The organism is Agrobacterium sp. RC10-4-1, assembly GCF_014138475.1.
Classification (GTDB): Bacteria; Pseudomonadota; Alphaproteobacteria; order Rhizobiales; family Rhizobiaceae; genus Agrobacterium; species Agrobacterium pusense.
Genome location: NZ_JACJIT010000001.1, coordinates 800,793 through 858,463, shown reverse-complemented (window position 1 = coordinate 858,463; position 57,671 = coordinate 800,793). Strand labels below are relative to the sequence as shown.

52 protein-coding genes (2 of these 52 cut by a window edge) are annotated in these 57,671 nt (G+C 60.1%); 10 read left to right on the top strand and 42 right to left on the bottom strand.

Annotated features, from left to right (window positions below):
* The 4 genes from FHW77_RS03875 to FHW77_RS03860 all read right to left on the bottom strand — a co-directional run.
* On the bottom strand, window positions 1-1,030 hold the 5' portion of the coding sequence (locus tag FHW77_RS03875; RefSeq protein WP_004444997.1) for an ABC transporter ATP-binding protein. Its footprint begins 56 nt before the window's first position; only the first 1,030 of its 1,086 coding nucleotides appear in the window; the start codon lies at window positions 1,028-1,030; the stop codon falls past the left edge of the window.
* An 11-nt stretch (window positions 1,031-1,041) separates the two neighbouring features.
* Entirely contained in the window at window positions 1,042-1,878 is an 837-nt protein-coding gene (locus tag FHW77_RS03870) for a carbohydrate ABC transporter permease (RefSeq protein ID WP_004444999.1), read from the bottom strand.
* Window positions 1,875-2,735, bottom strand: coding sequence for a carbohydrate ABC transporter permease (locus tag FHW77_RS03865; protein ID WP_004445001.1), 861 nt, complete (start codon window positions 2,733-2,735; stop codon window positions 1,875-1,877). Before FHW77_RS03865 ends, FHW77_RS03870 begins: the two co-directional genes overlap by 4 nt.
* A 253-nt stretch (window positions 2,736-2,988) precedes the next feature.
* On the bottom strand, window positions 2,989-4,260 hold the full coding sequence (locus tag FHW77_RS03860; protein ID WP_111813589.1) for an ABC transporter substrate-binding protein: 1,272 nt from the start codon (window positions 4,258-4,260) through the stop codon (window positions 2,989-2,991).
* 92 nt (window positions 4,261-4,352) lie between these two features.
* Between FHW77_RS03860 and FHW77_RS03855 the strand changes: the two genes are divergently transcribed.
* A complete protein-coding gene (locus FHW77_RS03855) occupies window positions 4,353-5,243 on the top strand; it encodes a helix-turn-helix domain-containing protein (protein WP_004445006.1) in 891 nt (296 codons plus the stop codon).
* Between the two features lie 59 nt (window positions 5,244-5,302).
* On the opposite strand, the gene FHW77_RS03850 is transcribed toward FHW77_RS03855, so the two are convergent.
* Window positions 5,303-6,157, bottom strand: coding sequence for an AraC family transcriptional regulator (locus tag FHW77_RS03850; RefSeq protein WP_004445008.1), 855 nt, complete (start codon window positions 6,155-6,157; stop codon window positions 5,303-5,305).
* Window positions 6,158-6,281: 124 nt separating this feature from the next.
* On the opposite strand from FHW77_RS03850, the gene FHW77_RS03845 reads away from it, so the two are divergent.
* Window positions 6,282-7,478 carry an MFS transporter gene (locus FHW77_RS03845; protein WP_004445010.1) on the top strand — a complete coding sequence of 399 codons (1,197 nt, stop codon included), beginning with the start codon at window positions 6,282-6,284 and terminating at the stop codon, window positions 7,476-7,478.
* 85 nt (window positions 7,479-7,563) lie between these two features.
* On the top strand, window positions 7,564-8,460 hold the full coding sequence (locus tag FHW77_RS03840; protein WP_004445013.1) for a LysR substrate-binding domain-containing protein: 897 nt from the start codon (window positions 7,564-7,566) through the stop codon (window positions 8,458-8,460).
* A gap of 24 nt (window positions 8,461-8,484) precedes the next feature.
* On the opposite strand, the gene FHW77_RS03835 is transcribed toward FHW77_RS03840, so the two are convergent.
* The 10 genes from FHW77_RS03835 to aztA all read right to left on the bottom strand — a co-directional run bounded on the left by FHW77_RS03835 (window position 8,485) and on the right by aztA (window position 18,415).
* Window positions 8,485-9,765 (bottom strand): TRAP transporter large permease, encoded by a 1,281-nt coding sequence (locus tag FHW77_RS03835; RefSeq protein ID WP_004445017.1) that lies wholly within the window; start codon window positions 9,763-9,765, stop codon window positions 8,485-8,487.
* Window positions 9,766-9,768: 3 nt separating this feature from the next.
* On the bottom strand, window positions 9,769-10,320 hold the full coding sequence (locus FHW77_RS03830; protein WP_004445019.1) for a TRAP transporter small permease: 552 nt from the start codon (window positions 10,318-10,320) through the stop codon (window positions 9,769-9,771).
* 129 nt (window positions 10,321-10,449) lie between these two features.
* Window positions 10,450-11,445 carry a DctP family TRAP transporter solute-binding subunit gene (locus FHW77_RS03825; protein ID WP_004445022.1) on the bottom strand — a complete coding sequence of 332 codons (996 nt, stop codon included), beginning with the start codon at window positions 11,443-11,445 and terminating at the stop codon, window positions 10,450-10,452.
* Window positions 11,446-11,467: 22 nt separating this feature from the next.
* Window positions 11,468-12,370 carry an NAD(P)-dependent oxidoreductase gene (locus FHW77_RS03820; RefSeq protein WP_004445026.1) on the bottom strand — a complete coding sequence of 301 codons (903 nt, stop codon included), beginning with the start codon at window positions 12,368-12,370 and terminating at the stop codon, window positions 11,468-11,470.
* 12 nt (window positions 12,371-12,382) lie between these two features.
* Window positions 12,383-12,685: a putative quinol monooxygenase gene (locus tag FHW77_RS03815; protein WP_034497555.1), complete on the bottom strand. Its 303-nt coding sequence runs from the start codon at window positions 12,683-12,685 to the stop codon at window positions 12,383-12,385.
* Window positions 12,686-12,702: 17 nt separating this feature from the next.
* Complete coding sequence (locus FHW77_RS03810; protein ID WP_004445030.1) at window positions 12,703-14,061, bottom strand: NAD(P)H-dependent oxidoreductase; 1,359 nt, start codon at window positions 14,059-14,061, stop codon at window positions 12,703-12,705.
* A gap of 258 nt (window positions 14,062-14,319) precedes the next feature.
* A complete protein-coding gene (locus tag FHW77_RS03805; protein ID WP_111813587.1) occupies window positions 14,320-15,333 on the bottom strand; it encodes a LacI family DNA-binding transcriptional regulator in 1,014 nt (337 codons plus the stop codon).
* Window positions 15,334-15,690: 357 nt separating this feature from the next.
* Complete coding sequence (gene aztC, locus FHW77_RS03800) at window positions 15,691-16,716, bottom strand: zinc ABC transporter substrate-binding protein AztC (protein WP_004445033.1); 1,026 nt, start codon at window positions 16,714-16,716, stop codon at window positions 15,691-15,693.
* 27 nt (window positions 16,717-16,743) lie between these two features.
* A complete protein-coding gene (gene aztB / locus FHW77_RS03795) occupies window positions 16,744-17,610 on the bottom strand; it encodes a zinc ABC transporter permease AztB (RefSeq protein WP_004445035.1) in 867 nt (288 codons plus the stop codon).
* Window positions 17,603-18,415, bottom strand: coding sequence for a zinc ABC transporter ATP-binding protein AztA (gene aztA, locus FHW77_RS03790; RefSeq protein ID WP_004445037.1), 813 nt, complete (start codon window positions 18,413-18,415; stop codon window positions 17,603-17,605). Before aztA ends, aztB begins: the two co-directional genes overlap by 8 nt.
* Before the next feature lie 338 nt (window positions 18,416-18,753).
* On the opposite strand from aztA, the gene zigA reads away from it, so the two are divergent.
* Window positions 18,754-19,959 (top strand): zinc metallochaperone GTPase ZigA, encoded by a 1,206-nt coding sequence (zigA, locus tag FHW77_RS03785; protein ID WP_004445039.1) that lies wholly within the window; start codon window positions 18,754-18,756, stop codon window positions 19,957-19,959.
* A 157-nt stretch (window positions 19,960-20,116) separates the two neighbouring features.
* Here zigA and FHW77_RS03780 read toward each other — a convergent pair whose 3' ends face one another.
* The 3 genes from FHW77_RS03780 to FHW77_RS03770 form a co-directional block, all read right to left on the bottom strand.
* Complete coding sequence (locus FHW77_RS03780) at window positions 20,117-20,554, bottom strand: YqaA family protein (RefSeq protein ID WP_004445041.1); 438 nt, start codon at window positions 20,552-20,554, stop codon at window positions 20,117-20,119.
* A 97-nt stretch (window positions 20,555-20,651) separates the two neighbouring features.
* Window positions 20,652-20,921 (bottom strand): hypothetical protein, encoded by a 270-nt coding sequence (locus FHW77_RS03775; protein WP_004445043.1) that lies wholly within the window; start codon window positions 20,919-20,921, stop codon window positions 20,652-20,654.
* Window positions 20,918-22,024 (bottom strand): CobW family GTP-binding protein, encoded by a 1,107-nt coding sequence (locus FHW77_RS03770; protein WP_044459385.1) that lies wholly within the window; start codon window positions 22,022-22,024, stop codon window positions 20,918-20,920. The genes FHW77_RS03775 and FHW77_RS03770 overlap by 4 nt, the downstream gene beginning before the upstream one ends.
* Window positions 22,025-22,361: 337 nt before the next feature.
* On the opposite strand from FHW77_RS03770, the gene ugpB reads away from it, so the two are divergent.
* The 4 genes from ugpB to FHW77_RS03750 all read left to right on the top strand — a co-directional run bounded on the left by ugpB (window position 22,362) and on the right by FHW77_RS03750 (window position 26,543).
* Window positions 22,362-23,672, top strand: a complete 1,311-nt coding sequence (gene ugpB / locus FHW77_RS03765; protein WP_169692189.1) for a sn-glycerol-3-phosphate ABC transporter substrate-binding protein UgpB — start codon at window positions 22,362-22,364, stop codon at window positions 23,670-23,672.
* A gap of 69 nt (window positions 23,673-23,741) precedes the next feature.
* Window positions 23,742-24,623: a sn-glycerol-3-phosphate ABC transporter permease UgpA gene (gene ugpA / locus FHW77_RS03760; protein WP_004445049.1), complete on the top strand. Its 882-nt coding sequence runs from the start codon at window positions 23,742-23,744 to the stop codon at window positions 24,621-24,623.
* Between the two features lie 10 nt (window positions 24,624-24,633).
* Window positions 24,634-25,482, top strand: coding sequence for a sn-glycerol-3-phosphate ABC transporter permease UgpE (gene ugpE / locus FHW77_RS03755; protein ID WP_004445050.1), 849 nt, complete (start codon window positions 24,634-24,636; stop codon window positions 25,480-25,482).
* Window positions 25,482-26,543: a sn-glycerol-3-phosphate import ATP-binding protein UgpC gene (locus FHW77_RS03750; RefSeq protein WP_004445053.1), complete on the top strand. Its 1,062-nt coding sequence runs from the start codon at window positions 25,482-25,484 to the stop codon at window positions 26,541-26,543. Before ugpE ends, FHW77_RS03750 begins: the two co-directional genes overlap by 1 nt.
* Window positions 26,544-26,602: 59 nt before the next feature.
* On the opposite strand, the gene FHW77_RS03745 is transcribed toward FHW77_RS03750, so the two are convergent.
* The 8 genes from FHW77_RS03745 to odc2 all read right to left on the bottom strand — a co-directional run bounded on the left by FHW77_RS03745 (window position 26,603) and on the right by odc2 (window position 34,501).
* Window positions 26,603-27,346, bottom strand: coding sequence for a class I SAM-dependent methyltransferase (locus FHW77_RS03745; protein WP_004445056.1), 744 nt, complete (start codon window positions 27,344-27,346; stop codon window positions 26,603-26,605).
* A 311-nt stretch (window positions 27,347-27,657) separates the two neighbouring features.
* On the bottom strand, window positions 27,658-28,101 hold the full coding sequence (locus FHW77_RS03740) for a glyoxalase superfamily protein (RefSeq protein ID WP_004445058.1): 444 nt from the start codon (window positions 28,099-28,101) through the stop codon (window positions 27,658-27,660).
* A gap of 207 nt (window positions 28,102-28,308) precedes the next feature.
* Window positions 28,309-29,007: an OmpW/AlkL family protein gene (locus FHW77_RS03735; RefSeq protein ID WP_004445064.1), complete on the bottom strand. Its 699-nt coding sequence runs from the start codon at window positions 29,005-29,007 to the stop codon at window positions 28,309-28,311.
* A 276-nt stretch (window positions 29,008-29,283) separates the two neighbouring features.
* Window positions 29,284-30,579, bottom strand: coding sequence for an MFS transporter (locus tag FHW77_RS03730; protein WP_004445067.1), 1,296 nt, complete (start codon window positions 30,577-30,579; stop codon window positions 29,284-29,286).
* 87 nt (window positions 30,580-30,666) lie between these two features.
* Window positions 30,667-31,068, bottom strand: coding sequence for a MarR family winged helix-turn-helix transcriptional regulator (locus FHW77_RS03725; RefSeq protein ID WP_004445069.1), 402 nt, complete (start codon window positions 31,066-31,068; stop codon window positions 30,667-30,669).
* 94 nt (window positions 31,069-31,162) lie between these two features.
* Window positions 31,163-32,404 carry an MFS transporter gene (locus FHW77_RS03720; RefSeq protein WP_004445070.1) on the bottom strand — a complete coding sequence of 414 codons (1,242 nt, stop codon included), beginning with the start codon at window positions 32,402-32,404 and terminating at the stop codon, window positions 31,163-31,165.
* Window positions 32,405-32,606: 202 nt separating this feature from the next.
* Window positions 32,607-33,176 carry a GNAT family N-acetyltransferase gene (locus tag FHW77_RS03715; protein ID WP_004445072.1) on the bottom strand — a complete coding sequence of 190 codons (570 nt, stop codon included), beginning with the start codon at window positions 33,174-33,176 and terminating at the stop codon, window positions 32,607-32,609.
* A 191-nt stretch (window positions 33,177-33,367) separates the two neighbouring features.
* Complete coding sequence (odc2, locus tag FHW77_RS03710) at window positions 33,368-34,501, bottom strand: ornithine/lysine decarboxylase (protein ID WP_004445074.1); 1,134 nt, start codon at window positions 34,499-34,501, stop codon at window positions 33,368-33,370.
* A 537-nt stretch (window positions 34,502-35,038) separates the two neighbouring features.
* Between odc2 and FHW77_RS03705 the strand changes: the two genes are divergently transcribed.
* Window positions 35,039-35,932 (top strand): LysR family transcriptional regulator, encoded by an 894-nt coding sequence (locus tag FHW77_RS03705; protein WP_004445076.1) that lies wholly within the window; start codon window positions 35,039-35,041, stop codon window positions 35,930-35,932.
* A gap of 246 nt (window positions 35,933-36,178) precedes the next feature.
* Here the strand turns inward: FHW77_RS03705 and FHW77_RS03700 are convergent, their stop codons facing one another.
* The 9 genes from FHW77_RS03700 to FHW77_RS03660 form a co-directional block, all read right to left on the bottom strand.
* Window positions 36,179-37,132 carry a substrate-binding domain-containing protein gene (locus tag FHW77_RS03700; RefSeq protein ID WP_004445078.1) on the bottom strand — a complete coding sequence of 318 codons (954 nt, stop codon included), beginning with the start codon at window positions 37,130-37,132 and terminating at the stop codon, window positions 36,179-36,181.
* Window positions 37,133-37,204: 72 nt separating this feature from the next.
* Window positions 37,205-38,206, bottom strand: a complete 1,002-nt coding sequence (locus tag FHW77_RS03695) for an ABC transporter permease (RefSeq protein WP_004445079.1) — start codon at window positions 38,204-38,206, stop codon at window positions 37,205-37,207.
* Between the two features lie 50 nt (window positions 38,207-38,256).
* Window positions 38,257-39,780, bottom strand: a complete 1,524-nt coding sequence (locus tag FHW77_RS03690; protein ID WP_004445081.1) for a sugar ABC transporter ATP-binding protein — start codon at window positions 39,778-39,780, stop codon at window positions 38,257-38,259.
* A 198-nt stretch (window positions 39,781-39,978) separates the two neighbouring features.
* Complete coding sequence (locus FHW77_RS03685) at window positions 39,979-40,602, bottom strand: TetR family transcriptional regulator (protein ID WP_004445083.1); 624 nt, start codon at window positions 40,600-40,602, stop codon at window positions 39,979-39,981.
* A gap of 100 nt (window positions 40,603-40,702) precedes the next feature.
* Window positions 40,703-43,837, bottom strand: coding sequence for a multidrug efflux RND transporter permease subunit (locus FHW77_RS03680; protein WP_182590350.1), 3,135 nt, complete (start codon window positions 43,835-43,837; stop codon window positions 40,703-40,705).
* A gap of 11 nt (window positions 43,838-43,848) precedes the next feature.
* The gene (locus FHW77_RS03675; protein WP_004445090.1) at window positions 43,849-45,039 is read right to left on the bottom strand and encodes an efflux RND transporter periplasmic adaptor subunit; all 1,191 of its coding nucleotides are present in this window, start codon (window positions 45,037-45,039) and stop codon (window positions 43,849-43,851) included.
* A gap of 268 nt (window positions 45,040-45,307) precedes the next feature.
* A complete protein-coding gene (locus FHW77_RS03670) occupies window positions 45,308-46,813 on the bottom strand; it encodes a sensor domain-containing diguanylate cyclase (protein WP_004445093.1) in 1,506 nt (501 codons plus the stop codon).
* A gap of 170 nt (window positions 46,814-46,983) precedes the next feature.
* The gene (locus FHW77_RS03665; protein WP_006700368.1) at window positions 46,984-47,808 is read right to left on the bottom strand and encodes a bifunctional allantoicase/(S)-ureidoglycine aminohydrolase; all 825 of its coding nucleotides are present in this window, start codon (window positions 47,806-47,808) and stop codon (window positions 46,984-46,986) included.
* Window positions 47,809-47,897: 89 nt separating this feature from the next.
* A complete protein-coding gene (locus FHW77_RS03660) occupies window positions 47,898-48,944 on the bottom strand; it encodes a class I SAM-dependent methyltransferase (RefSeq protein WP_006700367.1) in 1,047 nt (348 codons plus the stop codon).
* A gap of 314 nt (window positions 48,945-49,258) precedes the next feature.
* Between FHW77_RS03660 and FHW77_RS03655 the strand changes: the two genes are divergently transcribed.
* Window positions 49,259-51,253, top strand: coding sequence for a putative bifunctional diguanylate cyclase/phosphodiesterase (locus FHW77_RS03655; protein WP_004445097.1), 1,995 nt, complete (start codon window positions 49,259-49,261; stop codon window positions 51,251-51,253).
* Window positions 51,254-51,277: 24 nt separating this feature from the next.
* On the opposite strand, the gene FHW77_RS03650 is transcribed toward FHW77_RS03655, so the two are convergent.
* The 7 genes from FHW77_RS03650 to FHW77_RS03620 form a co-directional block, all read right to left on the bottom strand.
* Window positions 51,278-52,354, bottom strand: coding sequence for an Ldh family oxidoreductase (locus FHW77_RS03650; protein WP_004445098.1), 1,077 nt, complete (start codon window positions 52,352-52,354; stop codon window positions 51,278-51,280).
* A 116-nt stretch (window positions 52,355-52,470) separates the two neighbouring features.
* Window positions 52,471-53,517: a LacI family DNA-binding transcriptional regulator gene (locus FHW77_RS03645; protein ID WP_004445099.1), complete on the bottom strand. Its 1,047-nt coding sequence runs from the start codon at window positions 53,515-53,517 to the stop codon at window positions 52,471-52,473.
* 196 nt (window positions 53,518-53,713) lie between these two features.
* Window positions 53,714-54,499, bottom strand: coding sequence for a TIM barrel protein (locus FHW77_RS03640; protein ID WP_004445100.1), 786 nt, complete (start codon window positions 54,497-54,499; stop codon window positions 53,714-53,716).
* An 8-nt stretch (window positions 54,500-54,507) separates the two neighbouring features.
* Complete coding sequence (locus tag FHW77_RS03635; RefSeq protein ID WP_004445101.1) at window positions 54,508-55,518, bottom strand: Gfo/Idh/MocA family protein; 1,011 nt, start codon at window positions 55,516-55,518, stop codon at window positions 54,508-54,510.
* 10 nt (window positions 55,519-55,528) lie between these two features.
* The gene (locus tag FHW77_RS03630) at window positions 55,529-56,425 is read right to left on the bottom strand and encodes a sugar phosphate isomerase/epimerase family protein (protein WP_004445102.1); all 897 of its coding nucleotides are present in this window, start codon (window positions 56,423-56,425) and stop codon (window positions 55,529-55,531) included.
* A gap of 45 nt (window positions 56,426-56,470) precedes the next feature.
* Window positions 56,471-57,394 (bottom strand): sugar ABC transporter substrate-binding protein, encoded by a 924-nt coding sequence (locus FHW77_RS03625; protein ID WP_004445103.1) that lies wholly within the window; start codon window positions 57,392-57,394, stop codon window positions 56,471-56,473.
* Window positions 57,395-57,531: 137 nt separating this feature from the next.
* Window positions 57,532-57,671, bottom strand: partial view of a hypothetical protein gene (locus FHW77_RS03620; protein ID WP_152625431.1) — the 3' portion only. It continues 43 nt past the right edge of the window; the window shows 140 of its 183 coding nt (coding positions 44-183); its start codon lies beyond the right edge, outside the window — the gene reads right to left on this strand; it ends in the stop codon at window positions 57,532-57,534.

The window sequence follows — 57,671 nt, the reverse complement described above, 5'->3', positions numbered from 1 at the left end:
CGACCGTCAGCCGGTCGCGATTGCCGACATCACGCGATTCCGGCCGCTCGATGATGAGCTGCTCGCCGCCTTCGGTTCGGGCATAGACATAGCTGGTATTGCCGAGATGCTCGGCGACATCGACATGCACGGTGAGATCGGCATCGCCCCCGCCCGCATCGGCAAAATGCTCCGGCCGGATGCCGAGCGAGACCCTGGCGCCCTCGTTGACGCGCTCTTTAATCGGCAAAGTCAGCCGCACCGCAGGATCGCTGTCGAGGGCGAGCGTGACGCTGTCGGCGCCGCCGCCGATGACAGTGGCGTCGAGAAAGTTCATCTTCGGCGAGCCGACAAAGCCGGCGACAAAGCGGTTGGCGGGATCATCGTAAAGATCGAGCGGCGCACCCACCTGTTCGATATTGCCCGCCCGCAGGACCACGATCTTGTCGGCCAGCGTCATCGCCTCGGTCTGGTCATGCGTCACATAGATCATCGTGGTGCCGAGTTGCTTGTGCAGGCGCGAAATTTCGACGCGCATCTGCACCCGCAGTTCCGCATCGAGGTTGGACAGAGGCTCGTCGAACAGGAAGACCTGCGGCTCGCGCACAATGGCTCGGCCGATGGCCACACGCTGCCGCTGGCCGCCGGAAAGCTGTTTCGGCCGGCGATCCATCAGTTCATTGATCTGCAGGATTTCGGCGGCGCGGTTGACCCGCTTTTCCGTATCGGCCTTTGGGTTGCCGTTCATTCTGAGGCCGAAGGAGAGGTTTTCGGCCACCGTCATATGCGGATAAAGTGCATAGGACTGGAACACCATGGCAATGCCACGATCGGCCGGATCAGCATCACTGACCGTATTGCCGCCAATCACGATATCGCCACCGGAAATATCCTCCAGCCCGGCGATCATTCTGAGAAGCGTGGATTTTCCGCAGCCGGACGGGCCGACAAAAACGACGAATTCCCCGTCTTTCACCTCAAGATTGGCGCCATGGATCACCTCCAGCGCACCGTATCGCTTGACCACGTTTTTGAGCGAAAGTTCCGCCATGCGGCCTCCCCTTACTTGACTGCCCCGGCTGAAATGCCGGCGATGAAGTGACGCTGCAGGACCACGAAAACCACGAGAATGGGTGCGGTCAGCAGCACCGCGCCGGCCATGATGCCGCCCCATGACACCTTGGTGAGCCCGATAAGGGTGCCAAGTGCCACGGGTGCGGTCATCATTCCTGGGCGGGAATTGATGAGAAGCGGCCAGAGGTAGTTGTTCCACGAGGCCAGGAAGAGAATGATGGAGAGTGCCGCCATTGTGGGACGCGCCAAGGGCAAAGCAATGCGCAGAAAAATCTGCCATTCCTTGACGCCTTCCACCCGCGCGGCATCGAAAAGCTCCGTCGGCATCATCGAGAAGGATTGCCGCATGAACAGCACGCCGAGCGAGTTGAAGAGCGGCGGCACGATCAGCGCCACCCAGGTATTGGCGAGCTTGAATTCCCGCGCCACCATGATGAATTGCGGAATGACGACGACTGCAAACGGCAGGGTGATGGTGCCGAGAATGATGGCGATCACCACCCTGCGCCCGGCGAAACGATACCGCGCCAGCGCCCAGCCCGCCATTGAGGTCAGCATGACAGAAAGCACCGTATAGATGACGGCAACGGTTATCGAGATGAACATGGCCCGCAGGAAATCAGTATCAGCCTGCAGGTTGTTGAAATTCTCGACGAAGTTTGTGGAGGGTGCCAGAATAATATCCGGGCTGAAGATACCGTAATCCGGCATGGTCGAGAATACGAACATCATCCACAGCGGAAACAGCCAGATGACGGCAAGCGGCGTAAGCACCGCGTGCAGCGCGATCTTCTGCCAGAAAAGCGATCTCGATTTCGATCTCATTTCGGCTCCCTCCCGACCCAGAGATTGAGGAGTGAAATGGCGATGGCGAGCGCCGCCATGGTGTAGGCAATGGCAGAGGCATAACCGAAATTAAGCGAAGTGAAGCCCTGGCGATAAAGGAACAGCCCCAGCGTCTCCGTGCCGCCGCCCGGCCCGCCCCTGTTGGTAATGAGGAAGGGTTCGGCAAACAGCTGCATGGTGCCGATGACCGACAGGACAACGCAGAACAGGATGATGGGTTTAAGCAACGGCAGGGTGATGTAAAAGAACTGCTGGCGCTTGCTCACCTTGTCCAGCGTCGCGGCCTCATAGACATCGCCGGGGATCGATTGCAGACCGGCGAGAATGATGATGGCGTTATACCCCGCCCAGCGCCAGGTCACCGCGATGATGACCAGCGCCATGGCCGCATTGGCATTGTCGAACCACGAGATGGGCGCAAGGCCGACTGACGTGATGAGCTTGTTGATGATGCCAAAATCGGCGCTGAACATCAGCCGGAACACCGCCGCATAGGCCACCTCGCCGACAACGACAGGCGCGAAGAAGGCAAAACGATAGAGCGGCCGCGCTTTCAGCAGCGGCGAATTCAGGAGCACCGCCATGACGGTGGCGAGCGCGATCATGACCGGCACCTGAATGACCAGAATGATCAGCGTATTGTAGAGCGCGTTATAAAATGCCGGATCGGAGACGAGCCGCCCCCAGTTCATGGACGGTGCAAACCGCCACGGGTTAATGCGGGTATTCTGGAACGACAGCATGAACGAGCTGATGATCGGCCAGACCCAGAAGGTGGCGAAAATCAGGAGATAGGGCGCAAGGAACGCATAAGCGATCCTGTTCCTAGACGGCATGACGACCTCCAGATGCCGGACAAGGGCCGGATAAATGGAAAAGCTTGAAGGCCTGCCCGATTTCGAGGGCGAGACCATTGCAAGGCGGTGCGGCCTATTTCTTCTCCCCAAGGGGGAGAAGGTGGCCCGAAGGGTCGGATGAGGGGGTTAGCTCGCGATCTATCACCAACGTTGCCCCCTCATCCCGCTGCCGCGGACTTCTCCCCATCGGGGAGAAGAAGCCCGTGGCACCCGCTCGGTCCGGGCCGCCGGCTTACTGCGCGACAGGCAGCCCCGTGGCCGTTTCGATCTGCTTTGCCGCATCATCGAGCGCAGCCTTCGCATCGGGATAGCCACCTGCGAAATATTTCGTCTGCGTCGCCTTGTAGATCGCATCCGCATCGGACTGGAATGCCGTGCCGCGGCTTGGAACGATCTTCGGCAGCGTGGCGAGAATATCGGTCCAGACCGCCTGCCCGCCCCAATAGGGGTGCTTCTCCTTCACGAAGGGATCGTCGATGGCTGATAGCAGCGAGGGAACGAGGCCGAAGGATTTCAGCATCGTCACCTGGCCCTCATTCGTGGTCAGCGCGTAATCGATGTATTTCCATGCGGCTTCCTTGTGCTCGGACGTCGAACTGATCGCCAGCGAAGACCCGCCGAGATTGGCCGCATGCGGACCGTCAGGCGTGAGGCTCGGCATCAGATAGACGCCCCATTTGCCCGCGAGATCGGGCGAGCCGGAGCGGATCGTGCCCTCGTACCAGGCGCCATACATCTGGCTTGCCGCCTTGCCGGCGGTATTGGCCTGGATCTTTTCATCCCAGATCGCCGCCGTGATGATGCCGGCGTCCTTCATTTCCTTGACCTTTTCAAGGGTCGCGACACAGGCGGGCTGGTTGATGGTAATGTTCTGGCCATCGGTCGAAAAGTAACCGCATCCCTGCTCATTGGCGATCATGCGGAACCATTCGCTATCGCCGTTGAAGTCGGCCTGCGCCATGACCGTTCCGGGATTGGCAGCCATGACCTTCTTGCCGGCGGCGATGAAATCATCCCAGCTCTTGATGGTGGCCGGATCGACGCCCGCCTTTTCATAGAAGTCGCGGCGATAGAAAACCGCTACCGGGCCGGAGTCCCACGGAACCGCATAGGCGACACCGTCAACCTCCAGTTCCGTGCGCTTGAAATCAGGAAAAAGCGCCTGTTTCTCAGGCGTATAGCCAAGCTCGGTCAGATTGGTGAAACAGTCTGGGAAACGGCTCCAGAACAGTTCCGCTTCGAAATTTTCAATGGTGACGATATCAGGAAGACCATCGCCCCCGGCGGCGCAGGCGGCCAGCGTCTTGTCAAAAACCTGATTGTTTCCAAGGTCTTCGACGACGATCTTGATATCCGGATTCTGCTTGTTGAAGCCCTCTACCGTGGATTTCAGCGCGGACGCCGCGACATTCCAGCTCCAGATGGTGACGGTCTCGGTTTGCGCGAAAGCCGGGGCTGCAAGAAGCAGCATGGCCGTAGACGCGCCAAGAAATTTCAAGCACATTGAAAACCTCCCTTTTTCAATTGCCGTTCTTCAGCGAACATGGGCACATTACCGGCGGCAGGAAATCTGTCTCGTAAAAAGGGAACATCGATTTGGCGGAAAGTAAGATTGCTGAAAGAGCCTTCTACCAGCCGGGTGCAAGCAGCATCGAAGGCATGCCGACAACCCTTCAGCTTTTTCACAATCACCCGCCCATCATGCTCAGGCCACACTGGCACGCTCAGGTGGAGGTGAATTACGTGATGGCGGGATCGGTGCATTATCACATGGGCGATCATGACCTTACGCTTAATTCCGGCCAGATGTGCATCTTCTGGGGTGGCCAGCCGCACCAGATGGACCACTCTTCCGACGATTCGTTTTACGCCGGCGCGCATCTTCCGCTCGTGCACTTTTTCCGCATGCGCCTGCCCGCTACCGTTTCCAGCCTGCTGATGGGCGGTGCGACGATGGTGAGTGCTGAGACGGACAAGGCAGACGCCGAAAATTTCGGCCGCTGGTTTCGCTATGTCACCTCCGGCGACCCGGCGAAAGCCCAGCACGCGGTGGAAGAATTGCTGCTCAGGGTCGAGCGGATGTTCCTCGAGCCATACGCCGTCGTATCTTCCGCCGCCAGCGGCAAACGCAGAGAGAATGATGAGGGCATGGCGCCCTCCATCGGCGTGGTACGCATGTGCGATTTCATTGCCGCCAATTTCCTCGACGATATCGACGCAACCGACATCGCCCGCGCCGCCGCGCTTCACCCGAAATATGCGATGAACCTGTTCCGCAAATCCACCGGCATGACGCTGATCAAATATCTGACCCTGCTCCGTCTTTCGCGCGCGCAGGCCATGCTGATGACGGGCAAGGACAATATCCTGCAAATCGCCATGGAAAGCGGTTTTGGCTCGGTCAGCGCATTCAACAAGGCGTTCCGCCAGATATCAGGCATGTCGCCTTCCGATTTCCGCCGCGACATGCGGGCGGCGGCGGCTTAGGGTACCCTCCTCATTCCTGTGCTCGTCACAGGGATGAGGTTGAGTGAGCACCCCAACCCTTAGCCACCCATCTCTTCAAAATCGGGAAAAGCGGCGCTGCGCTGCCGCGCCGCCTGGCGATAAGCCCGGGGCGAGCTGCCCAGCATTCGCCGGAACATCGTTGTAAAAGCGGGGATGTTTTCATAACCGGCATCCAGCGCCACGTTCGTCACGGCCTCCCCCGCCGCCAGCCGCGGCAGGGAGGCGAAGATGCAGGCCTGCTGACGCCATGTGGCGAAGCTCACCCCCAGTTCCTTGCGAAACAGACGCGTAAAGGACCGGCGGCTGATACCCATGGCCGCCGCCCAGTCATCGATCTCCACCCGCGCCACGGGCCTGTTGAGGAAATCCCGGCAAAGCGCTGCCAGCCGCTGATTGTCCGGAAATGGCAAACCCAAAGGGCGTTCCGGCAGGCGGTTCACTTCATCCAGCAAAAGTGCGCGCACGAGACCCTGCCGGTGAAAAGCAGCTGGCTGATGTTCCTCGGCCAGCAACTCGGAAATGAGGCTCGAGGCGAGATCTGTTATTTCCACGACCCTTGGAGACGTTGCCTGGAAGAGATCGGGATGGACGTAGATGGAGTGCATCTCGACATTGGAGATGACTTCGGCCTCATGTTGCAGACCGGCGGGAATGAGCAGCCCGTGACCCGGCGGTATCATCCAGCGCCCATCCGCCGTGCTGACCAGCACCACCCCCCGGCGCGCGCACCATATCTGCACGCGACTATGGTTATGGGGCGGAGTGCGATGCCCCGTCGGATAGATGCGATGGAGCGCCAGCACCGGCTCATTGGTGCCGTCGATCAATTTCAGGCTGCGCTCATGCTCCTCGAGCGTCACACCGACTGTCTGTCGCGATTTGATTTTTGCCATTTGGCCCACTCACAAAGAAACTCGTCCAGAACACAAATGCAGGCCAGACACAATATGAATAAAAGCGGGAGCAAATAAAGACATGTTTCCCGTTTCATCGGCGGGGATCTGGAGAGGATAATTCATGGCCACCGTCACCAGCACCGGGTTCAACCCGCAACGCACGGCGTTTTCAATCATCGCAGCCGCGAGCTTCTGCCACATGCTGAACGACATCATGCAATCGCTGCTGACGTCGCTTTACCCGTTGCTGAAAGCCAATTACGCGCTCGATTTCGTACAGATCGGACTGCTTACCTTCGCCTTTCAGGTCACGGCATCGCTGCTGCAGCCGGTCGTCGGCATGGTGACAGACCGTTGGCCCATGCCGTTTTCCCTGCCCGTGGCCATGCTCTCCACCTGCGCCGGCCTCATCACGCTCGCCTTTGCCCATAGTTTCGAGGTTCTGGTGATTGGCGCCTGCCTCATCGGCATCGGCTCGGCGATCTTCCATCCCGAAGCCTCGCGCGTTGCCCGCCTGGCATCCGGCGGCCGCCATGGTCTGGCGCAGTCCTTCTTCCAGGTGGGTGGGAATACCGGCACGGCCATCGGCCCGCTGCTCGCCGCCTTCATTGTCATTCCGTTGGGCCAGTCGAGCCTCAGCTGGTTCTCGCTGATTGCCCTCCTCGGCTTCGGCGTGCTGTCCTGGGTCGGCGTCTGGTATACCCGCCACCGCCGCGCAACCGTCGGCAAGGCTCCGGCCAGCCGCGCCCTGCCGCTCTCACGCGGAACCGTGATGATGACGCTTCTGGTGCTGGTGGTTCTGACCGCCACCAAGAATGCCTATCTCGCCAGCCTCTCGAGCTACTTCACCTTCTACACAATCGACAGGTTCGGCCTTGGCGTGCAGGACGCGCAGGTACTGCTGTTCCTCTTCCTCGGGGCATCCGCACTCGGCGTGTTCTTCGGCGGCCCGATCGGTGACCGTTTCGGCTCGCGCGTCGTCATCTGGTTCTCGATCCTCGGCGTCATTCCCTTCGCGTTGATGCTGCCCTATGCGAACCTGTTCTGGACAGCCGTTCTGGTCGTCGTCATCGGCTTCGTCTTCTCTTCGGCTTTCTCGGCCATCGTCGTTTTCGCGCAGGAGCTTGTGCCGGGCCGGGTCGGCCTCATCGCCGGCATGTTCTTCGGTTTCGCCTTCGGTTTCGGTGGCATCGGGGCTGCGGTTCTGGGGGTCTATGCGGATAAGGAAGGCATTGAATTCGTCTACCGCATCTGCTCCTACATGCCGCTGCTCGGCCTTTTGACGGTCTTCCTGCCGAAACTGCCGAGCCATCGCTAAAAGCCTCGCGTTCAACGCTTTTCAACACGGCGGTCACCTGTGATACTCGGGTGACCGCCGTATTCCGTTGAGCAAAGCCCTACCCATGCAAATCCCGATAAAATCGATCCTCGTTTTCCACGCTGCGGCAAGGGCGGGCAGCATTTCCCGGGCGGCGGAAGAGTTGAGCGTGACACCTTCGGCCGTTTCCCAGCAGATCCAGCTGCTGGAAGGCCAGCTCGGCACGACGCTGATGGCGCGAACCGGCCGCAAGGTGACATTGACCGAAGCGGGCGAGCGCTATTTTTCGATGATCACCGCCCAGATTGAGCAGATATCCGACGCGACCGACAGCATTCGTGGTTTCCGTTCCGTCACGGCACTGACGATCCGGGCGACGCCGACCATTTCCAACAAATGGCTTCTGCCGCGTCTCGGCTCCTTTCTGGAGGAGCATCCTGAACTGGAAGTGCGCTTGGACGGCACCAACGAGCCGACCGATTTTTCGCAGGAACTCGTCGATGTGGAGCTGCGCCACGGCGATGGTCGTTGGCCGGGCCTCTTCGTGGAAGGGCTGGTGGAAGAGGAATTCCTGCCGGTGTCCTCACCGGACTATGCCGCCGCCGGAAGCCTTCAGGCCACCGATCTGCTTGAACTGCGGCTCATCCATTCGGTGAAGGCACAGGCGCAGTGGACGCACTGGTTCCCGATGGCGGGCGTGCATTCAGACAAAAGATGGCGGCGCGTGCTGTTCGACCGCAGCCATATGGCCATCGACGCCGCGGCCGGCGGTCTGGGCGTCGCGCTGGAAAGCACGCTGATGATGGAACGGGAACTGAGTACCGGAGCGCTTGTCTGCCCTGTCATCGACGCACCGCGCATCAAGCTCGTTACCCAATGGATCGTTTGCCCGCATTCTCACCTGCGGCAGCGAAAGGTGACGCTTTTCCTGGAGTGGATGCGAAAACAACGCGACGAGTGGCGTGACCGTCGCGTTGTCTGAGTTTTTCAGGCGTACTGTTTCGGCTCAGTAGAGACCCATCAGCCGTATCGGCCCAAGCGTCAGGATCGGGAAAAGCACCAGCGCAAATATGGCGAGCGTCAGCACCGTCATCGGCGCCAGCGAACCGCGGATGACATCCTCGATCTTCATATTCGCGACCTGGGCTGCGGCAAACAGGCAGACCCCGACTGGCGGCGTCACCAGCCCGAGCGTCAGCGTCATGACAGTCACGATCAGGAAATGGATCGGATCGATACCGAGCGCTTCGACCGGCGGCATCAATACCGGAATGAGGATGAACATGGCGGGGATCGCTTCCATGAAAATGCCGATGATCAGCAGGAACACGAAGATCACGAGCATGCCCGTCATCGGCCCGAGGTTCATCGCCTTCAAGAGTTCGGCGACCTGTTCCGGCAGGCCGTCAAAGGTGAAGACCCAGGCAGCCAGCTGCGAAGTGGCGGCGATGAACAGGATGGTTCCGGAAATGCGTGCCGTCGAGATGAGGATTTCCGGCAGTTCGCGCACCGGCAGCGTGCGGTAGACGATGACGCCGAGCACCGCGACATAAACGACCGCGATGGCAGCGGCTTCCGTCGGCGTGAACAGGCCGCTGGCGATGCCGATGATGAGGATCAGCGGGGTGAGCATCGGCAGGATGGCGCGAAGTCCGGTGATGACAACCAGACGGAAGTTGAAGGGGGTCGGCGGGTTATATCCGTAGTGCACGGAATAGAAGTGATTGAAGACCAGGAAGGCGAAGGCGATGAAGAGGCCGGGCACCAGGCCCGCGATCAGCAATGTGCCGATGGACACGTTGGCGATGGAGCCGGCAATGACGATCAGGATCGACGGCGGAATGATCGAGGAGAGCGTGGAGGTGCAAAGCGTCATGCCGACGGCATAACCCTTCGGGAAGCCATGCCGCTCCATCGCCTTGATCTCGATGGCGCCGACAGAGGCGATGTCAGCGACGGACGAGCCGGAGACACCGGAAAAGATCACCGAGGAGATGACGTTGACGTGACCGAGGCCGCCGGGCAACCAGCCCACCATGGCCTCGGCGAAATCGAAAATGCGCTCCGCCACACGCCCCCGCTCCATGACGGTGCCGACGAGGATGAACAGCGGCACGGCGACGAGCAGGAAGGAGTTCATGGATGAGAACATCGTCTGCGACAGCAGGTCCATCGGCATGGAGGTAAAGAGCCAGAGCGTGCCGACGCTGGCGAGCGCCAGCGCAATGGCAAGCGGTACACCGAGCATGCTGAGACCGAAAAAGGCGACGAGAAGAAAGACCGACATGGATCAATGTCCTGCTGAAATGGAGATGTCGGCGTGTGCGATCTCGTCCGCCGGCAGGCCAAGCTCGGGAAGCGCGATGAGCTCCCGGCGGCTGCGCAACGATTCGACGATGGCGAGCACGGCGATGATGGCGGAAACCGGCAGAACGATGCCGATGGTCCACATCGGGATGGGAAGCGTGGCGGCGGTTTCGTTCATCATGACCTGCTGGCGCACCATGGTCAGGCCCGTCCAGCCCATCATGCCGAAGAAGAACACGGATGAACCGACGTAGATCGGCACCGCGAGCCGCCGGAAGAAGCGGTGAAACAGCACGAGAAACACCACAACACGGGCGCTTTCAACGGTGCGGAAGCCGGCGGCGAGGCCCAGAAACACCATCCAGATGAAGAGAAAGCGGGTTGCTTCCTCGGTCCAGGGGAGAGGACTGCCGATGAGGCGGCCAATGACCTGGAGGAGCACGACGATGAGAATGCCGGCGCAGGCCGCGCCTGCGGCCACATCGGCGATGAGTCTTACGATGGTGCCGAGCACCGAAGGTTTCGTATCGTTCATGACAATACCCTTCCACTGCTGAAACCGGATATCCGGTAAAACGAATGCCACCCTGCCCTTACGGCAAGACGACCCTGCCTGACATTTGGGAAGGCCGGATCGAAACCCGGCCGTCCGTTTGCGGAAAGGTCAGTTCGTCTTGAGGAACGCCTGCGTCTTGTCGAAGAAGGCCTGATCCTTCACCAGAGCGGAGAATTTCGCCGAAAGGCCGGCCGCCACGGCCACGAAAGCCTTGCGCTCGTCATCGGTCAGCGCGTTCACCTCCATGCCGTTCTTTTTCAGCGTTTCCAGTGACTTGTCGATATCGGCAGCGTCGTTCTGCGCCTTCCAGGCCTCCGTTTCCACGGCGGCCTCCTTGAGCGCGGTCTTGAAGTTCTCATCAAGACCTTCAAAACGGGCAGGATTCATGCCCAGCACCCAGGCGTCGGCGATGTGGTTGCTGATCGTCAGGTATTTCTGCACCTCGTAGAGCTTGGCGCTGACCGGCACATTGACCGGATTTTCCTGCCCGTCGACCACCTTGAGCTGGAGGGCATTATAGACTTCGGCAAAAGCCATCGGCGTCGGGGCGGCCCCCATGGCGCCGAAGAATTCAACCCAGAGCGGATTGTTAGGCACCCGCAGCTTCATGCCCTTCAGATCGGCTGGCGATTTGATCGGCGCCCTCGAATTGGTGATCTGGCGCAGCGGCCGTGACCAGAGATCGAGCCCGAGAATGCCGATCTTGCTCAGATCGCCGGAAAGCTCCTTGCCGAGATCGCTGTCGAGATAGACCCGGAGCTGGTCGATATCGCGGAACTGGTAGGGGATGGCGATAGCTGTGAATTTCGGGTTGAACGTCGCGTAGAGCGATGTCGAATTCAGGAGCATGTCAAGCGAGCCGCCGGCCAGCTGCTTGACGCCCGCCGAAGGATCGCCGCCATAAAGCGTACCGTTGGGGAATACCTTGATCTTGAGCTTGCCGTCGGTCTTTTTTGAAACCAGTTCCGCGAACTTGTTGGCGGAAAGCGTGATTTCGGAATTGTCTGCATCCGGCGTCGACAGCGTCAGCGTCTCGGCCCGTGCAATCGATGCGACCAGCATGGTGGCGGCAAGGGCCAGCCCGTAAAGTTTCGAAATTTTCATGTGTTCCTCCCTTTGTTGTGTCTTAAACAGTTTCGAGCGTTCCTCCGAACGCATTCATGCGCTTAATTTCAAGGATCACACCGCTGTGATCAAGCTCGCCCGCGCCATGCTCGACCATGGAGCGAAACAGCCGGTCAACCTCCTCGCTGACCGGTAATGTCAGGCCGCGGCTTCTGGCGAAGGCCAGCGCCGTGGACGTATCCTTGACCTGATATTTCGCCGGCCCGCCGGGGCGGAAATCGCCCTCAACCATGCGTTTTCCGTGCTGACGGAAGACGGTGGAATCGGCAAATCCGCCAAGCAGGGCGTGGCGCACCTGTGCCGGGTCCGCTCCCCCTTCTTCCGCAAGGGTGAGAGCTTCGGCAACGGCGCAGATTGTCGAGGCGACGATCAGCTGATTGGCAAGCTTGGCCAGAGAGCCGCAGCCCACCGGCCCTACGTGCGTGACGCGGCCAAGACAACCGAGGAGCGGCCGCAGCGCATCCACATCCCGCTGTTCACCCCCGGCCATGATGGCGAGCGTTCCTTCGATCGCTCCCTTTTCACCGCCGGACACGGGCGCATCGACATATCTGACGCCACATGCCAGGGCGGCTTCAGCCTGTTCCATTGCAATTTCAACGGGAATGGAACTCATGACCAGCAGAACCGCACCGGGCTTCATGGCTGAAACGATGCCCGGCGAACCGAGCAGAACATCGTTGCAGACCGGCCCGGAACTCAGCATGCAGAGCACCACATCCGCTTCGGCCGCAGCCTCGGCAGCCGTTACGGTCGGCTGCACGCCCTTCTCTGCCAGAACCGCAGCCTTGTCGGCACTGCGGTTCCAGGCCTTGACGGAAAACCCGGCCTCTGCCAGGCGCGCCGCCATGGGTGCGCCCATGATACCCGTACCGATAACGGCGACCTGGCGGATGTCTGCCATCGTTCCCATCCTTCAAAGCCATTGCCGGTTCAGGAAGCGCACCGGCAGTTCTTCTTCGATAAGCGCCGGGAACGCCTCGCGGAAGCGGTCGAGATGCGGTGTCTTCAGGTGGTCGTCAAAAGCCTGTTTGTCGTCATAGACCTCGTAGAACACCACATTGTTTCCCGTTTCCGGCCGCACCACGTCGAATTGCCGGCAACCCGGTTCATCACGGACCGAATGGGTGGCATCATCACGCGCAGCGTCGAGAAAGGCCTCCATCGCGTCGGGCTTGACCCGAAATTCCGCTATCACCACGAAAGCCCCCTTCGACATGTCCTGATCCCCGCCCGTCACGCCGCAGCGTCCTTTTGCGGGCGGAAGCGGTTTTCCATGTCCTGACGCAGCTTCACCACGTCGAGATCGTTGACCAGCTCCACATCGTCGAAGCTGACGATCTGGTCTTTCCTGATGGCGCGCTTCAGCTTGACGTTATGGGCGAGGCCGATCGGCAGCGCTTTCATGTCCAGGCTGCGGGTCGCTGGAATGGCGTTCGCCCAGACCGCATAACCGCCCTCACCGTCCAGCATTTCGCCGGGCTGCATGTCCTTCTTGGCGGTGGCGACGGCATCGCCGCGGAACTCCTTCGAGCAGCCGGTTGCCTCGTTTCGCAATACGGCAGAGAGCACGCTGATCGAGGTTTCGAGTCCGATGATATGGAACGGACGCCACATGGAGGCGTACCAGCCGGACGGATCGGTCAGCAGGCCATATTGCTTGAAGCAGGCGCGGGCATATTCATTATGCGCCTTGAACGTGACGAAGACGCCGTAACGGATGTTGTTGAACACCTCGCGTCCATCCGGCTCCTGGCTCGCGGCGATATCCACCAGGCCTGAACGGGCCATGCGGCCGCCATCGGCGGCGGGACGGAAAACACGGGCGAGATCGTGCAGGCCGGCGGGCGGGAAAGCCAGACCGTCATCCGGGCAGTCCAGCCCCGTACCATTGGCGACAGCCGCCATTTCGATGGCTGCCTTGGTGCCATCGGTGAAGGAATTATACATTTTCGGATTGAAGTCGCCCTTGGCCACTTCCTCGTCCGTCCAGCCGAAATAACCCCAGACCGTGTCCGGCGTCGAATAGCGGTAACGCGGCTCGAAGTTCATGCCCTTGCCGGCGGAAACGACCTCGAAGCCGGTGGCGCGCGCCCAGTCGACAAGCTCGCAGATCAACGCCGGCTGGTCGCCGTAAGCCATGGAATAGATCAGGCCCTTGGCGCGGGCCTTTTCGGCAAGGATCGGGCCGACCATGACGTCGGCTTCGACATTGACCATGACGACGTGTTTGTTGTGGTCGATGGCGCCCAACGCGTGGCGGGCACCGGCCAGCGGATGGCCGGTGGCCTCGATGACGCATTCGATCTCACCGCAGGCGAAAAGCTTGTTCACGTCGTCGGTCACATAGGTCTTGCCGCTCTTCAGCGCCTCGGCGCAGCTCTTCGCATCGTAACGTTCCTTCGGCCAGCCGACGCGATCCAGCGATTCCTTCGCCTTTCCGACATTGAGGTCCGCAACGGCGACCATGTGGAAACCGGCGATGCGCTGCGCCTGCGCCAGCACCATGGAGCCGAACTTGCCTGCGCCGATGAGACCGACGCGGACAGGCCTGCCGCCGGCCGCACGTTCTGACAGAAGAGAATAGAGGTTCATGTTTCATCATCCTTCGCTGGGGAAATTGCTGGCGAGAATGTCCAGTCAGCCCGGCGAAAACCATGCGATACCGCGGCTGCGAGGCTCCCCTCGCGGCACTGGAGACATGGCAATCTGACGTTCCTCCCGAAGCCCGGCACACCTGTGCGCCGGCTCTCGCGGTCGCCTCCCAAAGCAACCTTGAGAACAGAGTAGGAGCGTTCAAATATTAGTTCTATTTAGAAAATCACATTTTTATTTTAGTTTTTCTAACGATCCTCAGGCCGATTTCCGCAGCATCAGATCCGCGCTGAGCAGGATGCGCTCCCGCATTCGGGTGGCATCGTCTGCCTCCTCGTTCAGTTTCTGAAACAGCAGCTCGATCGACAGCCTGCCGATCTCGTTGTAGTTCTGCGCCACGGTGGTGATGGGCGGGCAGGCATAACGCGCCAGCGGATGATCGTCATGGCCAGCGACCCTCAGATCGTAATCGGCGCCGTGGCCAACCCTGATGCCCTTCTGAAAAGCCGCGGCGATGACGCCGAAGGCGATGCGGTCATGGGCGCACAGGATCGTCCGCGACGGCAGAAGCGTGCGCCGTTCCAGAAGCCGGCCTGCTTCCTCGAAAGCAAACCGTTCAAACTCCCATGTGATGTCGCCCGGGACGTTAATCACATGTGGCTCGAAGCCGAGTTGTTGCATGGCCTCCACATAGGCCGTGCGGCGCGTGGCGGCATTGGTATTGACCTGCGGCATGTCGAAGAAACAGGGCGGTTCTCCCGACCGGCAGAGATAATCCACCATCAGTCCCACGCTCTGTCGGTTATCTGTGCCGACAAAGGCGGACGTCTCGTCGAGCGGCGAATCGACATAGACGATCGGGACAGTGGCCGCGAGTTGCTCCAGCGTAGCGCGATAGGATTTGACGCCAAGCGGCGCGATGATGGCACCCGCCACGTTCATCGACTTGAAGGTGCGGATGGCGCGGTCTTCGATTTCAGGCTTGCCGTCCGATGAAAGCACGAAGGCCAGAAACCCGGCTTCGCTGGCGATGAGCTCGATACGGCTCGTGAGCGCCATATAAAAGGGGTCGGTGGAACTCGGGATGATGATGCCGATGATGTTGGAACGGCGGCGGTTGAGGTTGACGGCAAAAATGTTCGGCCGAAACCCGGATTTCTTCAGCGCATCCTCGATGGCATCCCGCGTCTTCTTGCGGACCGAGGCCGGATCATTGAAGTATTTCGAAACGGTCGGGCGGGAAAGGCCGACAAACTCCGAAAACTCCTCCATCGTCCTGATAGATTTGGCCAAAGTGCTTGCCCCCATGAACGTCACAGGTGGCACTTTACATCGACGGGCCTTCGCACGAAAAGCCGGTCCGATGCGGTTATCAACGGCGAAACGATCAATCGGCCGCAAATTAGAGTTTTATAGTGGCCGGATCAAACAACTCGAAAGCTCCGGTCCGTCCCTGCCAGGGCGCAAGGTCGACAAGGGTCGCCGGCCAGAACCGATGGCAATCTCGAGCTCAGGCTCGGTCAGGCCGTTTCATCACGCCGACGACAGCAGGGCGATCCCGGCCTGAATGACATGAGCGAAATCGGGGTGGCCGAAGCCACCCTGAAACTTTTCGGCTGAACGGCGGTCTTATTGCCCGAGTACAGCGGCCGAGATGGTCTCGATATTGTGGTTGACCATGTCGATATAGGTCGCGGCCGGGCCATCGGCCGTGGAAAGCGCGTCGGAATAAAGCGTGCCGCCAACCTTCAGGCCGGTTTCGCTGGCGATCTGGTCGATCAGCCGCTTGTCGGTGATGTTTTCGACGAAGATGGCCGAAGCCTTGTCGTGTTTGACCTGGTCCACCAGCTTGGCGACATCGGCGGCAGAGGCTTCGGACTCCGTCGAGATGCCCTCCGGCGCGAGGAAATTCAGGCCATAGGCATGCTCGAAATAACCGAAGGCATCATGCGACGTGATGATGACGCGCTTCTCCGGCGGGATCGCGGCGATCTCCGTCTTCACCTTCTCGTTCAGAGTGGCAAGCTTGGCGACATAGGCGTCGGAATTCGCGGTATAGGTCGCGCAGCCGGGTTTGTCGGCCTTGCAAAAGGCGCCGGCTATGTTCTTCACGTAGATTTGGGCATTCTTGATGGACTGCCAGGCATGGGGATCGTACTCGCCGTGATGGTGATGTCCTTCGTGGCCATGGTCGTGATCGTGGGCGTCAGCCGTTTCGTGCTTGTGGCCGGCTTCCTCCGCCTTGTGGTTGTGAGCCTCCTCTTCCTCGGCCTCAGGATGGGCGTGGCCCGCGGGCTCGTCGGAAAGCCTGAGCGGCTCGACACCCTTGGTCAGCTCGACAATCGGCGCCTTCGTGCCGCTCGTTTCAATCAGCCGCTTCAGAAAGCCTTCGAATTCCAGGCCGTTGACCAGCACCACATCCGCCTTGCTGACGGCGACAGCATCGGCAGGGCGCGGTTCGTAGACATGGGCATCGCCATCCGGCCCGACGAGCGTGGTGATCTCCACACGATCCCCACCGACATTTTTCGCGAAGTCGGCGATGATCGAGAAGCTGGCGACGACCTTCAGTTCGGCGGCGGAAGCCTGCGCCGTCAGAACCGGTGAGAGGGAAAGAAGACTGGCGCACGTGGCTAAGCGGAAGGTTTTGAACATTGGATTCTCCTGTTTCAAAGGCTGTTTTCAGGCCGCACGGTGGCGGCCGGAACCGAGAAGATCGATGAGCACGCCGCGCGTGCCGAAGAGGATGGAGAGCACATAGACGGCGCCCGCCGAAAGGATGATCGCCGGGCCCGATGGCAGCGACGCGTGATAGGACAGGACAAGACCCGCAAAGCAGGACACCATGCCGATGCCGATGGAAATGAAGCACATGGGCGCGACGCGGTTTGACCAGAAGCGGCTGGCGGCAGCCGGCAGCATCATCAGCCCGACTGAAAGCAGCGTCCCCAGCGCCTGAAAGCCACCCACGAGATTGAGCACGACGATGCCGAGGAAGAGGAAATGCACCGGGCTGCCCCATCTGCTGACCGAGCGCAGAAAGAGCGGATCGAGGCATTCCGCCACGAGCGCGCGCCAGAAGGTGATCATCACCGCAAGCGTAATGGCGCAGATGCCGCCGATCAGTCCGAGCGCCTCATTGTTCAGCGCCAGCACCGTGCCGAACAGAACGTGCATCAGGTCGACGCTGGAGCCACGCCATGAGACGAGCAGCACGCCGAGCGCCAGCGAAATCAGATAAAGCGCGGCGAGAGAGGCGTCCTCCTTCTGAACGGTGAAACGCGACACCGCGCCGGCCCCCAGCGCGACCACGAGGCCAACGACGAGCCCGCCAATCGTCATCGGCAGAATGTCCAGCCCATAAAACAGAAAGCCGACAGCAGCGCCCGGCAGGATGGCGTGCGACATGGCATCGCCCGTCAGGCTCATGCGGCGCAGCATCAGAAAAACCCCGACGGGGCCGCAGCTGACCGCGAGGATCAGCGCACCGGCAAGCGCACGCTGCATGAAGACATACTGGATGAAAGGATCGATGAAGATATCAGCCATGGCTATTCGAATTCGCGTGGAAGTGGGCGTGGGCGTGCGGCGGCGCCGCCGGATCCGGAGGGAGCGGAGGGGAAGCCGGCGCGCACCAAGGCGCATTCGCCTCCCACGCCTCATGGAAATGTCGGGCCTGGCGAAGATTCTCCGCCTGCAGGACTTCAGCCGTTGGACCAAGCCCGACCAGCCTTCGCGCCAGGAAAAGCGTCTGGGGAAAATGCTGCTGCACGAGCTGGTGATCGTGAAGTACGGCCAGAACGGTGCGCCCTTGCGCCACCCATGCCTTGATCAGCACCAGCAGGTCGGTCACCGTCCGCTCGTCGACGGCATTGAAGGGCTCATCGAGCAGAATGAGCTGCGCATCCTGCAGCATGGCCCGGGCAAAAAGGGCACGCTGCATCTGGCCACCCGAGAGGGAGTCGATATTTCGCCTTTCAAAACCGGACAGTCCGACCGCTTTCAGCGCTTGGTCGATCGCCGTCCGATCTTCGGAACGGTGTCGTCCGAGCAGGCCGCGTCTCGGCCAGAGACCGAGGGCCACAAGGTCTCGTACTTGAGCGGGAAAGGACCGGTCCAGCTCCGACTGTTGCGGCAGATAGGCGACGGAGATCGCCGGACTGACCCGACATTCGCCGCCAAGCGGCTTCAAAATGCCGGCAATGCCTTTCATCAACGTGGATTTTCCCGAGCCGTTGGCGCCGATAACGGCGGTAAGCGAGCCGCAGGCAATACTACCATTGAGATGGTGCACCGCCGCCCGGCCGGCATATCCAAGGGTCAGATTTGAGAAGATAAGGCACGGATCGTTCATCGATCCCTCCGGAAGCAGGATGTCATTCGATGACCCTTGATATGTAATGTTATTACATTCGTCAAACGAATATGTAATGAAATAACATTTACTGGTGGAAGCGGACTGGCACGCTGTCCCCTCCGCGGGGTAGGCCGTTGCTGGCAAACGGCGAATTATTCATCCGGACGCGTAACCACCACGCTCATGCCGAAGGCAATTTCTCGCTCACCTGTTGACACGCCCCATATATGTAATGTTATTACGTTACGTATGGTAACGATGCGCCGGATCGTTTCCCAATGCCCCGACGTGCCCGCCAAGGTCCACTCGAAACACGTTTACAAAACGAGGTCCAAATGTCGAAAAAACTACCCGTCACCGTGCTTTCCGGCTTTTTAGGCGCTGGCAAGACGACGCTTCTGAACCACATTCTCGCCAATCGCGATGGTTTGCGCGTGGCCTTGATCGTCAACGACATGAGCGAGATCAATATCGATGCGGCGCTGGTTCGTGACGGCGGGGCCAATCTCTCCCGAACCGAAGAGCAATTGGTGGAAATGACCAATGGCTGCATCTGTTGCACCCTGCGTGACGATCTTCTCAAGGAAGTGCGGGCGCTGGCGGAGCAGGACCGTTTCGACTATCTGCTGATCGAATCGACCGGCATCGCCGAGCCGCTTCCCGTCGCCGCGACGTTCGATTTCCGCGACGAGAATGGTCGCAGCCTTTCCGATGTTGCCCGGCTCGACACGATGGTGACGGTGGTGGACGCCGCCAATCTTCTCAACGATTACGGTTCATCCGACTTTCTGGCCGACCGGGGCGAAACGGCGGGCGATGGCGACAACCGCACCATCGTCGATCTTCTGGTGGAGCAGATCGAATTTGCCGATGTCGTCGTGCTCAACAAGATCGGCGCTGCAACGCCAGAGGAGCGGGATGCCGCCCGCAAGATCATCGTCGGGCTGAACCCCGATGCAAAACTCATCGAGGCCGATTTCGGCAAGGTGGCGCTGAAGGAGGTTCTGGGCACTGGCCGCTTCGATTTCGCCAGGGCCGAAGAACACCCTCTCTGGTTCAAGGAATTGCATGGTTTCAAGGACCACATTCCCGAAACCGAGGAATATGGCATTCGCTCTTTCGTCTATCGTGCCAAAAAGCCTTTCGACCCCGTGCTGTTCCAGCGTTTCATCGATCGCGCCTGGCCGGGGGTCGTGCGCGCCAAGGGTTTTTTCTGGCTGGCGACGCGGCCGCGTTATGTGGGAGAGATCAGCCAGGCCGGCGCCCTGGTTCGCACCGGCAAGATGGGTCTCTGGTGGTCCGCCGTGCCGAAAGAGCAATGGCCGCGCGAAAAGCAGTTCCTTGATATGATGAAGCCCTATCTCGACCCGGTCTTCGGCGACCGCCGGCAGGAAATCGTCTTCATAGGTTCCGATCCAATGAATGAAGCCCGCATCCGCGCCCAGCTCGATGCCTGCCTGATAGACACGGATGCCTTCACGCCCGATGCCTGGCGGCACCTGCCCGATCCTTTCGCCAGCTGGGACCGGCAGGCGGCTTGAGCGGTAGCTACCGATGCAGGGCAGCCGCGAACCCTCACCCCGGACAAGGTCCGGGCACAGCGCGGTCAAGTCCTTGATCGCGAAAAACTCTTTTCACGGCGCAGACGCGCCGTGGCTGGATATGCCGGATCCAGTCCGGCATGACGGAGGAGAAGCTTCATGAAAAATTCAACGTCACCATCGCGAGCACCACGTATCGCCCGACCTTCGCGATGGTGACCAGCAGCAGAAACACCGGCAGCGGCTCTTTCATGATGCCGGCCGCAACCGTTAGAGGGTCCCCGATGATCGGCGCCCAGCTGAGCAGCAGGGACCATTTGCCGTAACGCCGGTACCAGTTCTGCGCCCGTTGCAGCGCAGCCTCCCCGACCGGGAACCAACGTTCATGTCGAAAACGTTCGATGCCACGGCCAAGCAGCCAGTTGGCGAAGGACCCGGCGACATTGCCGACGCTCGCCACGACAACCAGCAGCCAGACGGGCTGGGATTTCAGAAGAATGAGCCCCGCAAGCGCCGCCTCCGACTGCATGGGAAGGATGGTCGCCGCAATGAACGCCGTCAGAAACAAACCCGCATATACAGCCAGATCGGCCATTCCGTGTCCTTCATCATCCGCGAATCCCATCGCTGTCCCTGAAGTGGCGGATAAGGGCCGCGGCGGTCAAGCGGCTCTGCCGCGTGGAGGCGGGTTCTCAAGCTGAATTCGCGGAGATGGCGCGCACAATATCGTCATGATCCACCGCGAGAAGCGCCTTGTGGATGGATAATTGCCGGGTCGTACCGGAAACGGCGAGGATGACGATCACCGTTTCCCGTGGCGGGCAATCCGGCAGCGCGCAGGAAAGCTCGCTGACGGTAATACTGTCTTCCGGCTTGAGTTGCAGCAAATCGCGTGACCATTGCTTCAGAAGACGGACGTGCGAGATGATCGCGGAGCCACTGCGTGCAAGCGGATTGTTCATGCCCCGCCCTTCCGCCTTGCCTGCGCGGCCAATGTGTCGAAAAGCTCGCGAATGGGCTTTTGCGGCATGTCCATGCCGATCAGCACGATACGTGTCGAACGATCTTGATCCGGCCAGCGCTCCAGGCGGGTAAGCGGATAAAGCCGATGCTGCACCGCGTGGGCGACAACCGGTCGCTCCGGATCATCCGTCGCCCCGAAAATTCCCTTGAGCCGCAGAAGACCGGAATGCACGTTGCTGGTGACGAGCTCGAGAAAAGTCACAATCGCCTGGGGGTCAAAAACCCCGTCAAAGGTGAGATTGAAGGCCTCGACCCCGACGCCGTGGCGGTTGATATCGTGCTGATGGGCCGCATGAAGGCTAAGCCTGTCGGCCGCGAGCCATGCAGGCGCATCCTCCGGCTTGCCACACAACGAATAATCCGATGCGTTGAACAACGACATCAGATCGAAATCGGCTGCATTGCGATCATGAAACGAGGCTGCGGGATTGAGATCGGCGAGGCTTTCGCGATCCAGCGCCGCGTCATCGGCCAGATCGGTCTTCGTCAAAACGATTTGGTCGGCAAAGGCAAGCTGTTTCCAGCCCTCAATGAAGCTGTTGAGCATCGGCGGGCCCGAGACAACGTCGAAAGCCGTCACCACACCGGAAAGATGAAAATGCCGGGCGACGATGTGATCCCGCAGGCCCAGCGCCGGTGTGCCGCCGGCGATGAGGCTGTTGATGATCGGCGCAGGATCGGCGAGACCGGTGGTTTCGATGACAACCTGCGAGACATCAGGCATTATCCCTTCCAGAATGGCCTGATGCAGTTCGTAAAGCGAGGTGCGGATATCGCTCGTGGCGGTGCAGCAGATGCAACCCGTCGTCGTTCTGAAATATCGTTCGGAACCCGTCCGCACCAGACCGTGATCGATGGGCACCGAGCCGAATTCGTTGACGATCACGGCCGCATCCCGCATGGCCGGCTCAGCCAGAAGCGCGTTCAGCAAGGTGGTCTTGCCTGCACCGAGAAAGCCGGTAAGCAGGGTAACCGGCACCGTTCGCAAAGATGGCAGGCCAGCCGAATCGTCCCTGCGCTCAACCGCCTTTTTCCGCTTCAATCCGAACACATCCACCTCTTCGCCCGCACAAATTCACAGCGATACAATACGTAATGTAATAACATATCAATGGCAACTATTGGATTTCGACAGGAGCGAATCCAGCGGAGACACGCGCCGGTGGCCAAGCGCATGAAAAAACCGCGGAACGAAGGAAATGGAATAATAAATCCGTTTCCTTCACTTTCGTTTTAATCGTTCCACGTTCTATTGCATTTTCGTTAGAGTTCGCTTTTAATCGGCAATGCTAATACAGAAAAGATCGCCCGCAGCCATATCGAGGAGGATAGGCTGCAATTAAGGGGCTGTATCTTTTACTGTTTTCATAATGGGAGGAATCGCCTTGAAAAAACTCAGCTACCGCCTTGCTGCGGCATCCGCGCTTTCGTTTTTTGTCACATCGAATGCATATGCTGTGACTGAGATCCAGTGGTGGCACGCCATGACCGGCGCCAACAACGAAGTCGTGGATTCGCTTGCCAAGGAATTCAACGACAGCCAGAAAGACTACAAGGTCATGCCCGTCTTCAAGGGCACCTATCCCGAAACCCTGAACGCCGGCATCGCCGCCTTCCGCGCCAAGCAGGCGCCTGCCATCATTCAGGTCTTCGATGCCGGCTCCGGTGTCATGATGGGTGCTGCGGGCGCCATCAAACCGGTAGCGGACGTGCTGAAGGAAGGCGGCTACACCTTCAACAAGGATGAATATCTGGCAGGCATCGTCGCCTATTATTCCAAGCCTGACGGCACCATGCTGTCCTTCCCCTATAATTCGTCCTCGCCGATCCTCTATTATAACAAGGATATCTTCCAGAAGGCCGGCCTCGATGCCGCCAACCCGCCGAAGACCTGGCCGGAAGTTTTCGATGCCGCCAGGAAGATCAAGACCAGCGGTGCCGCGCAATGTGGTTTCACCTCCACCTGGCTGACCTGGATCCAGACCGAAAACTTCGCCGCATGGAACAACGTCTCCTATGGCAGCAATGAAAACGGTCTCGGCGGCACCGATGTGAAGCTCGCCGTCAATGCGCCGCTCTTTGTCGAGCATTTCCAGGCGATTGCCGATCTGGCGAAAGACGGTGTCTTCCGTTATGGCGGCCGCACTTCGGAAGCCAAGCAGCTCTTCATGTCCGGCGAATGCGGTATTCTGACCGAATCCTCCGGCGGCCTTGGAGATATCATCAAGACCGGAATGAATTACGGCATCGGCCAGCTTCCCTATTATGAGGGCCATGGCCCGCAGAACACCATCCCGGGCGGCGCCAGCCTCTGGGTCTTCGGTGGCAAGAGCGATGCCGAATATAAGGGTGTAGCGGAGTTCTTCCACTTCCTCTCCCAGACCAAGATCCAGTCTCGCCTGCATCAGGTCTCTGGCTATATGCCGGTCACGATCGCAGCCTATGAGGAAACCAAGAAATCCGGCTTCTACGACAAGAACCCCGGCCGTGAAACGCCGCTGCTGCAGATGATGGGCAAACCGCCGACAGAAAACTCCAAGGGTGTGCGTCTCGTGAACCTGCCGCAGGTGCGCGACATCATGAACGAGGAGTTCGAGGCGATGCTGGCCGGCAAGCAGGATGCGAAGGCAGCACTCGACAAGATAGTCCAGCGCGGCGACGCGGCCATCAAACAGGCCGCCGGCAATTAAACGATCCCCTGCCCCGCCCGCATCCTCTGACAGATGCGGGCGGCATTTCCATGTCATCAGGAGATCGCCGTGCAAAGCGTCGTATTCCCCAACAAGATCCTGCCCTATCTGCTGGTCGCCCCGCAGATCATCCTCACGGTGATCTTTTTCTTCTGGCCGGCCAGCCAGGCGCTCTATCAGTCCACCATGCGCGAGGATGCCTTCGGGCTGAACAGCAATTTCGTCGGCCTGGCGAATTTTTCCGCGGTACTTTCTGATGAAAGCTACCTCAACTCTCTGCAGGTCACCGTCGTTTTCAGCATCCTCACCGCGCTTGTCTCCATGGGGCTGGCGCTGCTGCTGGCAACGGCGGCAGACAGGGTGGTGCGCGGCAAGGGCTTTTACCGCACCATGATGATCATGCCCTATGCCGTCGCGCCGGCGGTGGCCGGCATGTTATGGCTTTTCATGTTCAATCCGGCCATGGGAACCTTCTCTTATATCCTGCGTCGCAACGGCATCATGTGGGACCCGCTGCTCAACGGCAATCAGGCCATGCTGCTCGTCGTTGCAGCGGCTGCGTGGAAACAGATCAGCTACAATTTCCTGTTTTTTGTCGCGGGCTTGCAGGCAATTCCTAAATCATTGCTGGAGGCCGCCTCCATTGATGGCGCGCGCGGTTCGCGGCGCTTCTGGACCATCGTTTTCCCTCTGCTTGCGCCGACCACCTTCTTCCTTCTGGTCGTCAACACGGTCTACGCCTTCTTCGACACCTTCGGCATCATCCATGCGGTGACCGGCGGCGGCCCCGCAAAGGCGACGGAAACGCTGGTTTACAAGGTCTATAATGATGGCTTCGTGAACCTCAATCTCGGCTCATCCGCCGCGCAATCCGTGATCCTGATGGTGATCGTCATCGCGCTCACCGCCTTCCAGTTCCGCTTCGTCGAGAAGCGCGTGCATTACGGCTGAGGACGTCCTGATGATTGAAAATCGCCCCATCGCACGCGTGATTGCCCATCTGATGCTGGTGCTCGGCATCATCATCGTGGCCTTTCCGATCTACTACACCTTCATCGCTTCCTCGATGACGTCGAACGACATCATCCGGCCGCCCATGTCGCTGCTGCCAGGCGGCCATCTCGGAGAAAACTATACCGACGCCATGGTTGGCGGCGTGGAAAGGGTCGTCGGCGTCAGCCTGGAACGGCTGCTGTTCAACAGCTTCGTCGTGGCGCTGGCCATCGCCATCGGCAAGATCATCATCTCGTTCCTGTCCGCCTTCGCCATCGTTTTCTTCCGCTTTCCCTTCCGCATGGGCTTTTTCTGGATGATCTTCATCACGCTCATGCTGCCGGTGGAAGTACGCATTCTGCCCACCTACAAGGTCATCGTCGATCTGGGCCTGATCGACACCTATGCGGGGCTCACCCTGCCGCTGATGGCTTCAGCCACGGCGACCTTTCTCTTCCGGCAATTCTTTCTGACAATTCCCGGTGAAATGGTGGAAGCGGCGCGCATCGACAATGCGGGTCCGTTCCGTTTCATGCGCGATATCCTGCTGCCGCTGTCGAAAACCAATATCGCGGCACTTTTCGTGATTCTCTTCATCTACGGCTGGACGCAATATCTCTGGCCGCTGCTCGTGACCAACGACGCAAAGATGAACACGATCATCATCGGCCTCAAGCGCATGGTGGATTTTACCGATGCCTCGACGCCCTGGAATTACGTGATGGTGACGGCGATCCTCGCCATCATCCCCCCTGTTATCGTTGTGGTGCTGATGCAGCGCTGGTTCGTCAAAGGTTTGGTGGAGACCGAGAAGTAATGGCAAAAATTGCGCTGAAAGACGTCCGCAAGGTTTATGGCGGCAATGTCGAAGCCATCAAGGGCGTATCGATGGACATCGCCGATGGCGAAATGATCGTGCTCGTCGGTCCCTCCGGCTGCGGAAAATCCACCCTGCTGCGCATGATCGCCGGTCTGGAAGGCATTTCCGGCGGCCAGATCGTCATCGGCGACCGCGTCGTCAACGATCTGGAACCCTCAGACCGCGACATTGCCATGGTGTTCCAGAACTACGCGCTCTACCCGCATATGACGGTGCGCCAGAACCTTGCCTATGGCCTGAAGAACCGCAACACGCCGAAGGAGGAGATCGAGCGGCGTATCACGGAGGCGGCCAAGGCTCTCGAAATCGAACAATTCCTGGAGCGCAAGCCGCGCCAGCTTTCCGGCGGCCAGCGCCAGCGCGTGGCCATGGGCCGCGCCATCGTGCGCAAGCCCGCGGCATTCCTGTTCGACGAGCCGCTTTCCAACCTCGACGCCAAGCTGCGCGTGCAGATGCGCGTCGAAATCCGCCGCCTGCAGCGCTCTCTCGCCACGACAAGCGTTTACGTGACCCACGACCAGATGGAAGCCATGACGCTGGCCGACCGGCTGGTGGTGCTGAATGCCGGCCGCATCGAGCAGATGGGCACGCCGATCGAGCTTTACGAGAAACCGGCCACGACCTTTGTCGCCACCTTCATCGGCTCGCCCTCGATGAACCTGCTGAACCACGGGACGGCGACAGCCAACGGCTCTTCCGGTTGGTCGGTGATGGAAAGCACCGCACTGCCGCAGGGTGCTGCCACGCTCGGCATCCGCCCGGAAGACATCACCCTTGCCAGTGAGGCACCCACCGACGCTGCATTTACCGGCACCGTGCAGGTGGACGCCGTGGAACTGGTGGGTGCGGAAAGTTACGTGCACGGCTCCTTCGCCGACGGCACCACCATCGTCTTCCGCGTCCACGGCCGCTCACAACTGCGCATCGGCGAAACGCTGAAAATCGCCGCCCAGGCAAAGGATTTCCATCTGTTCGATTCGGCGGGGAAGCGGATTTAAGCCACTGCGGGATGCCATTACTGCGACGTCCAGCATCTAAGTAATGGCGTCCCGTCGTGTTAGCCGCCCTTTCTCGCCGTGAAATGAAAGGTAAGGACATCACCTTGATAATGCTCGGAAAGCAAAACGTCCTTCATTCCGTTCCGACTGAACACCGCGAGGATGGCGATAGGATCATATTCCGACATTCGCATTGAAAGTGTATTCCAGCCTTTTCCACGCAGGAATCTATATGTTGCCGCCAGCACTGGCACATTGTGGCGCAGGTGATAGCGTAGGCGGTCTGACAAGCGGCGTTCAGGCCGTTTGACGCTCGCCTGGAGAATGGCGACACCGCTGGGGCCGACCTTAGACAGCAACTTGTCGATCAGCATCACTCCCCTCCTGGCATCTACGTGCTGGAGAACGATATAGCTGAGGACGAGGTCAAATTCGCCCGAAGCGTGACTTAAATCGTCGTCTGAAGGGACCATTTCGACATTTTTGACATTGTATAACTGGCAATTCTTAACGGCTTCGGCACGCATGTCTGGAGATAGTTCAACGCCGATTACGGTTTCAAAACGGGACGCAAGCGGTATGCTCATTCGAGCCACCCCGGCACCGAACTCAAGAACACGCCCTTTACCTAACGGCCCGCAATACTGTTCCGCACGACCCAGCATCCAAGAGACATTGGCTTCCCCGGTTGCGAAGAATTCCCCCTTCGTTGCCTCGATATTTGAAGTGTGAAATCGGTCTTCGGAATACACGCCGTAATATGGGTTTTTCCTGCCCCATTCCAGCCACTGCGTATCGCTCATAAAATCCCTCAAACATAAGCAGACAATAATATTTATATATCCACTCAATACAATAACAGATATTACTTTGCAAAAACATATATATCAACAATAAATGCTATTAATAACACACAAGCACAACCAAAATATATATTATATATACTCGGACGAGCACTGACGTGTATTAAGGGGGTGATGCGGAAAGACGCGGTGAAGCAAACATCGCAAATTTCGACTGAACCCCCTTTCAGTTTTCAAATGAAAAGGGGTTCAAACGCCTGAAATCCCGTGCTTCGCCTCCATGGACGGCGACCAATCAAGGGAGCGCCAACCTACCAGACGAGTTCCACCTGCGGCCGGCCATTGGAAGTTTTCTCGAGGGTGCGGCCGGAGGTATCGACATTGCAATGAACGCGCTGGCGGAAAGCGGAGAAGCTTTCGAAGGTCACGACATCCACGGGATCATCGAGATGCAGGGTCAGCCGGTAACGTTCGGGATCGCCGCCGAGCGCCTGCACGCCCAGAACGGAGGCCACGAAAGGCTGCCCGAGGTAAAAACCTTCCACCCTGGAACCCAGAAGATAGGGATTGAACGCGGGACGATTTCCCGCGGCGGCATGTAGCGTATTCCAGTCGCGGAAGCCATATTGTGCGGCGATGAGTTCCAACGCCTTTGAATGGGTGATTGACTGCCCCTCATCCTCAAGAGCGGCACGCAGGCGCTTTGCCTGTTCTTTCAGCCCCTCAAGTGCGGGAAGCGGTTTGGACACGTTCATAACGGTTCTCCAACATGTGCATGCCGAATGTTCCGAAGGGGTCCGCGTTGCCATCGACGACATGCAAAACATGGGATGACCGTTATCAAGAAAAGAGCTTCACCAGGGGCGCAAACGCGCCTGCGGACGGCCGGGGCTCTTGCCCGTGGCCGTCCCTATAGCCCAGAAAGCGCCGCCCGTCAAAGGCCGCGCTTCATTGATCTACTGTCAGAAACGATAGGTGATACCCGCGCCAATCAGCCACGGATCCAGCTTGGCCTTGCCGCTGATCGGCGTGCCACCGAGTTCCGCCGTCCAGTCGGTCTTGAGGAAGATCTTCTTCACGTCGAAGTTCACACCCCAATGCTCATCCAGCATATAGTCGAAACCGACCTGCACGGCGGCGCCCAGCTTGTTCTTGACGTCGAGATTGCTGAAACCGGGCTTTTCGGTCTGGTTGTAGAACAGCGAATAGTTCACGCCCGCGCCGATATAGGGCTTGAAAGCGCCGAAGTCGGTGAAGTGATATTGCAGCGTCAGTGTCGGCGGCAGCAGCCAGGTCTTGCCGACCGGCGTGCCGGCCAGCACGCCCTCGCCATTGATTTTGGCATAGGTGGTGCCGAGAATGAGTTCGGCGGCGAAGTTATCGGTGAAGAAATAGCTGATGTCGAGTTCCGGGATTACGGTATCCGAATAGGACAGGCCAGCCCCTGGCACACCGTCGACGCTCCCGCTGTCGTTGGTGATGACGCCGAGGCCGCGCACGCGCAGCATCCACGGGCTTGCCGCCGCAATCGCTTCCTCCGCAGTCGGAGCCGGCGCCGCCTGGGTCATATCAGCGGCTATCGCATCGGCGGACCCGAGCATGGCGGCAACGCCAATCGCAACACTGGCAAGCAAGGCGTTGTTTCTGTTTCTATTCGTCATTCCATCTCTCCTATAGCGCACCGCAGCCGGGCAAGTCCCCGGAACCGGCTGATGACGGCGGGCCTTGCGAATCTTCGCCTGCCGCAACCGCTTGGGAGCCACTATGACGAAGGGTGACGCAGGCCGATTGAGATGGATCAAACCGGGATGCCCTTCATGTATGGAAGCGATGAACCGGCAAGCATTGTGGCAATTACGCAACAATGCCGCCCGGCGACCCGCCTACGAAAGTCGGAATACGGAGAAGGCCACATGCGCAGGCCTCCCCCATGCATATCACGCCGTCTGCGGCGTCAGGGTCGCGGAGCCCGGCTTTCGCAGCAGCAGAACCGAGACGGCGGCAATCATGCACATCAGACCGGCAATCTGCAGCGCGGGCATATAGGTATCGAAGTCGCTCTTGAAGAAACCGGCGCCAAAGGCGGCGGTGGCTGCCCCCAGCTGATGGCCGGCAAAGATCCAGCCGAAAACAAGACCGGCCTTTTCACGGCCGAAGTTTTCCGCGGCGAGCTTCACCGTCGGCGGCACGGTCGCTACCCAGTCCAGCCCGTAGAAGACGGCAAAGACCGAAAGCTCCACGAAGCTGAAGCCTGAGAATGAGAGGTAAAGCAAGGACAGCCCGCGCAGACCGTAGAACCAGAACAACAGGAAGCGATTGTCGAACCGGTCGGAAAGCCAACCGGCGAAGATCGTGCCGAAGAAGTCGAAAATGCCGATCACCGCCAGCGTTCCCGCCGCTGTTACCGCAGCCATGCCAAAATCGCCGCAGATCGAGATCCAGTGTGTCTGGATGAGACCGTTGGTCGAAAGTCCGCAGACGAAAAACGTGCCGAACAGCACCCAGAAGACGGGGTTGCCCGAGACGCTTTTCAGCGTCACCAGCGGCGATGCCAGCGTGGCGAGGAGATTGTGGTCCTGCTTGACCGGCTTTGTCACCACCGTCTCGCCATAGGCCGGCAAACCGACGTCGGCGGGGTGGTCACGCATCAAAAGCAGGACGAGGACCATGGCGGTGGCAATCACAGCAACGGACAGGGTCAAGGCGGTTCGCCAGCCATAGGCTTCCGTCAGCGCCGCCAGCAGCGGCAGGAAAACCAGCTGGCCGGTGGCGTTGCTTGCCGTCATCAGGCCGATCACCAGTCCCCGACGCTTGGAAAACCAGCGTGTCGCCACGGTGGCGCCCAGCACCAGGGCAGTCATGCCGGTGCCGACGCCGATCACCACGCCCCAGAGCAGCAGCAATTGCCACACCTCAGTCATGAAAAACGAGGCGACAATGCCGCCCATGATCAGGGCAAGCGCGGTGGAAACCACCTGCCGGATGCCGAAATGGTTCATGAAAGCGGCGGCAAAGGGCCCAAGCAGACCGAACAGCACAAGCCTGACGGCCATGGCCGAAGAAATATCGGCGATATCCCAACCGAATTCCTGATGCAGCGGCTGGATCATCACCCCCGCAGATCCCATCGCACCGGCGGTGGCCAGCATGGTGAGAAAGGTGGTCGCGGCGACGAGCCAGCCATAGTGCAGATTTCTGCTGGCCATCCAGCTGGCGAGGCGTGTGGAGAGCATGTTCGAATTCCCTTTCCGGCGGCCGCGGCCGATATTTTACGGGTATATACCCACACTGCGGGCAGATACCCGCATATGCCCAAAAAACTACAGGGCTGCGAGCAGTTCCTGCAATTGTGCTGTCTTCTCGGGCCCAAGCCGGGCCTCGATTTCATCCTGCACCCCATCCCAGAGCGGTGCGCCCGCCTTGAGGATCGCGTGCCCTTCCTCCGTTACGGTCAGCATCGCTTCCCGCTGATCCTCGCCGTGACCAATAGCGACCAGACCCATCCGCGCCAGCACCTTGGCATTGCGGCCAACGGTGGAGCGATCCAGTTCCACCCTTGCAGCCAGGTCGGTCAGCGAGACCGGCGCAACGCGGTTGATGTTCCGCAGCAGGCTGAACTGACCGATGTTGACACCAAGCGGCGCCAGTGCCTCGTCATAATAGGACGAGACCTTGCGGGATGCTTTGCGCAACAGAATGCAGTGGCAGCTATCGTTTGGCATTTGTCTCGGGTATATACCCGCAAATTCCCGGGCGCAAGGGGGCATGGAACGCAAAGATGCGACAAAACGGCCGGAGATCGGCATGCGGCAGGGTTCAGAAGCGCAGTCGGAAGAAGCCATAGGCGGCAAGAACCGCACAGACAGAGGCGCCAACCAGATAAGGCATATGCAGCGCCGCGGTGCGGCCGATCTCCGGTTCGGCCAAACTGACCATTATCCCGGCGGCAAAGGCGCCGAACGACATCGCGCCCCAACCGAAAAACCGATAGACGGAATTGACGCGTCCAAGAAGCTCATCTGGAATGAGCCTCTGCCTGTAGCTGACGGTGACCACATTCCACAACATGCCGGCTGCCGCCTCGAAAAACAGGCCGGCCGCCACCAGCGGCAAGGACGCCGACAGGCCAAGCACCAGATTGAACAATGCAAATGTGCAAAGCGCCAGAAAGAGGCTTGCCCTCGCCCCCAACCGCCGGGCAAGCCAGGGTGAGACCAGCCCGCCAAGAACGCCGCCAGCTGCGCCACAGGTCAACAGCACGCCATAGGCGGCCGAGGAGAGATTGAGCACCTCCTGCGCATAGAGAACGAGGACTGTCATTCCCCCGACAAATACGGCGTTGATTGCGCCCAGCATGATAGCGAGCCGCAGCACCATGGGGTTGCGCCACATCCAGCCAAGGCCTTCCTGCAATGCCGGCCAGAATGAAGCCGGACCGGAGGGTTTGCGTGGCGGCAGCACGATGAGCCAGATCAACACCGCCGAGACCGCGTAAAAGCCGGCATCAAGGCCGAAGGGAATGGCAATGCCCGCCGCGATCAACAGGCCGGCCAGCGGCGGGCCGATGAACTGGCCGGTCACCTGTTCGGCGCTCCACATCTGGCCATTGGCATGTTCAAGATCACCCGGCGCGACAAGCGAAGGCAGGATCGTCTGCGCCGCATTGTCCCGAACGACCTCGGCGCAGCCGAACAGGAAGGCTATTACCGCGAGCGAAAAAATCGCCGTCGAACCCGATTGAATCGGTAATGGCAGGTTTGCAGTGGCGGAGATCATGGCGACTGCGCATATCATCAGCGCCAGCCGTACCATGTCTGCCCGCACCATCAGCAAACGCCGGTCGCTTCGATCGGTCCAAACCCCCACCGGCAGCGCAAAAAGCAGCCATGGCAACCGTTGCGCCACCGCGATCATGGATATCAGCAGCGGATCGCTGGTCAGCAACGTGCCAAGCCATGGTATCGCCACCATCGAAATACCATCGGCAAGATTGGATACGGCGCTCGCGGAGAATAACAGGCGGTAATCACGATTGGTTCGGAGTAGAGCTGCCTGCATGCCTGATCCCCTGCTGCTGAAATCACGACGGAGCAGACATAAACTGTCACGATGGCCAAAGAGGCTATTGCGACCTATCGCCGCCGAACCGGTATCGCATCCGATTCCCCAGCCTCTCATGAAAGAACATTTCGCGGCAATACAATTTCGCTGGATCGGCCCCGGCCACCCGGCCGGAGCACGAAATCAACGGTTGACGGGGTCAGGCAGAGAGCCTGCGGCCGCTTGCCACCAGCAGGCCGGCAGCGCCTTCAAGCCAGCCAGCTTTCAGCTCCAGCGCCAGGAAACGGCTACGCTCGAACGGGCCGGGCATGATGAGATGCTGGGCCTTGTCGGCGAAAAAGCCGAAACGCTCGTAATAGGGCGCGTCGCCAACCAGAAGAATGGCGCCATGGCCCCGCCTGGTGGCCTCGGTAATGGCGGCGCGCATCAGCGCCGAGCCAATGCCCTTGCCCTCATAGGCGGCATCGACGGCAAGCGGGCCGAGCAGCAGCGCTTCGACGGCGCGGCCTTCGCGGGAGATACCGGCTTCGACGTTCCACAGGCGCACCGTGCCGATGACATGGCCGTCCTCATCGCGGGCGACGAGCGCCAGGCCTTCGGCGGGAACGCGGCCGGCGCGCAGCTTTTCGGAAGACTTGCGGCGGCGTCCGGCGCCCATGGCGCGGTCCAGCAGGTTTTCACGGGCAACGACATCGCCCGGATTTTCCTGATCGACATGAAATGTCTGCGGTGTGAAAAATGCCCGTACCGAATTCAAAAGAGCGGCCATCCTTGGCCTCCCGTCACACAACCGCCCACACGCGGCCCTTGATGAAAATTGGTGGAGCCGTTCCGGCCCGCCGACACGCTTTCCTCGGCTGGAAGAGGTGCAGCAAGCAGGGATTTGCGCAACAGCACAATCGGCAGGGCCGGAACGGAAGCTTGGTCGAGACGCCGCCCTTTCAGCGGACGGCGTTCGGATCAGATGACGTAGGCCTTCAGCGGCTCGAAACCGTTGAACGCGACCGCCGAATAGGTGGTCGTGTAAGCGCCCGTGCCTTCGATCAGAACTTCATCGCCGATGGTCAGCGAGACCGGCAGCGGATACATGTTCTTTTCATACAGCACGTCGGCACTGTCGCAGGTAGGGCCGGCCAGAACGCATGGCTCCATCTCGTCCTGATCGCGCTCGGTGCGGATCGGGTAACGGATCGCCTCATCCATCGTCTCGGCGAGACCGCCGAACTTGCCGATGTCGAGGAACACCCAGCGGTGGTTGTCATTGTCGGATTTGCGCGACACGAGAACGACTTCCGCCTTGATGACGCCGGCATTGCCGACCATGCCGCGGCCCGGTTCGATGATGGTCTTCGGGATCTGGTTGCCGAAGTGCTTGCGCAGCGCCGTGTCGATGGCCTGGCCGTATTCTTCGGCAGCCGGAACGTCGCGCAGGTACTTGGTCGGGAAACCGCCGCCCATATTGACCATCTGCAGGTGGATGCCCTGTTTGGCAAGCGAAGCGAAAACGCGCTTGGCATCGGCCAGTGCCGCATCCCATGCGTCAAGGTTCATCATCTGCGAACCGACATGGAAGGATACGCCGTAGGACTCAAGACCGAGCTGATGGGCGTAAACCAGAACGTCGACAGCCATCTGCGGTACGCAGCCGAACTTGCGCGACAGCGGCCATTCCGCACCTTCGCCATCCGTCAGAACGCGGCAGAACACGCGCGCGCCGGGAGCTGCACGGGCAACCTTCTCAACTTCCTCATGGCTGTCCACGGCGAAGAGATCGATGCCGAGCGCATGGGCGCGCGCAACATCGCGTTCCTTCTTGATGGTGTTGCCGAAGGAGATACGGTCGGAAGTCGCACCCGCATCGAGCGCCATCTGGATTTCAGCCACGGAGGCGCAATCGAAGTTGGAGCCGAGCGAAGCAAGCAGCTTCAGGATTTCGGGAGCCGGGTTTGCCTTCACGGCATAATAGATCGCGCTGTTCGGCAGGGAGTGCCGGAACGCGTTGAAATTGTCGCGCACGACGTCGAGATCAACCACGAGGCAAGGGCCTTCGGGACGTCGGGTCTTGATGAAGTCGAGAATGCGTGCAGTCGTCATCGATGTATTCCCTGTTAAACCGGCTCCGGAAAAATCCGGAGGACAAAGGACGCTCGAGATATGCATTCGAATCAGCCGGTGGAGGCGCAGAATCGATAGCATACGCTCAAGGCGCGAATGTGAACGACGCCCTGCCAGAGCATCATTCGGCTTTGTCTGCCATGGATTGGAGGGAATGACCCGACCGCACTTCAGGCAATGATGGTGTGCCTCTTTAGTACCCCGGCTGATGGAGAGCCGGCAGAGAACCAGAAAGGCCCGCACCGTCGTTGCTTCGTATGTCCTCGCATTTTCCGGTTGGCCGGAATAGCGACTGGAGGGGTTAGTTCCAGGTACCTTACCTAAATCCTCACCACATCGAGGAATCGGCGGACACACATGGGCACGTGCGACTTTGGGCAGCACGGGAGATAAGAATATTCGCCGTCATAATCAAGAGGATTTTTTCACCATATAGCGGAATTTTTCAGCAGCGATTTTAAGGTTGAACAGTCAGGATGCAGCGTTCAATTATATGGAACAAACTGGAGGGTTTTCATGGACACGCTGACGCGCATCCGCGCCTTTATCGATGTTGTCGAAGCGGAGGGGTTTTCCGCTGCGGCGCGCAAGACCGGGCGCTCCAAGGCGCTTCTGTCCAAATATGTGCGGGAACTGGAGGACGATCTCGGAGCGCTTCTCTTAAACCGAACCACGCGGCAGTTTTCGCTGACGGAAGCCGGGCACACCTATTACCGCACAGCGTCCGACATTCTGAAGGAGATCGACAATCTCGCCGACCTTGTTCGGGAAAAGAATGCCGATCTGAAAGGAAAACTGCGGATCTCCGTTCCACGCACTTTCATCGACGCGGAGGTCGGCCAGAGCCTCATCGACTTCGCCAAGGAAAATCCGGAACTGTCGCTCGAGATCGTCGCGGAAGACCGATTCGTCGACCTGATCGAAGAAGGCTTCGATCTCGCGATCCGGATCACCCGGCTGGAGGATTCGGGCCTGATCGCCCGCAAGCTTTCCGATTTCCGGGTCTATGCGGTGGCGACGGCGGATTTCGTCGCGCAACACGGACCGCTCGATGGTCCGCAGGATTTCTCCCGCGTTCCCTTCATCATCGACACCAATACGCGTTTTCATAATACGGTGCGGTATCTGGAGCCGGATGGCGGCTCAAATTCGGTCGCCATCAGCGGCCCCATCGAGGTCAACAGCCCACAGGCGACCCTGCGCGCCGCCCGTGCCGGCCTCGGCATCGCCATGGTGCCTGACTTTATCGCCCGGCCCTATATCCAGTCCGGAGAACTGGTGACGCTGTTCGACGATTACATTTCCAAGGACCGCGGCATTTATGCGGTCTATCCGCATCGTCGCTACCTGCCCGCCAAGGTGCGCAGTTTCGTGGATTATCTCTCGGCGTGGTTCAGGAAGAACGGGTGAAGGGCCGGGCGGCATTCGCCGAGCGCCCTTCCGTCATGCCGGACTTGATCCGGCATCCAGCCACGGCGCGTCTGCGCCGTGAAACGACTCTCCCGCGATCAAGGACTTGATCGCCCTGGACCCCGGATCAAGTCCGGGGTGACGGAGTGGGGATGCAGCCGTCTCGCCAAATCCAAACCTAGGCAAAACTTTTAGCAGCATCGACGCCCGCCTTGCAGCGGACGTCGCATGGCAGAAGCCAGCTCGTCAGAACGGCGAATCCGGGAAGTAGAACTGCTCGGCATTGTCCTTGGTGATCAGCGTCGCATCGAGGATGTACTCACCCGCGACCGGCACCTGATCGTAGAAATGCCCGGCCGTCAGCTGCATGGCGGTCGCCACCATCGCCGGCGGATAGAGCACGTCGACCGGCACAAGCTTGTCGCCGTCCATGACCTTCTTGATCATGTCCTTGGACCCGGCGCCCGCGACGATATACTGGATATCGGTGCGTTTGGCCTGCTGGATGGCTTCCAGCACGCCGATCGCCATATCGTCATCCTGACACCAGACCACGTCGATCTTCTTGTACTTGGTCAGATAGTCCTGCATCACACGGAAGGCGTCGTCGCGGTTCCAGTTGCCGTACTGGCGGTCGAGAACCTTGACATTCGAGCCGGCGATACCCTTGTCGAAGCCATCCTGGCGCTGCTGGTCGATCGGGATCGGCAGGCCGCGAATGACCACGACTTCGGCATCCGGCGTCGTCTTCTTGATGTATTCGCCGGCCACCTGGCCGAGCGCCGGGTTGTTGCCGGCCACATAGAGATCGCGGATAGAATTGTCGTTGACACTCGGCGCGCGGTCGACGAGCGCGACGAAGGTGCCCTTGTCCTTGATCTCCTTGATGGCGTTGACAAGCGGATCGGGATCGGACGGCAGGACGACCAGCGCGTCGAGCCCCTGCACGGCCAGATCCTGCAGCGCATTGGCCTGGTTTGCGGCGTCCGGCGATGTCTTGACGATGACGTTGAGCCCCGGATGCTCCTTCATCAGAAGCTTCGCCACACGTTCGGCATGGTAGACCACGCCCGCCGTCCAGCCATGGTCGGCCGCCGGAATGGACACGCCGATCGTGACCTTTTTGTCCTGCGCGTGGGCCGAACCCGCCAGCACCGTTGCCAGCGCGGCAAAGGCCACGCCGATGAATTTATTACGCATAGTCTCTTTCCTCCCAAGACCGGGGCGTTCCTCCTCCAACCGCGCCTGCCCCACATGGCGCGGCGTGATACCTTACCTGCGGCTGAGCGAGCGCTGCACCAGCATGGCGATGATGATGATGGCCCCCTGAATGGCGCCGATCAGATATTCGCTGACGAAGTTCGACAGGATCATGATGTTGCCGACGATCTCCAGAATGAAGGCGCCGCAGATCGTGCCCCAGATGCGCCCTACCCCGCCGCGCAGCGCCGTACCGCCGACGACGACGGCCGTAATCGCCTGCAGCTCCCACAACATGCCTGTCGTTGCCGACGTAGACGCGAGGCGCGGGACGTAAAGCAGCACCGCAACGGCGACGCAGAGCCCCTGTACCACATAGGCGATGGTGCGAACCCGGGCGACCGGAATGCCGGAATAACGCGCAACATCCTCACTGGAGCCCACCGCCGTCAGATGCCGCCCGTAGCGTGTACGGTAAAGCACGAAGGCGGCTATCGCAGCCGTGACGAAGATGACGATGACCGGCACCGGCACGCCCAGAACATTACCAAAATAGACCGGGCGATAAAGCGTCTGGATTTCCGGGTTGCGCAGCGTGATCGCGCCGCCCTGCGACAGCCAGGTCGTCAGCCCGCGATAGATACCCATGGTGCCGAGTGTGGCGATGAAGGGTTCGATGCGGCCGATGGTGGTGATGAGCCCGTTTACCAGCCCGCAGGCCGCGCCGATGGCGAGCGCGAGCGCCATTGCCGCAAGAAGCATCAGCAACGGGCTCGCTATCGCGCCGCTGTTCATGAACAGGATCATCAGGCTGGCCACGAAAGCCACCATGGCGCCCACCGACAGGTCCAGCCCGCCTGACGTGATGACATAGGTCGCGCCCAGCGCGATGATGGCGATGAAGGCGCTGCGGGTGATGACATTCAACAGATTGTCGATGCCGATGAAATTGGGATTGGCGATGGTGCCGAGAACCAGCAGCAGTGCCAGCGCCACGAAAGGCGCGACGGCGCGCAGGTCCCAGTCCTTCGAGGTCTTCGGCGTTTTGCCGTTATCAAATGCGGCCTCAGTCATATTTCCCCTCAGTTTCTTTTGTCAGGCCATGTTTTCCGGAAAGCGGGCGCTCAGGCGGGTTCCTGCGTATGAACACCCGTCGCCAGCGCCACGATGTCGTTTTCAGTCATGCGCTCCCCCGTCACCTCACCGACAATCCTGCCCGAACGCATCACCAGAATGCGGTCGCAGATGCCGATCAGCTCCGGCATTTCCGAGGAAACCACGATGATCGACCGTCCCTCATCCGCAAGCCCGGCGATAAAGCGGTAAATCTGCTCCTTGGTGCCGATATCGATGCCGCGGGTCGGCTCGTCGATGATGACGATGGACGGGTCGAGCAGCATCATCTTGGCCAGCAGCAGCTTCTGCTGGTTGCCGCCGGAAAGCTGGCCCGCCAGCAAGTCCTTGCGTCCTGTGCGAATGTCGAAGTCGCGCACTGCAGCATCAAGCGCGGCCGTTTCCCGGCCAGTGTCGATCTGGAACAGACTGCTGAATTTTTTCAGCGACGCAAGCGTGAGATTGACCCGCAGATCCTTGGTGAGCAACAGCCCCTTCCCCTTACGGTCTTCGCTGAGGTAAACGATGCCGGCCCTGAGGCTGTCCTCCGCCTTGGCGAAGTGCACCGTCCGGCCAAGGTGACGCACCGTCCCACGCCCGGTCCGCAGGCCCAGCACTCCCTCCATCAGCTCCGTCCGGCCCGCCCCCACCAGCCCGGCAAAACCGAGGATTTCGCCTTTGCGCAGGCTGAAACCGGCATCTTGCGCATAACCGGGAACGTTAAAATGCTCCACCTCAAGAACAGGCTCGCGCTCGCCGCCGGCGTTCCGGTCGGGATAGAGTTTCGCCACATCGCGCCCCACCATCAGCCGCGCCATATCGGCCGGCTCCAGCTCCGAGGCCGGGTGAGAGGCGACCAGCCGGCCGTCGCGCAGCACGGTTACGCGGTCGGCGATTTCCTTCACTTCCGGCAGGCGGTGCGAGATATAGAGCACGGCCACGCCTTTCGCGCGAATATCGCGGATGACGTTAAGCAGCGCCTCGGTTTCGATAGGCGTCAGGCTGGCCGTCGGTTCGTCAAAAATGACCAGCCGATGTGGCACGAGCAGCACGCGCGCGATCTGTACCAACTGCCGCTGGGCGATAGACAGACTGCCGACGATGGCGTCGGGGTCTATCACGCCGCCCAGTTCGGTGATCGCCCTGCGGGCGCCGTCGCGCATGGCACGATCGTCCACCACCGGGCCCTTGCGCAGTTCGCGGCCAAGGTAGATGTTCTGCGCCACCGTCAGATCGGGCGCGAGCAATATTTCCTGATGGACGAGCACAATGCCGCGATGTTCGGCATCCACCGGCCCGCTCAGCGTAACGGGGTCGCCGTCGACACGGATCTCACCGCCCGAGGGCTTTTCATTGCCCGCCAGCAGTTTCATGAGCGTCGACTTGCCGGCGCCGTTCTCACCGATGATGGCATGCACCTCACCGGCCCGCACGTCTATCTCTATGTCCTTCAGAACCTGAACCGGTCCGAAAGATTTCGATAACCCGACCGTCCGGACAAGTGCCGGTTCCGCAGTAACCTCAGCAATAGCCATGCGCCCTCACCGACATCCGGTGCGAACGGGCGGCTCCTGCCCTTCGATTGTCCTTGAAGTGACCATGAGCGAGCTCCTCCCAAAGCTCGGAGAAGAAGCTAGCGTTGGTTTTGAGGTACGTAAAGCAAATTTCGCTTGTGTGTTAGAATACACTGAAATGTGAGGGGCGACCGGTGGACGGGGAGCCCGCAAAACGCCTCACTCTGCAGGGGAACGCTGGAAGCCTTTCATGAGGCGATGTACCGCTTCGGCGCCGTCGCTGGCCAGATCGAATCGTTTGCCGAACAGCAGCCAATCGGAGCACATGCCCTTCAAAAGCCAGTAAAGCGCGCCAAGCGCGGATTCCGCGGTCCAGTTGTCGTTAAACGCGCCTTCCGCCTGCGCCCGCTCGAAAGCCGCCTCCAGCCGCTCCTTGTGGTATCGATCCAGCTCCTCCTGCGCATGAAGCACGGGCGCGAACTCATCGGAATAATTGGTACGAAGACTGATCGTCATGATTCGCTGGCGCTGTTCGTCGCCCGCCAGGAGCGCCAGCCATTTGCAGGCCGCTTCTTCTATCCTGGAGAGCAGCGCCGCACCCCTGAGGTCGGGATCGCCGAAATCGAGCAGGTCGGATTCCGGCAACGCCACCGATTGGTAAAGGCCGATGAAGAGATCGGTCTTGCTGGAAAAATGCCAGTATATCGCCCCGCGTGTGACCCCGGCCGCGGCCGCCACCTCGTCCAGCGAGCTGTTGGCAACGCCCTTCTTGAAGAACACCCGCTCGGCAGCGGCAAGGATCGCCTGACGCGTCTCTTCTGCCTCGGCCTTGGTACGGCGCATTCCGTTATCTCCTTCCACTGCCGGCACGGCGCTTCCGCACCGTGCCTTTCCTCAATACCGGGGCGTCATGACATGACGGTATCCCGGCTTTCCCTCGATGTTATTCCGCCGGTGAAACGGCGTCAGCAGCAATCTCGTTCTCCTTCTTCCGATCCCCGAAAATCTTCATGACGAAAACAAAGAACACGGGAACGAAGAAGATCGCGAGGATCGTCGCCGAGATCATGCCGCCGAGAACACCGGTACCGATGGCATTCTGGCTCGCGGCGCTCGCACCGGAGGCGATCGCCATGGGCAGCACGCCGAGCGAGAAGGCGAGCGACGTCATCAGGATCGGCCTGAAGCGCAGATGCGCCGCCTCCACCGTCGCATCATAGGTGGATTTGCCCTCTGCCCGCAAATCCTTGGCGAATTCGATGATGAGGATCGCATTTTTCGCGGAAAGGCCGATGATGGCGACGAGGCCGACGAGGAAGTAGACATCGTTCGGCATGCCGCGCAGCATCACCGCCGCCACCGAGCCGATGACCCCGAGCGGCACCACTAGCATGACAGAGAGCGGAATTGACCAGCTTTCGTAAAGCGCTGCGAGCAGCAGGAAGACGAACAGCACGCTGAGACCGATGAGCGCCGGTGCCTGCGAACCCGACTGGATTTCCTGCAGCGACTGGCCGGTCCATTCGAAACCGAAACCGCCGGGCAATTCGCGCGCCAGACGTTCCATTTCGGCAATGGCATCACCGGAGGAGTAGCCCGGCGCCGCCTGGCCACCGATACGGATCGCCGGATAGCCGTTATAACCGACCACCTGAGAAGGACCGCGCACCCATTCCACCGAGGCGAAAGAGCTGATCGGCACCATGCCGCCATTGGCGTTGCGGACGTTGAGGTTCAGGAGATCCTCGGTCTTCATGCGCTGGCCCTGTTCGGCCTGCACCGTCACGCGCTGCATACGGCCGGCATTGGGGAAGTCGTTGACGTAGGACGAACCCATATTGGCTGAGACGGTGGCGTTGATATCGCTGAAAGTCACGCCGAATGTGTTTGCCTTCTCACGGTCGATGACGAGATTGACCTGCGCCGCATCCGGCATGCCTTCGATGCGAAGGCCGGCAAGGATGGGGCTCTGCCGCGCCGCGGCCATCAGCTGCGCGCCGGCGGCGCTCAGTGCCGTCTGGCCCGCTCCGGACCTGTCCTGCAGGCGGAAGGTAAAGCCGCTGGAGTTGCCGAGACCCTGAATGGGCGGTGGCGACAGCGCGAAGGACATTGCGTCCGGCAGGCCCCAGAGCTTGCCATTGATCCGGGCTGAGATGGCCGCTGCAGAATCCTCCGGTCCACGTTCGCTCCAGTCCTTCAGCGTCGCGAAGGCGAGGCCGGCATTTTGGCCGGAACCGGAGAAGGAGAAGCCCGACACGGCGATGACGCGTTCAACCGCCGGCTCTTCCAGGAAGATCTTTTCGATCTGCTGGATGGACTGCAGGGTGCGGTCGCTGCTGGCTTCCGCAGGCGCCTGGATGTCCACGATCAGGTAGCCCTGGTCTTCGTTCGGCAGGAACGAGCTCGGCAATTGCATATAGGCCCAGCCGAGACCGACCAGCAGCGCCGCATAGATCACCATGAAGCGGCCGGAGCGCTTGATGATGCCGCCGACCGAAGACGAATATTTGTGCGACGCCTTGTCGAAGTTGCGGTTGAACCAGCCGAAGAAGCCCTTCTTTTCATGATGCCCGGCCTTGATGGGCTTCAGGAAAGAAGCGCACAGCGCCGGCGTCAGCGACAGGGCCAGGAAGCCGGAGAACAGGATCGACACCACCATGGTCAGGCTGAACTGCTGGTAGATGATGCCGACGGCGCCGGGGAAGAAGGCCATGGGCACGAACACGGCCGTCAGCACCAGCGTGATGCCGATGATCGCGCCGGAAATCTGGCCCATTGCCTTGCGGGTCGCCTCCTTCGGCGACAGATGCTCTTCCGCCATGATGCGCTCGACATTCTCAACGACGACGATCGCGTCATCCACCAGAATGCCGATGGCGAGAACCATGGCGAACATAGTCAGAACGTTGATCGAGAAACCCGAGACATACATGACGGCGCAGGTGCCGAGCAGCGCCACGGGCACCACCAATGTCGGAATGATGGTGTAGCGGATGTTCTGGAGAAACACGAACATCACCACGAAGACGAGGATGATCGCCTCGATCAGCGTGTGAATGACCTTCTCGATCGAAATCTTGACGAAGGGGCTGGTGTCATAGGGAATTTCATACTCTATGCCCTGCGGGAAATAGCGCGACAGCTCCTCCATCGTGGCGCGTACGCCCTCCGATGTCTGCAGCGCATTGCCGGTCGGCGACAGCTGCACGCCGATGGCGGCACTCGGTTTGCCGTTCAGGCGGCTCGAGAAATTATAGCTTTCGCCGCCCACTTCCACACGCGCGACATCGCGCAGCCTGACGGAAGAACCATCCGGGTTGGCGCGCAGCACGATGGAGCCGAACTCTTCCGGCGAGGTGAGCTGACCCTGCACGTTGACGGTCGCGGAAATCTGCTGGCCAATCGGGTTTGGCGATGCACCGATGCGGCCGGCGGCGACCTGCGAGTTCTGCGCCTGGATGGCGCCGATGACGTCGCTCGACGTCAGGCTGAGGCCCAGCATCTTGTCCGGATCCATCCAGATGCGCATGGAGCGCTGGGTGGCAAAGAGCTGCGCGCTGCCGACGCCGGGAACGCGGCGCAATTCGCCGAGCACGTTGCGGCTGAGATAATCGCCGAGACCGATGGCATCGGTATTGCCGTCGACGGAGGTGAGCGCCACCATCATCAGAAACGAGGTGCCTGCCTGTTCCACGCGCAGGCCCTGCTGCGTCACTGCCTGCGGCAGGCGTGGCTCCACGCGCGCGATGCGGTTTTGAACTTCGACCTGCGCCTCACCGATATTGGTGCCAGGTTCAAACGTGACGTTGATCGAAATGCGGCCGGAAGCCTCCGATGTCGACTCGAAATAGATCAGGCCGGGAACACCGTTCAGTTCCTCTTCGATCGGGCGCGTGACGCTTTGGTAGATATCTTCCGGCGCAGCGCCGGGATAGGTCGTGGAGACCGAAATCTGCGGCGGCGCCACATTCGGATATTGCGCAATAGGCAGCATGGGAATGGCGAGCAGGCCCGCCAGCATGATGAAGATGGCGACGACCCAGGCAAAAATGGGCCGATCGATGAAAAAACGTGCCATGAAATCGGTCCTTATTGCTTCTGGGCCGGAGCCGCGCTCTCGCTACCTGCGGCAGCGGCGACATCGGCCTCGTCGGACCAGGGTTCAGGCTTCACCTTGGCTCCCGGGGCGGTCTTCTGGAAGCCTTCGGCAACAACACGGTCGCCATCCTTCAGCCCTTCCGAAATTACCCAGCGGTCACCGATGGAACGGCCGACGCTGACGCGCCGCTGCTCGACCGTATCTTCGGCATTGACGACAAGCACGCTCGCCTGACCGCCGGCATCGCGCTGAACCGCCTGCTGCGGCACCGCGAATGCAGCCTTCTGAATGCCCTGCTGGATCTGCACGCGGACATACATGCCCGGCAGCAGATCGCCGTTCGGATTGGGAAATTCGCCGCGCAGCGTCACCTGGCCGGTGGTCTCATCCACCGCTGCCTCCGAAAACAGCAGACGGCCGGGCTGCGGGTAACGGCTGCCGTCATCGAAGAGCAGATTGACTTCGGCTTCATTCGGGCCGGTCATCAGCTTGCCGTCCTGAAGCGCCTTGCGCAGCCGAATGAGATCGGCCGCCGGCTGGGTGAAGTCGGCATAGATCGGATCAAGCTGCTGGATCGTCGCCAGGTTTTCAGAGCCGGTCGCGCTGACGAGCGCGCCTTCCGTAATACGCGCGCGGCCGATCCGGCCGCTGATCGGGGCTTTAACATCCGCATATTGAAGATTGAGCTTCGCTTCGGCCAGGCCTGCCTCAGCCACCGCCACCTCGGCATCGGCCTGCGCCAGCTGGGCAATGGCGTTGTCGAATTCCTGCTGCGAACCAACGTTGGAACGGCGCAGCTGCTGCTGCCTGTCGGCCGTCTGGCGCGCCTGAAGCTGCGCGGCCTGCGCCCGGCGCAACGTGCCCTCGGCGCTGTCGACGCGCACCTGGAACGGGGCGGGATCGATGCGGTAGAGGACATCGCCTTCCTTCACCAGCGAACCCTGCTCGAACACGCGCTCAACGATGATGCCGGAGACACGCGGGCGCACTTCGGCAAGTCGCGTCGGTGCAATGCGGCCCGGCAGGTCGTTGGTTATCGGCAGCTCTTCCTGCTTTACGGTCACGACCTTGACTGCACCAGGCGGCGGCGCCCCGGGGGCAGACGCCTGCTCGTCGCTACATCCGACCACAACGATGCCCGCCAACAACACCGCCACGATCTGCCCCAGTCTATTCGCCATTCTGCGCTCCGAATCCATGAAAAAGGTCACATTTACATACATACTAAGACGTATGTAAATTTCTGACAATAGAATTGTTGCAGCGCAAAACCAGCCTCACGCGCTTGTGAAGCCGCGCGAGACGGCGTGGAAACACGGCCTGCATTCGCAAGAGCATCGGGAAACGGAAGGGGGCTGGGACCCACGACGGCGCGGGTCCCACCTTGGGCCTTATGGCCGGAAGATCAGAAATAATTGCGCGAGCAAGGGTCGATGACCCGACTTTCCCTCAGGACAAACGCTTCAGCGAGCTGGCTTCCGGCTGGGGGCCGGCATTGGTCTTGTCGTTATTGTCGGCAGATCTGTTACGCAGCGCCGCGTAATAGGCATTTTTCTGCTCGTACATATTCATATCGGCGCGGCGCACCAACGATTCCATCGTCTCGCCTGCCTCGCTGGTCGCCACACCCAACGACAGGCTGAGCGGTGCGCTGGAATAGAACTGGTTGTTGATCTTCAGCAGCTCATAAACGGTTTCGACCATGGCGGCGGCCACCTGCTTGTCGGCGCCGGGAAGAAGAATGGCGAATTCGTCGCCGCCGATGCGGGCTGCATGGTTCGGCGCGGTCACCACGCCGTTCAGCACCTCGCCCATGCGTCGCAACAGGGCGTCGCCGGCATCGTGCCCAAGCTTGTCATTCGCGTCCTTCAGGCCGTTGAGATCGATCACGATCGCCGATACGGGCCGCAACGCGCTGCGCTCCAGCCTGTTCAGCTCGTCGGAATAGAAGGCGCGGTTGTGCAGCTTGGTCAGCACATCGTGCTTGCCGAGATATTCGAGGTAGGCTTCGGCTTTCTTGCGCGCGGTAATATCCGTCAGCGCCACCTGCACCAGAGACCAGTCCCGCTCATACCCGGGAAAAACCGAAAAATGCAAAAGCAGATGCCTCTCGGAACCGTCCAGCGCGTAGTTCACCACTTCGCGGTGATGGCTGAGATTACCGTTCCAGAGTTCCATCAGCTGTTCGCGGAACGGCTTTTCCATCTCGTCGCGGAAAATATCGCCGAGCCGCTGCAGCAGAACTTGCCGGTCCGGCGCACAGAACAGGTCGAGCGTCGCGCGATTGACGTCGATGACGCGGATTTCGCTCATGCATTGCCGCACGAATTCCGGATGCACATCCATGAAGACCCGGAAATCGATGATGCCGCGCTCCCTGACCTCCTCGATCAGGCGCCTTACCCGGCTGAAATCCTCCACCCACAGGGACACAGGCGAATGTTTGAACATGCCCTCGGCATAACGGCGGTTGAGCAGCTCCTTGCGGCGGGCCTCCTCCCGCTCCGTCACATCCTCGGTGGTCAGAAGCAGCCGGTCGAGCGTGTCCTCGTGGCCGGGTATCACCGCGCCGCGCAACTGAATGTCCAGCCGCTTGCCACCGATCGAATAATTGACAGCATTGCTGGTGAATTCCGTCTTGCCGGCCCAGAGTTCGGAAAGCTCGTTCACATGGCTCTCTAGCATGTCATCGCGAAAGATGCGGTGCAGATTGTCAACGAGATGGTTCTGGTCGTGGGCCTCGAACAGTTCCAGCGTCCTGGCGTTGACCTGGATGACGCGGATCTTCTGCGAACAGGCCGCCACCCTTGTCAGATCGTCCAGAAGAAACGCCCTGAGATCCTCTACGCCCTCCGCCCGCCAGATATCGAACTGGCGCTTTACCTCGCTGAAATCCTCGATCCACATCGCCACGGGCGCAAGATTGAAGACATTGGCATCGATCGTCTCAGTCATACGGGCAAGTCTTCTCAAGGATAGGTGCAGGCGGATCACCAAACGGAGCGGCGCAGCAATAGCCGCCGCCTACGGGAATTTATTAGGGATATTCGATCCAAAGCAAGCATTTATCGCGCAAACCGCCGGATTGCGCGACAATTCATGGTTTTTTACAGACCGCAGGCCCGTTACCAGAGCTTCACGTGTCGGTTTACATCCTTATAGAGCAGATAGCGGAATCGGCCCGGCCCGCCCGCATAACACGCCTGCGGGCAATAGGCGCGCAGCCACATGAAGTCGCCGGCCTGCACCTCCACCCAGTCCTCGTTCAGCCGGTACACGGCCTTGCCTTCGAGAACATAGAGGCCGTGTTCCATGACATGGGTTTCCATGAAGGGAATGGTCGCGCCCGGCTCGAAGGTGACGATGTTGAGATGCATGTCGTAACGCACGTCATCAGGATCGATGAAACGGGTCGTCGCCCATTTGCCGTCGGTGTCCGGCATTGCCGAAAGGGCGGTCTCGTCTTCATGCGTGAAGATCGCCGGCGGCGGCTCCAGCCCGTCTACGGCCTGAAACGCCTTCCGCACCCAGTGGAATTTGACCGGCGCCTTGCCCGAATTACGGATCTGCCAGCGGCTGCCGGCCGGAAGGAAAGCGAAGGAGCCCTCCCGCAGCTCATGCCGGGCGCCCTCGAATTCCACGGTCATCTCGCCATCGACGACGAAGATCGCCGCCTGCGCCCGTGCGTCCGGCTCCGGACGGTCGCTGCCGCCGCCGGGCTGCACTTCAACGATGTATTGCGCGAAAGTCTCGGAAAAGCCGGTCATCGGCCGGGCGATGATCCAGGCACGCGTGCCGGTCCAGTGGGGCAGCACGCTTGTCACGATATCGGACATCACGGTCTTGGGGATGACAGCATAGGCGGTCTTGAATACAGCCTTGCTCGACAGGAGTTCCGTCTGCCCGGGCAGACCGCCCATATCCGAATAATATCTCTTCATTTCAGCCATTCCATTCTGCAATGCATTCGGCGCGGATTCTTAGGCCCGCGACGAGGTTTAAGCAAATGGTTATTGGCAGGAAGACGGGCCGAAGGATGTCATGCCTTCTTACGCATCGTCGCGTAGACGATATTGTGGTTCTCGCCAAAGAACACCTCAGCCTCGATGCTGTCGGGATCGGCGCTGGCATTGACGATCCGCCACATATCCGCCTTCGAGCGCAACAGCAGCGCCCAGTTCATGAAGGTTTCCATGTAGCCGTCCACAACGATGTCCTCGGAGAAGTTGGCGAAGAGGAACATGCCGCCGGGTTTCAGCATCTCCATGCAGCGCCGCGTGAGTTTGATCGCCACACGGTCGTTCAGGTAGTCGTATAGACCGGCTGCGTATATCAGATCGAAAGTGCCGAGCTCCTGCGTGCGCAGGACGATATCGCGCACCGAGCCGTCGATCGCCTCGATGCAGGTGCCGGCGAAATCGCGGGCAACGGAACCGACGCTCAAGGGGTCCTGATCGAGCGCCACCCAGCGCCGCAGCCTGCCCTCCTTCAGCGCCGCGGAAGCATCCGCCTCGCGCAGATGTCCGGACGCTATGGTGAGGATTTCGGTATCTTCACCGTGCCGGGCCGCCGCTTCGTCGACAAAGCGCGTCAGCAGATCCCGTCGTTCGCGCACCGCCACGGAAGAACTGGCGTCCTTCGTATAGTCGTAAAGATCACGCCCCAGCGGCGTCGCATTCTTCACCAGACCGGCAACGCTTTCGTGGCCATAGATAAAATCCAGCAATTGCGCATCGCCGGAATAACCCCGCGGCTTGTCGAACGACCAGCGCGTGAACGGATCCTGCAGAAAACGCTCCGACACGGGGTGATTCTGTATGATGGGGATCAGTTCAGCCCACACGCTTGAGTGGAGTTTTTCTCGCAACCCATGCAGCGCCCCCGCCGTTCGATGTATTATGTCATGTGCTGAAATACCATTATCGAACTGCTGCTGTGCCAATTCGAGAATGATGGCAATTTCTGCTTTTGCAACTGCGAACTGCTCATCGAACGTTTTCGTTTTGCGTGCAAAAATCTCTTTTGCGACAGTATCCGGGGTGATCAGACTTGCCCCATCCAGATTTTTCTTCTTTACCCGCACCACTTCAGCCTCCAGTGTTAACACATTGTTAACTATACGTTTCTGGGACACCGAAGGCCACTCGATTTCGATTTTTGCGCGGTGTAGGGATAGATTAGTAAATTAGCGTATTTTTTTGGTCACACTCTCGGGTGGCGGCTGGGAGGATAGGCGGTTTAGTGAAACTTAATGTTGCGAACGTATGATGCGTTCTTCCTTTCCATGGTCTCAATCCGCTTTGGCAGAGATCGACAGGAACCCGAACTGGGTGCGACAGCACACGGAAAAGTGGAATAAGCAGTTACTTAATAAGTATACGCAACACTATGGGAAAGTGCATGAAGCACACATTGGGAGAGGTGAGTGGACAGCAAGACTATCGGCGGCCGGACTCCCGGTTTTCTGATGAACTTCTTGCCCTTTACCAGCAGGAAGGCGAACGCAGCCGCCGGGGTTCTATCCGTCGGGGCCTGTGGACGGCTGTCTTCATTTATCTTCTGTTTGCCGCTTCAGACATCGTTCTGATACCCGACGTCGCGTTTTACACCATTGTCGCACGTTTCGCGGTCGCTGTATCAGCGCTGCTGACACTGGAAATCCAGGTACGCCGGGGAGCCAGCACCGCAGCGCTCGACCTCACCTGTGCGACCGCCCTCGTCATGGGTTATATCGGCTGGCTATTGCCATCGCTGCTGACCGACAATATCGAAAACATGTCCTATTACATGGTTTTCGGGGCGATCTTCATGATGGGCGCCAATCTGTTTTTCACTTTCAGATTCCATCTGTCGCTGGTGTCATCGGGCATCATTCTCGTCACCTATTTTCTGGCGGCGACGCAGTTTCCTGAAGACGCTTTCTACAAATTCGCTTTCGGCACCTTCTATATCTCCTGCTTCGTCTTCACGTCTTATGTGAACTGGAACCTGAACAGGGAACGCTACCATGTCTTCGTCAACGGGCTGGAAGCGAAGGCCCAGCAAAAGGCGGCGGATGAGCGTGGCCAGGCGCTGCTGCGTCTTTCCAACACCGATTCCCTGACCGGGCTGCAGAACCGCCGCGCCATCGATCACCATCTGCGCCTGTTGTGGGATAACTGGATGAAGAAGGAAGAAGGTTTTTCCGTTTTCCTGATCGATGTCGATTTCTTCAAGAAATACAATGACCGTTATGGCCACCAGGAAGGCGACAAGTGTCTCGTGACCGTGGGCAATGCCTTGCAGGATGCAATCATCCAGCACGGCGCCTCGATCGGCCGTTATGGCGGCGAAGAATTCATCGTGCTGGCGCCATTCAAGTCCAAACAGCAGGTTGGCGAGCTCGCCGAAACGATCCGCCATACCGTGGAAAGCCTGTCCCTCGCACATGACCAGCGCCGTGACGGCACCTTCATCGTCACTGTCAGCATCGGCGCCTCCTTCACCCGCCCCAATCCGGACGGCAAGCTGGAGAAGATCATCAACGAGGCCGATCGCGCGCTTTACATCGCCAAGGGCAATGGCCGCAATTGCATGAAGCTGTTCGATCCCGACGATCCGCAGACCAGCGACGAAACGGAAAACATCGCCGCTCTTCTGAAGATCGCAGTTGCGGAGAACCTTGTTTCCCTTGTCTACCAGCCGATCTTGAACATCTCGACCAATGAAACGACAGGCGTCGAGGCGCTGATGCGACTTCGCCTGCTGGATAGCAATTCCGTCGCCCCCAGCATCTTCATCCCGATCGCCGAGCGTACCGGCACGATCATGGAACTGGGCCTGTGGACCATCAAGACGGTCTGCAAGCACATATTGGCCGATGACAGGGTTGATGTCGTCAGCGTCAATGTGTCACCCATGCAATTGAAGAACCCTGGGTTCGCCACGTCCGTCGCGGCCATTCTCGTGGAAGCCGGTATTGCCGGCAACAGGCTCGCCTTCGAAATCACCGAAGGCCTGGACATGGAAATGCATTCGGATGTGCTGCGTTGCCTGAACGACCTGAAGACGCTTGGCATCAAAATCTGGCTGGATGATTTCGGAACGGGTTTTGCCGGCCTGTCATGGCTGCGCATGACGGATTTCGATACCGTCAAGATTGATCGTTCCTTCCTGCATGACAGCAAGACCCCACGCGGACGGGCGATGCTGCAGGACATGATCCGCCTCATTCGCAATCGCGGCCATAAAATTTTGATCGAAGGCGTGGAAACCGAGGAACAGCTGAGGCTCGTGCGCCAGATGGAAATCGATTACGCGCAGGGCTATTACATCGGCCGTCCGGTCGTGGCGGAAAGGCTGGGACCCGCAAAAGCACCCTATCCGCGCCCCAGCATGCTTCTTCGTCCCGCCTGAGCGGGCGCTGACAATCGTGGAAGCTTAGTGATATGCGGGCGGGCTGACCGAAAACTTTGCCGCCATTTCCGAAAAGGCCGCGCGGGTGACCGGATCGACCGGCGCCCCCTCCCTTTCCCGCTTCGCCGCCACCGCCCATTCGCGATCGCCAGGCGCCATGACCTTGCAATCCTCGCGAACGGGGGAACCCCGCAGCACTTCGAGATAGCGCTTCATGCCCTCGTCAAACGCGTCGCGCTCAAGGAAGGCTTCCGGTTTCAGCGCCAGAACGAAGGCACCAAGCCCGCGCGGCGTGGAGAAATCCGGCCCGCCCATCGGGGCGATATCGAAGCTCAGCTTCATGCCGGTCAGAACCGCACTGAAAATCTCCACCATTCCCGCCAGCGCCGCGCCCTTGAAGCCGAATTCGCCGCCGACGGGGGCAAGCATTTCCGCTGCATTCGGATCCCTTGTATCGACGCCGTCACCATCCGAGGCAACCCCCGCAGGCAATTGCTGTCCTAGGCTGCGGTAAAGCAGCACGCGATTATAGGGCACCGCGCTGGTCGCCATGTCCAGCAGCCACGGCAGGTCATCCGCTGCAGGAACGCCGACGGCAATCGGGTTGGTGCCGTGAAAGCGCATGGCGCCATCATGCAGGCGCACGAAACTGTCCGAATTGCAGAATGCCAGGCCGATATAGCCCTGACGGGCCGCCTCCAGCGCATAAGCCCCAGCCGGTCCGAAATGCGAGGAATTCCTGATCGCCACCGCGCCGATGCCAAATTTTTCCGCGAGCGCCATGGCGTTTTCCATGGCCGCATAGGTGGCGCGGGCGCCGTGGGCGTTGTCCGCATCCACCGTCTCCACCGCGCCGAAGCCGGAAACGCGGCTGATCTGCGGCCGCGGATTGAGACGCCCGCCTTCAAGTGCGGTGACATAATGAGCGAGCAGGCGCACACCGTGGCTGTCAACGCCAAGCCGCGTGCCATGCATCATGGCGCGGGTCGCCGCATCGGCCGTCTCGTCATCCGTACCGGCAGCGAGGAAAACGGCGCGGCAGAACCGATCCAGCTCATCCAGCCTCGCCAGAGCAGGGACGTTTTCATTGCTGTGCGACATGCGGGGAACCCTCCCGATTCCAGAATCCATGCCGCACAGGCTATTCATGGGATAGGTTTTTGCAATCGAATATCACGTGGAAAACATCGATCGGCACGGCGGCGGCGGAAAGCGGCCTATTTGCGCGGCGGGGCGATACTGCCCCTCAGCACCAGCCGGCAACCGAGTTCCAGCCGGTGCGCCGGCCGGGTGGGATCGGCCGCCACCAGCCGCTGCTCCAGCAGCGACAGCGCCGCCCCGCCCAGCCTGTCGGCGGGCAACTGGATGGTGCTGAGAGGCGGTGTGCTGAAGGCGGCTGGCATGATGTCATCGAAACCCAGCACCGAGACGTCCTCGGGCACCCGGATGCCGGCCTCCCCCAAGGCCTTCAGACAGCCGAGCGCCAGATTATCGGCGGCGCAGAAAATCGCGGTGGCGTTTCGCAGCGGTCGCTGCTCGGCAAGCAGACGGCGGATAGCCACCTCCCCCCATTCGGGCTCGTAGCTCTCGACCTCGATGACCATATCGGCCGGAACGGCAAGGCCCGTTGCAAGGAATGCATCGTTATAGCCATCATGGCGACGGCGGATCGTCGTGCGGCCCTTCCAGGTCACATGCACAATATTGCGATGCCCGAGCGACAGCAGATGCTCGATGCCGAGGCGAGCGCCGAACCGGTTCTCCGCCGTTACCGTATCGACGATCATGGCCGGATCTTCGCCATTGATCAGCACCACGGGCTTGCCGAGCGCGGAAAGCGCCTCGACCAGCTGCGGCCTGTCGTCATTCAGAACCACGACACCGTCCACATTATCTGTCCTGACGGCTTCGGCAACCGCCACGGGGTCGAGCCGGCTCGTTGCACTGACATAGGGAACGATGCGGATGCCGCGCCGCTCGCATTCGCGGCGGAAGCCGTTCAACATTGTCCAGCTGACCATGTTGAGGTCGCTCTGCGGTGCCGCGTCATTGGTCATGGCCAGCAGGACGACACGCAAGGTGGCGATGGTCGCCTTCTGGCGCCGGTTTTCGAGATAACCAAGCGACCGGGCGGCTTCCAGAACCCGCTCGCGAACCTGCGTGGTGAGCGGCGCCGTGCCGTTGATCGCATGCGAAGCAGTGCTCAGCGAAACGTTCGCCTCCCGCGCGACGTCCTTAAGCGTCGTTTTCCTGTCTATTTTCATAAAAGGGAATTCAACCACTCTTCTTCGGACGGCCCTGGCGGAAAGACTCACGCAATCGATCTGAAGAATAACCGCGCCGGTCTGCTGCTCTCTCGTTACCGGAGACTACAGCATCATCCGTAAATGCGGAATTGATTTCTCCGGCTTTGGCGATCGTCCGGTTGCCGCCCGCGCTTCACCGCGGGCGGCAGCGCGGTCAGAGCGTGCCGGCGATGTGGTCGATGCTGGCTTTCACGGCAGCGGCCGGGTCCTTCAGGTCATGAACTTCCGTCGCAAAGGGCTCGAAGCTGTAGGGCCCCTTGTAACCGGCGGCCTCCAGCGCCCTGATCTGGGCGATATTCTCCAGCCGGTCGGCGCCATCCACCAGGACGCGGTGGGCATCCAGCATGTCGGCGACGGAGACGGCGGGGTCGGTGACGCCGGAAATGTGGACGAGACCGGTGCGTTCGGGGAAAAACGCCGTTTCGCCCGCGAGGTGATGGTGGAAGGTATCGTGCACCAGCCTGTAGACATCGCCGCCGCCGGCCACATCAATGGCTCTCACCGCCTCGGTCTTGGTGCGCAGCGAGGAGACCGGGAAGCCGAGCGGTTCGACAAGACCGGTAAGGCCCCTCTCCTCAAGGATCGGCTTCATGGCCTTCAGCGCCGTCACGAGATCGTCGAAGGAAACCGCCCTGCCGTCATTGAGCGGGCACATGACCAGCGCTTTTGCACCGCTCGCCGCGGCGTAATCGGCCATGGCGACGGCGCGCTGCGGCAGGTCGCCCGACCAGACGTTGAAGGGATAAAGCGCGTTGATGGAGATGATCGTCACGCCGGCCTTTTCGGCCGCCGCCTTCACCTGCGCCGGTGTCACCGTACCGACAATATCCGGCAGGTCGTTGCGGATCTCGACCTCGGTGAGGCCGAGTTCGCGCGCGGTCTGGAAGAAGTCCTCAAGCGAAAGCGCCGGGGCGGTGATGTGGTTGATGGCAAAACGCATGAAAGACCTCACTGATAAAGGGCGGGACGGGCGGGAAGCCTGATTGCGACGGCTGCCCCGTCCGTCTCCTGCGCGGCGACGCAGGCATCGGAAGTGATCGCGGCCACGTAGCCGTCCCAGGAATTGGGGCCGGAGGCTGTTCCCTTCGCCGCCGCATGGATGAAGTCCTGCAATTCGACGTCGTAGCTCGCGATGAAGCGATCCTTCCAGTCGGTGAGAATATCGTTCTGCAGCTTGGCGCCGAGCCGTGTCTGTATCGCCATCGGCTCCGGCAGGCTGGCAATGCCGTCCTCGCCGACCACCTGGCACTGTATGTCGTAACCGTAGTGGCAGTTCACGAAGATTTCGACGTCGATGATCGTGCCCCTGGCCGTTTCCAGAATGACGATCTGCGGGTCCCTCAGCTTTGCATGGCTGCGGGCGGCGGCACGTGGAAAGAGAACCCGTGCCGACACATAGTCGTCATCGAGCAGCCAGCGCAGCACGTCGATCTCATGGATCATCGTGTCGTGGATCGCCATGGGCGTCACATACTGCTCCGGAACGGTCGGGTTGCGATGGGCGGCATGGACCATGATCGGGGCGCCGATCATGGTGTCCACGGTCTTTTTCAGCGCCACGTAACCGGCATCGTAGCGGCGCATGAAACCCACCTGCACCAGCCGTTTGCCATGCACCACCTCAGCATCGACGATCCGCTTCGCGCCCTCTGCCGTCGTCGCCAGCGGCTTTTCGCAGAAGCACGGCTTGCCGGCGGCGATGGCCGCCAACACATATTGCTCATGCGTCGCGCCCCAGGAGGTGACAAGCACGGCATCCACCTCAGCTGATGCGATGAGCTCCTCGCCGGTGGCGAAAATGGCGGCATCAGGGGCGATGTCTTTTTTGACCGCCTCGGCCGAGGCGCGGTTGACGTCGCTCAGCGCAACGACCTTCGCACCGCCCAGAACCTCATTGATACGTCGGGCGTGATCGCGCCCGATGGCACCGGTGCCGATGACACCAATTTTCACAGTCATCTGAAAAACCTCATTTCCAGTATTTGGCGACATATCGCCGGGTTTCGCTGAGCATGAAACGCGCGCTTTCATCGACACGATCTTCCCAGGCAAAGACGCAGTTCGACAGCACACCGTCGAATTTCATGTCGGCCAGCGTGGCGAAGAATATCTCCCAGTCGATCTCGCCCTGGCCGAAATCCGTGTGCTGGTGCACCCTGACTTTGGCGCCGGGCGGATTAACGATGTAGCGCAGCTGCGACGATTTGGTGTGGTCATAGGTATCGGCAAGGCGCACATGCACCAGATGACCTTCGGTCGCGCGCAGGTTGGCAACCATGTCCGGACCGTAAAAGAAGGTGTGAGGCGCGATGAAGGAGGCCTTTACCGCCTTGGAATTGATGGTCTTGATGATGTCGATGGCCGGCGCGATTTCCTCGACCCAGTCTTCGGGATGCGCCTCCAGCGACAGCACCAGCCCCTCCCGCTCGAGGATCGGAACCAGAACATCCATGGCGCGGAAGAACTGCGCTTCGCAGGTTTCCGGACGGTGCAGGCCGGACCGGTCGTTGAGGCTGCGCTCCGGCGAGCCTCCACGGCCGAATTCCGAAACGAACATCGGGCACTCCATCTCGACCGCAATCTCGATGGCGCGTTTCCAGTTGTCGATCGCTACCTCCCATTCGTCCGGATACGGGCTCGCCCAGCGATACATGGGCTGCAGCGTGGCAAGGCCGACGCCGTGATCCTTCAGGGCCTTTTTGAATTCGGCGACGCGCTCGGGATAGACCTTCGGTCGCGTCCACCAGGACAGAAAATCCGGACGGGGTGAAAGTTCGACATAGTCGTAACCGAGCTCTGCGACCTTGCGGCAGGTCTCGGCCAGCGAAAGATGCCGGAACATGTGGGGATCGAGCGTATGTTTCATGGCTGTTTCCAGTCGGTGGGATAAGGGACGGGGCCGAAGCCCGGCTCATTTGGCATAGGCGGACATGTTTTCCGGCGTGACGAGTTCGAAGGGCACCCAGAGCGTCTTTTCGGTGCTTTGACCGGCAGCGGCCTTCACCGCCGTCTGAACGGAGACCTCGCCCTGCTTCGTCGCATTCTGGTAGACGGTGATATCGAGATCGCCCGCCTGCATCGCGGCAAGACCATCGGGTGTCGCGTCAATGCCGGCAATGACGACGTCCTTCATGGATACGCCCGCTGCCTTCAGCGCCTGCACGGCGCCAATCGCCATTTCATCGTTGTTGGCGATGACCGCATCGAACTGTATGCCCGCCGTCAGCCAGGAGGAAACGAGGTCCTGTGCCTGCGTGCGGCTCCAGTTCGCCGTCTGCTTTTCAAGGATTTCGATCTTGCAGTCCGGCTTGGAGAACACCGTTTCCACATCCTTGGTGCGAACCAGCGCCGCATGGTTTTCCAAAGGGCCCATCAGAATGACGGCCTTGCCCTTGCCGCCCATCAGCTTGCAGGCGGCTTCGGCTTCCATGGTGCCTGAATCAAGTTCGTTGGAGCCGACAAATGCCGTGCCGTCAGGCAGCCCGGTTTCCAGCTCAGCCGGCGGATGGTTCACATAGACAAGCGGAATTTTCGCAGCGGATGCGGCCTTGGTTATCGCCGAGGTAGCGTCACCATCGACGGCGTTGACAATGATCGCATCGACGCCATTGGCAATGAAATTCTGCACCTGATTCAGCTGCTTTGAAGGATCGAGCTGGGCATCCTCGACCAGAAGCTCGATGGTCTTGTCGCGCCCGGCCTCGGCCCTTATGCCGTTGAGCAGGATCGTCAGAAACGGATTGTCGAAAGACGTCATAGAGACTGCAATTCGGGTCTCGGCCAGAGCCGGTGTCGCGAAGATACAGAGTGCCGTCGCCATCAATAGTTTTTTCAAGGTTTCCTCCCGCGGAAATCGCTGCTGATTGCATTGTCCAGTTTTTGCCGTAGCCGGTCGTGCCCGGCTGCGGCGCGTCAGGCCCCTCCGGCGGCACTCCCCCGGGGAGCGCAGAAGCCGGCAGGCACGGCCATGGCTCAGTTCCCGGCCTGATGGTTTTTGAGATTGGTGGGCGTTACCAGCTCGAAGGGCACGAAGACCCTCCTGTCTGCCGCAGCGTTTCTGGCAGGTTTCAGCGCCATCGAAACTCCAACGGCCTGCACCGGCGCGCCCGTCG

Coding starts and splice junctions, on each gene's coding strand:
- FHW77_RS03870 (WP_004444999.1), bottom strand. CDS start 1,878: ATGAGATCGAAATCGAGATCGCTTTTCTGGCAGAAGATCGCGCTGCAC.
- FHW77_RS03865 (WP_004445001.1), bottom strand. CDS start 2,735: ATGCCGTCTAGGAACAGGATCGCTTATGCGTTCCTTGCGCCCTATCTC.
- FHW77_RS03860 (WP_111813589.1), bottom strand. CDS start 4,260: ATGTGCTTGAAATTTCTTGGCGCGTCTACGGCCATGCTGCTTCTTGCA.
- FHW77_RS03850 (WP_004445008.1), bottom strand. CDS start 6,157: ATGGCAAAAATCAAATCGCGACAGACAGTCGGTGTGACGCTCGAGGAG.
- FHW77_RS03845 (WP_004445010.1), top strand. CDS start 6,282: ATGGCCACCGTCACCAGCACCGGGTTCAACCCGCAACGCACGGCGTTT.
- FHW77_RS03840 (WP_004445013.1), top strand. CDS start 7,564: ATGCAAATCCCGATAAAATCGATCCTCGTTTTCCACGCTGCGGCAAGG.
- FHW77_RS03835 (WP_004445017.1), bottom strand. CDS start 9,765: ATGTCGGTCTTTCTTCTCGTCGCCTTTTTCGGTCTCAGCATGCTCGGT.
- FHW77_RS03830 (WP_004445019.1), bottom strand. CDS start 10,320: ATGAACGATACGAAACCTTCGGTGCTCGGCACCATCGTAAGACTCATC.
- FHW77_RS03825 (WP_004445022.1), bottom strand. CDS start 11,445: ATGAAAATTTCGAAACTTTACGGGCTGGCCCTTGCCGCCACCATGCTG.
- FHW77_RS03820 (WP_004445026.1), bottom strand. CDS start 12,370: ATGGCAGACATCCGCCAGGTCGCCGTTATCGGTACGGGTATCATGGGC.
- FHW77_RS03815 (WP_034497555.1), bottom strand. CDS start 12,685: ATGTCGAAGGGGGCTTTCGTGGTGATAGCGGAATTTCGGGTCAAGCCC.
- FHW77_RS03810 (WP_004445030.1), bottom strand. CDS start 14,061: ATGAACCTCTATTCTCTTCTGTCAGAACGTGCGGCCGGCGGCAGGCCT.
- FHW77_RS03805 (WP_111813587.1), bottom strand. CDS start 15,333: ATGGAGGAGTTTTCGGAGTTTGTCGGCCTTTCCCGCCCGACCGTTTCG.
- aztC (WP_004445033.1), bottom strand. CDS start 16,716: ATGTTCAAAACCTTCCGCTTAGCCACGTGCGCCAGTCTTCTTTCCCTC.
- aztB (WP_004445035.1), bottom strand. CDS start 17,610: ATGGCTGATATCTTCATCGATCCTTTCATCCAGTATGTCTTCATGCAG.
- aztA (WP_004445037.1), bottom strand. CDS start 18,415: ATGAACGATCCGTGCCTTATCTTCTCAAATCTGACCCTTGGATATGCC.
- zigA (WP_004445039.1), top strand. CDS start 18,754: ATGTCGAAAAAACTACCCGTCACCGTGCTTTCCGGCTTTTTAGGCGCT.
- FHW77_RS03780 (WP_004445041.1), bottom strand. CDS start 20,554: ATGGCCGATCTGGCTGTATATGCGGGTTTGTTTCTGACGGCGTTCATT.
- FHW77_RS03775 (WP_004445043.1), bottom strand. CDS start 20,921: ATGAACAATCCGCTTGCACGCAGTGGCTCCGCGATCATCTCGCACGTC.
- ugpE (WP_004445050.1), top strand. CDS start 24,634: ATGATTGAAAATCGCCCCATCGCACGCGTGATTGCCCATCTGATGCTG.
- FHW77_RS03750 (WP_004445053.1), top strand. CDS start 25,482: ATGGCAAAAATTGCGCTGAAAGACGTCCGCAAGGTTTATGGCGGCAAT.
- FHW77_RS03745 (WP_004445056.1), bottom strand. CDS start 27,346: ATGAGCGATACGCAGTGGCTGGAATGGGGCAGGAAAAACCCATATTAC.
- FHW77_RS03740 (WP_004445058.1), bottom strand. CDS start 28,101: ATGAACGTGTCCAAACCGCTTCCCGCACTTGAGGGGCTGAAAGAACAG.
- FHW77_RS03735 (WP_004445064.1), bottom strand. CDS start 29,007: ATGACGAATAGAAACAGAAACAACGCCTTGCTTGCCAGTGTTGCGATT.
- FHW77_RS03730 (WP_004445067.1), bottom strand. CDS start 30,579: ATGCTCTCCACACGCCTCGCCAGCTGGATGGCCAGCAGAAATCTGCAC.
- FHW77_RS03725 (WP_004445069.1), bottom strand. CDS start 31,068: ATGCCAAACGATAGCTGCCACTGCATTCTGTTGCGCAAAGCATCCCGC.
- FHW77_RS03720 (WP_004445070.1), bottom strand. CDS start 32,404: ATGCAGGCAGCTCTACTCCGAACCAATCGTGATTACCGCCTGTTATTC.
- FHW77_RS03715 (WP_004445072.1), bottom strand. CDS start 33,176: ATGGCCGCTCTTTTGAATTCGGTACGGGCATTTTTCACACCGCAGACA.
- odc2 (WP_004445074.1), bottom strand. CDS start 34,501: ATGACGACTGCACGCATTCTCGACTTCATCAAGACCCGACGTCCCGAA.
- FHW77_RS03705 (WP_004445076.1), top strand. CDS start 35,039: ATGGACACGCTGACGCGCATCCGCGCCTTTATCGATGTTGTCGAAGCG.
- FHW77_RS03700 (WP_004445078.1), bottom strand. CDS start 37,132: ATGCGTAATAAATTCATCGGCGTGGCCTTTGCCGCGCTGGCAACGGTG.
- FHW77_RS03695 (WP_004445079.1), bottom strand. CDS start 38,206: ATGACTGAGGCCGCATTTGATAACGGCAAAACGCCGAAGACCTCGAAG.
- FHW77_RS03690 (WP_004445081.1), bottom strand. CDS start 39,780: ATGGCTATTGCTGAGGTTACTGCGGAACCGGCACTTGTCCGGACGGTC.
- FHW77_RS03685 (WP_004445083.1), bottom strand. CDS start 40,602: ATGCGCCGTACCAAGGCCGAGGCAGAAGAGACGCGTCAGGCGATCCTT.
- FHW77_RS03680 (WP_182590350.1), bottom strand. CDS start 43,837: ATGGCACGTTTTTTCATCGATCGGCCCATTTTTGCCTGGGTCGTCGCC.
- FHW77_RS03675 (WP_004445090.1), bottom strand. CDS start 45,039: ATGGCGAATAGACTGGGGCAGATCGTGGCGGTGTTGTTGGCGGGCATC.
- FHW77_RS03670 (WP_004445093.1), bottom strand. CDS start 46,813: ATGACTGAGACGATCGATGCCAATGTCTTCAATCTTGCGCCCGTGGCG.
- FHW77_RS03665 (WP_006700368.1), bottom strand. CDS start 47,808: ATGGCTGAAATGAAGAGATATTATTCGGATATGGGCGGTCTGCCCGGG.
- FHW77_RS03655 (WP_004445097.1), top strand. CDS start 49,259: ATGAAGCACACATTGGGAGAGGTGAGTGGACAGCAAGACTATCGGCGG.
- FHW77_RS03650 (WP_004445098.1), bottom strand. CDS start 52,354: ATGTCGCACAGCAATGAAAACGTCCCTGCTCTGGCGAGGCTGGATGAG.
- FHW77_RS03645 (WP_004445099.1), bottom strand. CDS start 53,517: ATGAAAATAGACAGGAAAACGACGCTTAAGGACGTCGCGCGGGAGGCG.
- FHW77_RS03640 (WP_004445100.1), bottom strand. CDS start 54,499: ATGCGTTTTGCCATCAACCACATCACCGCCCCGGCGCTTTCGCTTGAG.
- FHW77_RS03635 (WP_004445101.1), bottom strand. CDS start 55,518: ATGACTGTGAAAATTGGTGTCATCGGCACCGGTGCCATCGGGCGCGAT.
- FHW77_RS03630 (WP_004445102.1), bottom strand. CDS start 56,425: ATGAAACATACGCTCGATCCCCACATGTTCCGGCATCTTTCGCTGGCC.